We start from the raw sequence: 57671 nt of genomic DNA, 5'->3' as shown, positions 1-57671 counted from the left end.
CGCTCAGAAGACAGGTCTTCATAATATTGAGGAAACAAAAGGTTTGGTATATGAGCGCATTTTTGAGCAATTTCTTTACTCTGTTCAACTTCTAGAATGTAATTTGTTTCTTCAATTAATTTACCTTCAACTTCTTTGAAGTACTTATCAGAATCTTTTCCTTTAATGTTGAACATACTCATAGCTATGGGTTTAACCATTGCAAGATCTGAAGCGATACTTTCAGCAACTCCTGGATATTGGATTTTCACAGCAAGTTTTTTCCCATTTTTTTCTGCAATATGGACTTGTCCTATACTTGCAGCATTCACAGAAGTTGCGTTAAAGGTATCATATATGTCGTTTGGTAGTTTACCAAAGTATTTTTTAAATGTTTTTAATACTAATGGAGGTGATAATGGTGGTACTGAAAATTGAGCTAATGAAAATTTCTCAACATAAGCTTGAGGTAAAATACTTTTTTCCATACTTAGCATTTGCGCTACTTTAAGTGCACTTCCTTTGAGCTGTTTTAAGCCATCATAAATATCTTCTGCATTGTTTTGATTGAGTCGTTCTTTGGCTTCAGTTTCAGATTTTGTCAGTTTATCTCCATAGTATTTGAGATAATTAACACCAACTTTAGCACCTGTTGATACTAGTTTTGATGCTCGTTGTATTTTAGATGTAGGTATTTTGTCTATAGTTTTCATAAAGAACAGATTAGTTCATGTGAATTTTTTCTTTGAAAATAAATTTTCCAAAGTCTATCAAGCTTTTGAGTGGAGCAATGTCTAAGACATCAAAGCTCGTATTTACCGATTTTTCTATAAAAATATCTGTTTTTTCAAAACCAGCTGAAGTGTCATCAATCCAAAATTTCATAGTTAGCAGTAGCTGCAACCAAGCAGATTCTTTAAGTCCGCGACGTTGAATTCGATCAATTTGCTCTTGTTTAATTTCGATAAGTTCAATTCCAAGATGTTCAATATAATTTGTAAAAGCGCCCTTTAATTCAGAAAGTAAGCTCAAGCCTTTAAGGCTATTTTTGTGACGATCTAAGGCATATTTTACGTAGCTTCTATTAGCCGTAAGATTTTCAAAGAAGGTAAAATAAAAGCTTAATAGTTTATGTCGAGCATCGAAGGTTTGGTAGTCTTCACTTTTTTCTAAAACGTTAATCGTATTGTGAAAGAACGCATTAAATACATCTTTTTCCAATGCATCAAAAGATCCAAAGTGATCATAGAATTTTTGCTCTTCGAAGTTATTGGCCTTAGTAAAAGCGTATACTGTATTGGGTTGTTGATTATGTTCTAAAACATAGTCCATATACATCGAAATGATGTTGTTTTTTGTAATCGTTTTCTTTTTTGCCATGACTGTTAAATTGTACTGTAAAGATACAAAATGTTTAATCATTAAAATTAAAAGTTAAACATAATTTAACAAGACATTATCAGTATTTAGGCTAGCAACAATTATCCTCTTTTACAAGAGCGCAACTCACAACAGCCAGAAAAGCTCCAATAAAAGGAGCTGTAAGATATAACCACAGGTGCTGCAAGTTTCCAGATACTACAGCAGGTGCTAGTGAACGTATTGGGTTCATGGATGCTTTGGTCATAGGTCCTGCAAACATAGCTTCTAATAAAATCACGCTTCCTACTGCTATAGCTGCCATAGTACCAATCTCTTTACTTCCGGTTGATACATTTATGATGACAACCATCAAGAAGAATGTGAGTAATATTTCTAGTATGAATGCTTTGTATGCTTCGAAATTTTCGGCTGGTAATGTACTACCTAATGTTTCGCTTTCGGGAAATAAGAACCAAAGAATGAAACAAGCAAGAAAAGCGCCAATGGTTTGAGCTAGAATATATTTGGGGACTTCATTCCAAGGGAATTTTTTTGCATAAGCAAATCCGAAGGTAACAGCAGGATTAAAATGAGCTCCCGATATTTCTCCAAAGGCATAGATCATGCTCATGACTATTAATCCCCAAGTTATTGCAACTCCAGCATGTGAAATACTTCCATTAGTAATTTCGTTTACGGTCATAGCGCCACAACCACAAAAGACCATAGCAAAAGTTCCGATGATTTCTGCGTAATATTTTTTCATATCATTAAATACTCGAAGACCCCGTTTTAATTTAAGGTTTTCTTAACAAACAAAGGCTCAGCTTGTTTGTAAATTTACGTGAAATTTAAAACTAATCATTAAATACTAATACAAATGAAAAAATTATTTCTAGCATGTGCAGTGTTTGCTATGACTTTCACAACTTACGCACAAATTGAAACGCCTCAACCTAGTCCATTTTCAAAAGTGGAGCAGAAGGTAGGCCTTACTGATATTACTATCGAATATTCTCGTCCGAGTGTTAAAGGAAGAACAATATTTGGAGATTTAGAACCTTTTGGAGGTGTTTGGAGAACAGGAGCTAACAAGAATACGATTATTACGTTTAGTGATGATGTTACCATTGCTGGTCAAGATGTAAAAGCAGGTTCTTATGCTATGTTCACTAAATTGAATTCTGCTACGCAATGGGATGTTATGTTCTACAGCGACACTAATAACTGGGGAACACCAAGAAACTGGGACGACAGTAAAGTTGCTGCAACTGCAAAAGTAGATGTGCACGCTATTCCATTTAATGTAGAAACGATGACAATCGATATTAATAATATTTCTGCTACAGGAGGAACTATTGATATCATCTGGGAAAAGTCATATGTTGGTATTCCTTTTACAGTACCTACAGATAAAACAGTTTCTGCTGCAATTGATAAAGTAATGGCTGGACCAAGTGCTAATGATTATTACGCATCGGCTGTATACTATTTAAATGCAGGAAAAGATGTGAATAAGGCTAAAAAGTGGATTGATAAAGCGATGTCTATGATCGAGAAACCTGGATTCTGGCAAGTGAGACAACAGTCGTTGATCTATGCCGCTGCAGGAGATAAGAATGGTGCTATTAAATTAGCTAAAGAGTCTATGGCAGCAGCCAAAGAAGCTGGTAACGAAAACTATGTAAAGCAAAACATGGAGTCTCTTAAAGAATGGGGAGCTATGTAATCAAATAGTATTCATAACATAAAAAAAGCACAGCAATTAAGTTGTGCTTTTTTTATGTTATGACGTTTTGTTTGGCGAAGATAGTTGGGTAACAAATGCAATGAGCATTACTAATATACATCCAAATAGATTAAGCCATAAATAAGGCATCCAATCAAACCACCAACCAATAATAACTATGACTTGGGTAATTATGGCAGCAGTAAAAACGGCGTTGGCTTTTACAAATTTAAAAAAGAAAGCCAATAGGAAAATACCCAAAACATTACCATAGAAAATGGAGCCTATAATATTTACCAGTTGGATTAAATTTTCGGCAAGATTAGCAAAACAAGCAATTACAATGGCTACAAGTCCCCAAATTAATGTGAAGAATTTAGTTGCTTTTACCATATGGGCTTCGTCTTTCTCTTCTTTCAAATTTCTGCTATATAAATCTATCGATGTGATTGTAGCAAGAGCGTTAACCTCAGATGCCGTTGAAGACATTGCCGCAGATAAGATAACTGCAAGTAATAAACCAATAAGTCCTTTAGGTAGATACCTTAAAATAAAGGTAATAAACATGTAATCTCTATCATTCGTTTTTGTGTCTTTGGCCGAAGCTTTATAAAGCTCTGTCAGTTCTGCTTTTTTACCAGAATATAAATCGTTGTCCTTATTTAACTTGCTTAACTCTAGACTTAGTTGGTCATACTTGTTGGCATAAGCTGTATCAATCGCTCGCTTTATTAAGTATTTAGATTCTAGTCGATTATTTTTTTCTATACTATCTAGGTAGAATAGTTCTTTCTTGAGTTTCCCGTCATTTTCATTTTTTGATAAGGCTATACTCAATTCTTTTTTCTTCTCAAATACGTTATTTTGTTTTAGTTGGAGCTGTTTATAGTCTTCGGAATATTGAGAGGCTAAAACCGTTTCTGTAGAGGCATCAATAAAATTTAAAGGCGCCTGGTTAAACTGATAAAACACAAATACCATTACACCTACTAATAATATAAAAAACTGCATAGGTACTTTTAATAGACCATTAAAAATAAGCCCCATTTGCATTTCTTTCATAGATTTTCCAGAGAGATAACGTTGCACCTGACTTTGATCTGTACCAAAATAAGATAGCATTAAGAATGTACCACCAATTAAACCTGTCCAAACCGTATATCTATTCTCTAAATCAAAAGAAAAGTCTAAAACTTCCATACGACCACTAGCTCCAGCAATATCCAATGCACTAGTAAACGAAACATCTTTTGGAATTAAATTTAGAATAATAAAAAGAGCAGCTAACATTCCTGCAAAAATGACAAACATTTGTTGCTTTTGAGTTACTGTAACAGCTTTGGTACCACCAGATACTGTATAAATGATAACCAGAACACCAATAATGATGTTAAGGGTTATAATATTCCATCCTAAAACAACCGATAAAATTATAGCAGGAGCAAAAATCGTAATTCCTGCAGCTAAACCTCGTTGAACTAAAAAGAGAATCGCAGTAAGACTTCTAGTTTTTAAATCAAATCGATTTTCTAAAAACTCATATGCTGTATATACCTTTAAGCGATGGTATAGTGGAATAAAAACAAGGCAAATAATTACCATTGCTATCGGTAATCCAAAATAGAATTGTACAAATCCCATTCCATCAGAAAACGCTTGACCAGTTGTAGATAAAAATGTTATTGCGCTAGCTTGAGTAGCCATTACAGATAACCCTATCGTCCACCATTTTGAGGTGTTTCCACCACGTACATAATCTTGAACGTTTTTACTACCTCTGGTCTTCCAAGTACCATAGCCTACTATAGTTAATAAAGTAATGATCAATACTAACCAATCTATCCAATCTAATTTTTGCATAATTTAAAAGACTTTCATTAAGAGGTAGAACAAAACGATGTAAATAAAGTTTGCAACAAGGACAAGTGTATATGATTTAAGCCAAGGTTGCTTTTGTGGTGACTTGTGATCCATATTTAATCGTTAAATTTTTTATCAGTATTGATATTGTTTTTTCCTAAAGACAACATATTTGCGAATAAGCGATATGCACCCGAAACACCTGCAGGAAACTCCCTGAAGAAGCTAAGTCCTGTATAAACGTAATGACCTTTTCCATGAGCAGCAACAAGCAAACTTCCTGTTTTTTGAGTTTCACCATTATCGCTCATAGATAGAATAGGCGTAAACTCACTTGACCATTCATTTGGAAAATAGAGCCCGCGTTCTTGGGTCCAACCGTCAAAGTCTTTTGAGGTAATTTTATTTGGAAAATTTAATACTTCATGATCTGTTGCAAGTAGTTTAACATCTGCATTTTCATCAGTCACTCTATCTCGTGATAATTTAAGATCAAAAGGTGCAATTTGATCAACTTTAACACGATGTCGCGTATTGTATTGAACAACCATATTTCCGCCTTGAGCAACATAGTCAAAGAGGATTTGTTGTTTAAAATTTAAGGCTTCAATTGTGTTATAAGCTCTAATTCCAACAACTATAGCATCAAAACGCTTTAAATTGTCTTGAGTAATGTCCTCTGGTTTTAAAATGGCAACATTATAACCTATTTGTCTTAAACTTTCTGGAACAACATCACCAGCACCTTCAATATAACCAATATTTTCTCCTCGTTTTTGAATATCTAATCGTACAATTTTACTCTCACTTGGAAGTAAAACAGTTTGAAATGGGATATGGTCGTAATCAATTTCAATGAGTTCTTTAGTATAGGTCTTATCTCCAATATGTACCATAGGTGTTAGTAAGCCTTCACTTTGTTCTTTAGGAGGAATCACTGTAAATACTAGGCGCTGCTCTTGACCTTTGTTGGTAATATTTACTTTTTGTTTTTCTGGATAAACACTCCAATTATTTGGATGAGCTATTTGCACAAAACCTTCTAAATTATCTCGTCCAGCTTGTACAATAACTTCGATGTCTCGTTGCTTATCAGTATCTAGAATAATTACTTTCTCTGAAATTTTTGCTGAAGCTTCAGGAATGATTTCAAATGGTTTGTAAACTTCGCCTTTTACAGGATCATTGGTTTTGTAGACGATGGGTTTAGTAAATGGAATTGCTACATTTTCGATATTGAGATTAAAGGTTACATTTAATGCTCTTGGTGTTTCAGGTTTTCCAATGAGGTTTTTGTCTTCAACCATGTACATCCCTAAACTTCCTTTTTTAGTGAGCCAATATGGTGTAGACACAATTTGACTGTCACTGATCTCTAATGTTTCCTTGAAATCAAAACCAGTATTATTGTCTAATTTTAAATTCTTATCTATCATTAATCCGTTAGGATCTGTAATATTTAATAATGTGATATTGGCATTACTTCTGTTAATGACCTCAAGATTCAAATTCACTGTTGCTCCTGCTGTGGTGTGATTAGTGTTTGCAGTAACTTCAAGATATAATCCAGCACATGCAGCAATAATGTCTTTAATTTCTTTAGTTTTTAGCGTTTTCCAGTGTGTATCTTTTAAACCTTGTATTGCATTATAAGCTCTAGCTAATTGTGGTATTGACGCAGAAGGGTTCTTAAAATCAAAATTGTTTTGAACCTCATATAAAATCTCTCCAATTGCTTTACCACCTTCAATTCTATTCCATGACGTATCAATACCTTCAAATACATTACTTTTATCTGTAGGTAAATCACCTTTTATTAATTCTATGTATTCAATTTGTGAACCGCGACGTCCAGTACTTCCAAAGCCTTGAGATTTATGCTGACTTCTACTTAGCGCAGCAATTTCAGGATTACTTAATCCGTTACTAGGAAAGTAAACACCAGTATCAACTTGAATTAAATCACTTTTATCAGCTTTTTCAAAGTTCTCACGACTTCCGTAGAACCACCATCCTGTATTAAAAAACAAGCGCTTCGGCTGCCATGTGTCTACCGTTGATAATTGATTTGAATACGCATTTTTATCACCAACTAGATCAAAAGCCTCAATACTTAACATCGCCGAGCTCGTATGATGACCATGCGTAGTTCCTGGAGTTCTGTGATTGAAACGATTGATGATCACGTCAGGTTTAAATTTTCTAATAGCTAGCACAACATCATTCAGTACCTGCTCTTTATTCCATATAGCTAGCGTTTCATCTGGATGTTTTGAGTATCCAAAATCATTAGCTCTTGTAAATAATTGCTCACCACCATCTGTACGTCGAGCCGCTAGAAGTTCTTGTGTTCTAATAACTCCTAAAAGCTCTCTAATTTCTGGGCCAATAAGATTTTGACCTCCATCACCACGTGTTAATGATAAATAGGCTGTTCTGGCTTTAACTTCGTTAGACATGTAAGAAATTAAACGTGTGTTTTCATCATCTGGATGCGCAGCAACATATAATACTGATCCTAAAAAATTAAGTTTTTTTATAGATTCGTGAATGTCTGAAGCAGTAGGTTTTTTCGGTTGTTGCGCTATGATTAGCGATGAAGAAAAGAGTAATAATAAGAATAAATGTAATCTTGTTTTCATTATAAAATAGTTAGCTAAAACCAAATATAATGAAGTCTATCAGCGCAAGAGTTGTTTTTAGTTTTTCTTTAACGTAAGATTGGCAAAAGGCAGTCTATTTCCACTTGATATTACAGCCGATACTTGGTTTTTGTACTTCGGAAATGGGACGATTTTCAAGTAAGAGATCTAATGTGTTTCTCAAATCCTTTCCAGTTACTGGTTTTCCATTACCAGGTCTTGAATCATCAAGCTGACCTCTATAGACTAGTTTCAGATTATTGTTGAAAACATAAAAATCTGGAGTACAAGCCGCATCATAAGCTTTGGCAACTTGTTGAGTTTGATCGTATAGATATGGAAAGATGAAGTCATGTTCAATAGCATTCTGAGTCATCAAATGTGGTGCATCTTCTGGATAGTTATCAACGTCGTTGCTTGATATAGCTATGCAGTTTATGCCTTTTGAAATGTAATCTTTTGCCAGTTTTGATAATTCTTCATTAACGTGCTTTACAAATGGACAATGGTTACAAATAAACATGATAATTGTGCCATTAAGTCCTTTAGCTTTTTCTAAAGTGACTAATGTGTTATCAACTGTATTTACCAATTCAAAATTTGGCGCTATTGTACCTAAAGGCAACATGTTTGAAGGTGTTAATGCCATAATGCAAATGTTAAGATTAATTTGTATGTTTAAGGAATGGATAATATAATAACTTTCGAAGACTTTACAAAGGTAGATTTGCGCATTGGAACCATTGTCGAAGTGAATGATTTTCCTGAAGCTCGTCATCCAGCATATCAACTTAAGATCGATTTTGGAGATTTGGGAGTTAAGACGTCTTCGGCCCAAATAACTACACGTTATGAAAAGGAGGATCTATTACATAAACAAATTGTTGCTGTAGTGAATTTTCCGAAAAAGCAAATCGCAAAATTTATGAGCGAATGTCTGGTACTTGGTGCTGTAGATGGAAAGGATGTGATACTTTTAAATCCGCAAATTAAAGTAAAAAACGGATCAACAGTGTCATAATATATGGAGCAATTAGATAACGTAAAAATTAACTTTGATAGTAACGGACTTTGGGTATTGAACATTGCATTGGCGATTGTCATGTTTGGTGTGGCTTTAGGAATTTCAATACATGATTTTAAGTCTTTATTTAAACAACCTAAACTAGTATTGGTTGGTGTTTTAGCGCAATTTATACTACTGCCTTTACTTACTTTTTTAGTTATCATACTTATTAAACCGCAACCGAGTATAGCACTTGGAATGATTATGGTTGCGGCATGCCCTGGCGGAAATATTTCCAACTTCATGACCCATTTGGCCAATGGAAATACGGCTTTATCTGTTAGTTTGACAGCTTTTGGAACCTTATTGGCAATGATAATTACGCCTATAAACTTTCAGTTATATGGAAACTTATATGAACCTACAGCACAGCTACTCAAAAGTGTAGAATTACAACCTTTTGAACTTGTGAAACTAGTCCTGTTGATTTTAGGTATTCCATTGTTAATAGGGATGTTTGTAAGACATAAGAACAAAACCATAGCTGATAAACTTTCTAAACTTTTGAAGCCAATTTCTATTGTTGTATTTGTAAGTATAGTTGTCATTGCCTTTTCGAAAAATATGGATGTGTTCAATACTTATATTCATCATGTGTTATTTATTGGAATTGCTCATAATTTTCTAGCTATATTACTTGGGTTCTTTACAGCTAGAGTGTTTAAGTTGTCTTTTCAGGATCAAAAAACATTAGCCATTGAAACTGGTATTCAAAATTCTGGTTTAGGATTGTTACTCATTTTTACATTCTTTGATGGATTGGGAGGAATGGCTATAATGGCTGCTTTTTGGGGTATTTGGCATATCATCTCAGGATTGGCAATTTCATTTTTTTGGAGTTATAAACCTTCTAAAGTTGTTAAAGCATGAAGCAATTATGGTTATATAGTATGAGAGCATATTTGCGTCTAGGCCTCTTTTTTTATTTTAAGAAAATAGAAGTGAAGTATGCTGATCGTATCCCAAAAAATGAGGCTATTTTGTTTTTAGGAAATCATCAAAATGCGTTGTTAGATGCTTTACTTATTGCCACCAAGAATGGTCGATTCTCATATTTTTTAACACGAGCAAGTGTGTTTAGTAAACCAATTGTGAGTGTGATACTAAAAAGCTTATTGATGCTTCCTGTGTATCGTATTAGAGACGGTTGGTCTAATTTGACGAAGAACAACTCAGTGTTTTCCAAGAGCTCTAAATTGCTAAGTAATAAGCATGCTATTGTTATTTTTCCAGAGGGTAGTCATAATCTAAAACGAACTGTTCGACCTTTAAGTAAAGGGTTTACACGTATTATTTTTGAAACACTAGAGCAGTATCCTAATACCAAAATTCATTTAGTTCCTGTTGGATTAAATTTTCAGAATGCCACTCAATTTGCAGATTCTACCTTGATTAACTTCGGAAATATCACAGTAATCGATTCTGATATTATTACAGAAAAAAACAAAAATGTTTTAGAACTCAAGTCCACTGTTTTTGAACAATTAAGCCAGCTTACTACGCATATTCCTAGTGAAAATTACGCGACAACACTAAAAACGCTTGAAGATTTAAATGTAGACTTTACTAAGCCAGAGGATGTCAATAGATGTATTGAAAGTGATTTTAAAACTTGTATAAAGGTTGAAACTGTAAAACCAAATCTAATACAACTTTTATCTAAGATATTATTGATTATTAGTCTCTTTATACCATATATAATCTGGAAAAAGGTAGCTCAGCCAAAAATTACTGAAATAGAGTTCACTTCTACGTTCCGGTTTGCTATCGCCATATCCTTAGTACCAATTTTTGTTCTTGTCGTTATGTTGATACTATCTTTAGTATTTCAGTTTCAAATAGCGCTATTATATGTAATCATTGTAATTGTTCTGGCCTTGCTTTCAGTTAAGTTATAATTCTTCTCTAAAGAATATAGCATTCATCATAAGTTTATTTGTGCCATACCAAAATGCTCTAAAATTAGTATTGTCTGTAAACACAACAACATTACCACCACCTAATCGATTGACTTTAAACGGAACGGTCAATGACAAACTATCTAAGTTAGGTTTTGAGATATAACCACTTAATAAAGGTGTTTTAGTGTATCTTATCGGATTGTTATAACTCTGCTTATCAGCTTTCATGAACATAGTGTTATTTCTAAATAAGGCTATTCTATCATTTTTATAGCCAAAATTTATAGGATGAGAGCGATCTTGTTCAGCTTCAAAAATTGCACCTCCAACAACCTGAGCACCATTAAAATTACCGCGTTGTTCAAAAGAAATATCTGTAGCTTGGCGTTCCATCTTTTTAAAATCCAATTTGATAAATTCATTTCGCTTTAACCAGTTTAATGCACTTCGGTATCCAATGAGTGTGCCTCCGTTTTGAACCCATTCCTTTAATTGTTTAGTAGCACTCACCGAACCACTTGGTAAAATGATTGTATTATATCTACTAAGGTTCACACGACTTAATGATCTTGTATCGAGTTTGGTCAAGCGCATGTCGTAACGTTGATCAAATAAATGCCATATTTCACCAGCATCATAACTACGAATACCATCACCAACAATGATGGCTACTTTAGGTTGTGTTAATGCTCTAAATTGATTACTTCCCAAGTCAATACCTTCAGTTAATCCAGTATTTACAGCATCAATATTGATATGGCAATCTGTAGCAACTTTTTGAAGGAAACTGTAGAGTTGATCGGCAGATTTCTTTTGATTTTGAATAGGAATCAATATGGTTCCGTAGTCATAGGTTTTTCCATTCATTGAAAATTGCTTCATACCTACTTTAGCACGTAGCCCACTTTCTAAAATTTTGTTTAAAGCCTTTGGTGAATAATATTCATGCCATTCCATGAGATAAGCGTAATTGCTTTTTGCTGAAACAACTCCAGAACGCATGTTAAGTTCTTTTACTTGAGCTCCGGCGTTTGAAGTAGAAACCCCTTCAGCATAATCCAATCCAAATGCGAGTGGAAATGTCCAAGCAGAAACATCGTAAAACAAGCTATCTTGAAATTTGGTGCGTTTTTCAAACATTGCGTTGATCAAACGCGTATTTTTTTGATTCTTTGGAATGATATAGGCATAGCCTTTTTTAAAACGCTTACCATTGGTCGTGAAATCACTCTTTATCTCATGAAAACCAATACTGTGACGTTTTAATATTTCGGCGAGATGATAGGTTTTAGCTGCATCCTTTTCGTCTCCAAAAACAATTCCTTTTCCATTTTCTTTAGACGCTTCTTTTCTTGCATTCTTATAAAAATCGTGCTGGTATTGAAGGATTTCTTGTCTCATATTTTTTCCCGCTTCGAGTGTAGATAATGCAGCAGTTAATTGATTTCTGATTGTAAAAGGAAAGGTTAGTATACCGTTTGCGCTTTCTTGGATATGCCCACGAGAACTGGCTTGCTCAAATAAGATTCCAATACCTCCATTTATATCTGGGAAGGTAGATCCTTTTCCATAGTAAAAATCGTCAAAGCTTTCTTCGGTGTAATACAGTGATCCTATTTTATCAAACGCTTTGGCGTGATAATTACCTATACTCTTTGTTAGCTCTTGGTTTAATTTAGGTGTCAAAGGGTGTGTACGCGATGGAATTCCGGGTTGGAAAAAGAAACTGGCATTGGTTCCCATTTCATGATGATCGGTCAGAATATTTGGTAACCATTTATGAAAGCTCGCTATTCGCGCACGAGATTCTGGCAACTGAACAGGTAGCCAGTCTCGATTCATATCAAACCAGTAGTGATTGGTTCGTCCACCAGGCCACACTTCGCGATATTCTCTATCGTTTGGATCTGGATTTAAGTTGTTACTTTTATTCGTATTTGCCCAATAAGCAAAACGTTGCAGTCCATCAGGATTCAACGAAGGATCAAATAAAATAACGGCATTATCCAATAGATCTTTAACATCATTACTTTGGGCAGCAGCTAAATGGTAAGCTGCCAGCATTGAGGCATTAGAACCACTGGCTTCATTACCATGAATTGAAAAGCCTTGATAAATAACAATTGGCATGTTATTGGTGTCTACGGTATTGTTTTCGGTAGATGCTATATGCGTTTGTCTAATCGTTTCAAGGTTGTTGTGATTTGTAGGTGATGTTATTGTTAGTAGAAGTAGTGGTCGACCTTCAAATGTTGTTCCTCTGTCTTCAATACTAATTCTATCAGACGCTGCTGCTAGTGCGCGCATATACTGTACCAACTTATCATGTGTAATATGCCATTCTCCAACTTGGTGACCTATAACAGATTCTGGTGTTGGAATACTTTGGTTGTATGATGTGTTTTGCGGAAGGTAATATGATAGATCAGGTTTAGATTGTGCATTAAGCTGAAAGCAGCTTAATACGAGTAGGAGGATAGTTAGTCTCATATTATGGTTTAGATTAGATTATAAAAATAAAAAAACCGCTAGTCTTAGAATAGCGGTTTAGTATAATTTAACAAAAATGGGATTTAGATGTCTTCAAAATTGATGTCTGTAAACTTTTCAGCAGATTCTGAATCTGAAGTAGATTCTTCATCTTTAGCTATGTCATCATTAGTATTTGATGAATAGTCTTCTTTCTTAAAATCTTTTTGATGACGTTCACTAATCACTTCATCTCCCTTTTCCGCGATTATGTAATCGGTCATTTCTCTTAAAATCTCATTGAATTCAGAAAAATCTTCTTTATACAAATAGATTTTGTGTTTTTTGTAGTGAAACGATCCGTCGTCGTTAGTAAATTTTTTACTTTCTGTGATGGTAAGGTAATAATCTCCAGCTTTAGTTGCTCGAACATCAAAAAAGTAGGTTCTTCTTCCTGCTCGCAATACTTTTGAAAATATTTCCTCTTTTTCCATCATTCCGTGATCACTCATAGCTATTTTTTTTATTTTTTTGTTTGATTGTGCATCAAAAATCTAAAAAAAAAGGTTAGTAAACAACAAAAATTATAATTCTTTTGTACTGAGTTGTTTTAAGTAAAGCTCTTTGTAGTAACCATCTGTGTTTACTAATGATTCGTGAGTTCCATCTTGAATGATTTTACCATCTTCTAATACAATAATCTTATCTGCATCCTTAGCAGATGACACACGATGACTTACGATTATAGTTGTTTTTCCTTGGGAAATTTCACGAAGACTGGTTAGTATTTTTTCTTCAGTTTCAGTATCGACAGCCGATAGACAATCATCAAATAACATGATCTCTGGGGTTTTGATAATAGCTCTCGCAATAGAGATACGTTGCTTTTGTCCACCAGATAAGGTAATACCCCGTTCACCTAATTTTGTTTGATAACCGTCGTTAAAGTTTAATATATTTTTGTGCACATCGGCATATTTAGCAGCAGTGACTATTTCTTGTTCAGTGGCATCTTCATTCCCAAATTTAATATTGTTTTCAATGGTATCAGAAAATAAAAAGGCATCCTGTGGAACATATCCAATATGATCGCGCAAACTTTTTAAATGAATTTGATCTATTGGTGTGCCATCTATAGAAATTTGACCTTCTTGAGTGTCATAAAGCCTTCCAATTAAATCTAGAATTGTTGATTTTCCAGAGCCTGTTTTGCCAAGTATAGCTAAAGTTTCTCCTTTTTTGAGAGAGAAACTCACTTCATCAAGTGCTTTAATGTTAGTATCTGGGTAGATGTAGGTTACCTTATCGAAATCGATAACTCCATTAATTTCAGATGGCGTGTCATTATTGTTTTTGATTTCGGGTTCTTGCTTTAAAAACTCATTGATACGCTTTTGAGAGGCTTCTGCTTGCTGCACTAAGTTAGTTACCCAACCTACAGTAGCAACAGGCCATGTTAACATATTTACATAGATCAAAAACTCTGCAATAGTTCCAATTTCTTCAATTTCTCCATTAATGTATTGCATACCACCAATATAGGCGACTAGAATATTACTCACACCAATGAGTAATATCATAGAAGGAAAAAATAAGGCTTGTACTTTGGTAAGATCAATTTGCTTCTGTTTACTCTCTTCTGAGAGTTTATTGAACTCATCAAAATTATCTTTTTCTATACCATAGGATTTGATTACCGAAATTCCGCTAAATGATTCTTGCGTATACGTAGATAAATGTGATAAATATTCTTGAACAATACGACTACGTTTATTAATAACTCTGCTCAACTTGTAAATAATAAACGACAAAATTGGAAGAGGCAATACCGTATAAAGCGTCAATTTAGGAGCAACACTTAGCATATAGATTAATGCAACAATGAACAGCGTAATAGTATTGATAGTATACATGATAGCCGGTCCGCAATACATACGAACTTTTCCAACATCTTCACTAATTCGATTCATCAAATCACCAGTTCTATTAGCCTTATAAAAATTTAATGATAGATTTTGGTATTGTTTATAGATCTCATTCTTTAAATCATATTCAATATATCGTGACACATTAATGATGGTTTGACGCATTAAAAATGTAAATATTCCAGTGATAATAGCAGCACCAATGATATATAGAATATTTAAAGCCAGTTGTTCTCTAAAAACAACTTCTGAAATCTCTTCTTTATTTGCTTTAGAAATAACGGTAATCGCCTTACCTATAAATCTAGGCATAAACAATGCAAATATTTTTGCGCCAATTGTTATTAGAATACCTAATAGGAGTCGGCTTCTATACTTGTAGAAATACTTATTAATATGTTTTAGTTCTTTCATTTACTATTTTGAGGCTTGATTTTTAGCAATTTGACATTTTAACGTATTAATTTTTGCTAATACTCCAATATTGAGTTATTTTTGCACGCTATTTTATGTATAATGTAAAATAGACTTAATCTAAATTCAAATGACATCAGACCTTATCAGTTCTAAGGAACTTTCAAAAATAGATCCAGTTTTTGGGCAATTATCTTTTGATAATCATGAACAAATCGTGTTTTGCAACGACAAAGATACTGGATTAAAAGCAATAATTGGTATACACAATACAGTTTTGGGACCTGCATTAGGAGGAACAAGAATGTGGACTTATAATAATGAATGGGAAGCTCTTAATGATGTACTAAGATTGTCTCGAGGTATGACGTTTAAATCGGCAATAACTGGACTTAATCTAGGAGGAGGTAAGGCAGTCATTATTGGAGATGCAAAAACACAAAAGACACCAGAATTAATGCGGAAATTTGGTGAATTTGTACATTCTTTGAGTGGACGATATATTACTGCTGAAGATGTTGGAATGACTACAGCTGATATGGATACAGTTAGAGAAGTGACGCCTTATGTTACAGGTATTTCTGAAAGTAAAGGAGGTGCTGGAAACCCTTCACCTATCACAGCTTATGGTGTCTTTATGGGAATGAAAGCTGCTGCTAAATTTAAATATGGAAGTGATATACTTGAAGATAAGTCTGTATTTGTTCAAGGGATTGGTCATGTTGGAGAATCATTGGTTGAACATTTAACAAACGAAGGTGCTAATGTTACAATTGCTGATATTAATCAAGAGCGTTTAGAAGAGGTTAGTTCAAAATATAATGTTGCCATTTATAAGGGAAATGATATTTATAGTGAATCTATGGATATTTATGCACCTTGTGCTCTTGGAGCAACAATTAATGATGATACGATTAATAAACTACGTGCTGATATTATTGCAGGAGCAGCAAATAATCAATTAGCAGACGAGTCAAAACATGGAAGAATGCTTCAAGACAGAGGTATTCTATATGCGCCAGATTTCTTAATTAATGCTGGTGGTATTATTAATGTTTATGCAGAATTAGAAAATTACGGAAAACAGGAAATTATTCGTAAAACAGAAAATATCTATAATACGACTTTAGAAATTTTTGAAGGAGCGAAACAAAATAACGTGACTACAAATGTTTCTGCATTAAAGATTGCAAAAGAACGTATAGAAACAAGAAAAAAAGAACAGGGAAAATAACCTAAATCCCCATTTAAATATTTTTATACCTTTAAAATAATAGTATTTTTGCAAAGCGAAAGACAGTAATCTTTCGCTTTGTTAATTATTAGCTCTTTGGAAACATGTTAAATAGACGTCACATTCGTATCAAGGTTATGCAAACGCTTTACGCTTCAAAAGGAAGTGAGAGTGATAATATCAAAACCTATGAAAATTTTCTGCTTAAAAGTCTAGATAGTATGTATGACCTGTTTTTGGCCCAATTAGCATTATTGGCTGAAGTGCATAAAAAGTCTAAGGACAGATTAGAGAAATCACAAAAAAAGTTTTTAGCTACACAAGAAGAGAAGAATCCTAATGCTAAGTTTGTCAATAATGAAGTGTTAGAGTTGCTCAATTCTAATGAAGCGTTACAAGCGCATTTAGAAGATCAAAAAGAAAATCCTTGGTATTTAGATTTTGAATATATCGATGTCATTTTTAAAGCCATTTTAGAAAGCGATATTTATAAAGATTATATGTCTACAAAGACGTCTACTTTTAAAGAGGATAAAAATTTTGTTATTGATATATTTACCGAAATCATTGCACCTAACGATAAATTGTATGATTACTTTGAAGATAAACGAATTACATGGCTAGATGATTTGCCAGTTGTAAATACCTCCATTCTAAAATTGTTTAAGAAAGTTAAAGTGTCTTCCGAAGGGAAATTCTTTACACCTAAATTATTCAAGGATTTGGAAGACAGAGATTTTGGTGTTGATTTACTTAAGAAAACAATATTGAATCAAGGAACTTTTAGTGATGAAATAGCATTAAAAACAAAAAATTGGGATGCAGAGCGTATCACTCAAATAGACACTCTTTTAATGCAAATGGCTATTTGTGAGTTTCAAAAATTTCCATCAATACCAATAAAAGTAACTATTAATGAGTATTTGGAAATTGCTAAAGAATATTCAACACCAAAGAGTAGTAACTTTATTAATGGTATTTTAGATAAAATCATAAAAGAATACACAGCTGAAGGAAAATTAAATAAAATAGGAAGAGGTTTACTCTAAGTTTCTAGGTTTTATAGGCTATAGACTGTTAATGTTTTCTTTGAAAATGCACTAAAAATTTTAATTAGATGAAATAATTAGTACATTTGGCTTCTCGAATCAACAATAATTTAAAAATCATAGCAATGAAAAAAGCAATTTTAGCGTTAAGCGCATTATGTTTAGTGGCTTTCACATCTTGTAAAGAAGATGCAACAGCAAAGATTAATTCTGACAATGTAGCATCGGCTGCAGAGAGAGATGCAAAATCTCAAGATTATCCAGTAATATCTTTTGACGAAACTGAACATGACTTTGGTACAATCGTAAATGGTACTGCAGTTGAAACAAAATTTAAATACACTAACACAGGAAAAACACCTTTAGTTGTTAGTAATATTAAGAGTACTTGTGGATGTACTGTACCTTCAGATTGGAACAGAGATCCTTTAGCTCCAGGAGAGTCTGCTGAGTTTACTGTAAAATTCAACGGAAAAGGAACTAACCAAGTACAAAAATCTATTACGTTAACTACAAATACTGAAAAAGGTTCTGAAGTAGTTAAAATTAAAGCTTTTGTACAACCAGATCCAAATGCTGCAAACAAAAAAGCTGGTTCAGCTGCAATTAAACCTGTAGGAAAATAATTTATGGGATCAATTGGAGATTTTCTACCTTTTATTTTAATGTTTGCTGTGGTGTATTTCTTTATGATCGCACCGCAAATGAAAAGAGCAAAACAAGAAAAAGCGTTTGCCGCAGCATTAAAAAGAGGTGATAAAGTTGTAACTAAGAGTGGAATGCACGGTAAAATAGTTGATATCAATGATAAAGACAATAGCTGTGTAATTGAAACACTAGCTGGAAAAATAAAATTTGAACGTTCTGCAATTTCTATGGAAATAAGTAGAAAGTTAAATGCTCCAGCGACAACAAAATAGAATATAATAATATTCATAAAAAACTCCGAAAGTTACTTTCGGAGTTTTTTTTGCACTGTATTTAGCAGTTTTTATACTTGTCATGAAGTCCAACACCCTGAATGATCATTGGCATTATTTTTTCTAGCCGAGATTGTTTAGTGGCTTCTCTTTTGGCTTCAACTATATACTCACAATATTCACGTTGCTTTCCAGGAGTTAATGCTTTAAAGCTAGTATCGAATTCAGAATTTCCTTTTAGAGCCTCTTGTAATTCTGGAGGAATAATGACTTCCTTCGCTTTACGAACAGGTTTTATTTCTCTACCTAAGCGTTGATTTTCAATGGCTTCTTTGACGTAGGTCAATACTGCATCTTTATTAATGTCTGACTTAGAATCAAAACGCATTTGCCGTAAAGCTTTGGTTTTATTCTCCTGAGCATTGATGAGTAAGTCATGCTCGTCTTTTAAAAATACACCTTGATGAAACCACAAACAGAAGTGGTTTTTAAAGGCGCCAATGCCTAAAACATTCTTTCCGTTTAGACAATAGGTAGGCATGCTCCATTTTACTGTTTCTTCAAGTTCTGTGGAATTGATAATGCGTCGCAATATAGAAAGTTCTTCTGCGTAATGGGGATTTTCCTCTATGTACTCTTCTACAGAATATATTTTTTTCATAATATTTAATTTTTATAAGATCTTTCCTCTCGAATATCTCCAATATGGTAATACGCAAATACTTTATCTATAAGGTTGTTTTTAAAATAATACCATTCACTTACGTCTAAAGAAAAGTCATTTCCTTGTTTAGCCGTATAGCGCACGCAAGCACTATCTACCATATAAATAACATCATGTATGTCGAACACATAGCCTAAAAATTTATCCTTGTTCTCGTGCACCAAATTAATGTATACTTGTTTCCCTTTTACAATCCCAAAAGGACTAGTGTGCTCAAAGCTATCCGTAATTGGCAAGTTTTGAAAATCACCAGTATTCCATTTCTCAAACCAGATATTTACTAATTGTGCTGTGTTCATATCAAATCAAGATACAATAATTTGATCAATTGATTAATTCAAGCCAACCTGTCCTTTGACAGATTCAAAAAGTTTTTTAGAATCGAAACCAACACCATTTTTGAATACAGTTTCCATGTTTCTAATGTTTTTGATGTTGTCATTTAAATTACCATTTATTAAAATGAAATCTGCAGTTTTTCCTTTTTCTATGGTTCCTGTATTTTTATTAATGTTTAAAAAGACAGCGCCATTCAGCGTACATATTTTTATGGCTTCTTCAACTGTGAAACCAGCTTCTACCAATATCTCCACAGTACGTTGATTGGCATAACCAGCAACAGTTCGTCCAGCTCCAGTTGGATCTGTTCCAGCAACTAAAAAACCACCTTTGTCATAAAAGCGTTTGACCCAAGTTAGATTCTTATTAAAAAGTGCAATGCTATTTGCATCTCGCCCTTGACTACGTTCATAATTGGCTTTTAAACGCTCTTGTATTTGAGGAATTAAAGCATCTAAACCTCCGCCAGGAACAATTTCTCTATCTGTATAAGGCTCAAATACATTGGGAGTAGTGGTAATTACTGTCTTGTTTTTAATTAGTAAATCGATGAGCTCATTAATTGCTTTTCCGTTTACATCTTGACTTGCCAGACCCTGTCTCGCGCTATATGGATCACATAAATCTTCGACTTTATCTGTTGAAAAATCACTAGATGCCATAAAACCATGTTCAAGGTTATCTATGCCAATTTCTGAGGCTTCGGCATAAGTAAGGGAACATAAATGCCCAGTGACTTTAAGTCCGCGTTTATGAGCTTCCGTAACGCAAATTTCTAAATCCTCTTTAGTAATATTATTATAAACTTTAAATGAGGTCACTCCTTTATCTGCCCAGTAATTGACCAAAAAGGCGACTTCTTCAGCGTTATTAATAAAACCTAACTCTGGAACTTTAGGGCCTTCGCGTTCAATGAAAGGTCCAGTAACAAACATATTTGGACCTGTCATTTTTCCTTCATTAATCCATTTCATAACGTTTAAATCGGTTTGTGGTTGAATACTTCCACCAGTTCTCATAGTTGTAACACCACCAGCCAAATAGAGGCGAGGGAAGGTAAAGGTCATTTGTCCCACACTAAACCAATTTTCAAATGGCTTCGTATAAAACATATGTTCGTGTAGCATTATTAAGCCTGGAATAATAGTTTTATTGCTCCCATCTATTGTTTTAATTCCTCCAAATAACTCTATATTATTTGAATTACCAATAGCTTCTATTTTATTGTTGTTGATAATTATAGTTTGATTGGTTTTGGTTGCATTTCCAGTACCATCAATAATAGTAACATTGGTGATTGCATAGCTTGAATCATCAACAGTAATAAATCGTTGTACTTGAGATGAAAATTCCTGTGAATTTAGTTTGTTAACTATTAGTAATAAGGCTATAGCTAAAATGGACTTGATATGTATCATACTACTGATTTTTTAATGCTGTTAGCTCTACAATCTTACAAATTACTTCGGTAGCCTTTATCATACTTTCTACAGGAACGTATTCATAACGACCATGGAAATTATGACCACCAGCAAAGATATTAGGGCAAGGCAATCCCATATAGCTCAATTGTGAACCATCAGTACCACCTCTAATGGGCTTGATCAATGGTTCAATACCAAGCTGTTTCATCGCTTCTTCGGCAATATCTACAATATGCATTACAGGGACAACCTTTTCTTTCATATTAAAATATTGATCTTTAATATCTATGGTTATGACTTCTCGTCCATATTGTGAGTTGATATCATTGGTAAGTTTTACCATAACTTCTTTACGAGCTTCAAAATGGTCTTTATCGTGATCACGTATGATGTATTGCAATGTGGTTTCCTCAACTTTACCTTCGATATGATGCAAATGAAAAAAGCCTTGATAGCCTTCAGTATGTTCTGGTGTTTCCATTCGAGGTAAAGAGTTGATAAACTCAGTTGCGATGTACATCGAGTTTATCATTTTTCCTTTAGCATAACCAGGATGAACAATTTTACCTTTAATGGTCACTTCTGCTCCAGCAGCATTAAAGTTCTCATACTCTAATTCACCAATCTGACTACCATCCATGGTATAGGCCCAATCGGCTCCAAATTTCTCAACATCAAATTTATGTGCGCCACGACCAATTTCTTCATCTGGTGTAAACCCAACTTTAATATCTCCATGCTTAATTTCCGGGTGGTTGATAAGGTATTCCATAGCCGAAACTATTTCGGTAATTCCAGCTTTATCATCGGCACCTAAAAGTGTCGTTCCGTCTGTAACAATCAATGTTTGACCTTTGTACAATAATAAATCTTCAAAATAATCTGGAGATAGAATAATATTCTGATCGTCATTAAGCGTAATAGCTTTACCGTCATAATTTTCTATAACACGAGGTTTTACATTTGCGCCTGTAAAATCTGGAGATGTGTCAAAATGAGAGATAAATCCAATAGTTGGAACGTCATGATCAACATTACTAGGTAAAGTTGCCATGATGTAGGCGTTAGTATCAATGCTAACATCTTTCATTCCAATAGCTTTTAGCTCTTCAACTAATGCATTTGCCAAGTCCCACTGTTTTTCTGTACTTGGAGTTGTATCACTTTTTGGGTCAGATTCGGTATCTACAGTAACATAACTAATAAAACGTTTTGTAATGTCTTCTTTGGTAATCATAACGCTTAATTTCTTTTCTTTTACAAGTTTACATTGTGATTAAATATCGTTGAATAATTAATCAAGCGAAAGTTAGCGATTATATTCAAAATCTGTAGTATTTTTGCACTAGAAAAGATTTCCTATGTATAAGCTTCTGCTAAGACCACTATTATTTTCTTTTGACCCAGAAAAAGTTCACTATTTTACATTTTCATTAATTCGGAATTTTTCAAAAATCCCAGGTATGAGTGCTTTATTTAGAAGCCTATATGTGGTTAATGATTCTACTTTAGAGCGTGAATTATTTGGACTAACATTTAAAAACCCTGTTGGTTTAGCTGCTGGTTTTGATAAGAATGCTGTATTGTATAATGAGCTGGCTAACTTTGGCTTTGGTTTTATTGAAATAGGAACAGTTACACCAAGAGGGCAAGTGGGTAACCCTAAAAAACGACTTTTTCGATTAAAAGACGACAAGGGAATTATCAATAGAATGGGCTTCAATAATGAAGGATTGGAAGCTGCTATTACACAATTAAAGAAGAATAAAGGTAGGCTTATTATTGGCGGGAACATTGGTAAGAATACAGATACCAAACCTGAAGATTATACCAAGGATTACCTCGAATGTTTTAATGGATTGCATCCTTATGTTGATTACTTCGTTCTTAATGTGAGTTGTCCAAATGTAGGAAGCCATGCCAAGCTAAATGATAAAGATTACCTTTTAGAGCTCATTTCCGAAGTACAAAAAGCGAATGCCAACTTTGAAAAACAAAAACCAATTTTATTAAAGATTGCTCCAGATTTAAATAATAATCAACTCGATGAAATTGTAGAATTGGTAAATGAAACCAATTTGGATGGCGTAATCTCAAGTAATACATCAACAGATAGAACAGATTTAAAGGCTACTAAAGAGCAACTTGCAGAAATTGGAAATGGCGGATTGAGCGGTCAACCTATAAAATCAAAATCAACCAGAGTTATAAAATATTTGGCAGATAAAAGCAATAAATCGTTTCCAATAATTGGAGTGGGAGGTATTCATTCTGCTGAAGATGCGCTAGAAAAGATAGCCGCTGGAGCAGATCTAGTGCAAGTTTATACTGGCTTTATTTACGAAGGCCCTAAGCTGATAAAAAAGATCAATAAAGCACTTATAAAAAAAGCGAATTGAAACCAATCAATTCGCTTTTTTTAAAGTGAGACCATCCGTTAATTCTTAATAAACGGAATTGTATTTGAATTTGTTCCTTTAGATACTTTTAAATAATATACACCTTCACTAAAGCTTTCAGTAGGAATACTTAAATCAGCAACTTGAGAAATAGTTTTAGTTGTGATTGTTTGACCTAATACATTATAAATCGTATAAGCATCAGGTAAATCATTAGTATTTGCCAATTTAATATTTAAAATAGCCTTAGTCGGATTAGGATATACCGACATGGTATTATTATTAAAATAGTCGTCAACACTTAAAGCGTTGTTTGACATATAAGTGATCTCTCCAAAACCGTAAGCACCACCAGTTACAATTGTACTACCTTCGAGTGTAGTTAAGGTATATGATCCAGCACCAGAGGCGCAACAAATACCATCGCCATAACCATCAATCATTTCAAATGTATAGCATTCATTTGCTGTTACAACAAAGTTTTCGGTAAACGTTTGAAAGTCATCAACGCCTTCAGTATAGGTCGGACTCGAATATAATATAGTTCCACTGCTATCTTTTAAATTCCATGACGTTTCAGCAGGCCAATCATCGGTCACTAATGTTAACACGATTTCTGTTGTTGCAATGTCTTCACCACCAACCTCTATATATTCTTGATACACTTTAGTTAATGAGCTCGATCCGTTAGATATGGTAAGTCTAACATCATAAGCACCAGAACTCGTATAGGTATGAGAAGGATTTTGTGTTGTATAATCGATGATGTCATCACCATCTACATCCCATTCCCAAGAGGTAGCACCAACACTATTATCTGTAAAATCAACATCTAATGAGTTACTACAATCTCTAGTAAAATTAGAAGTTATGTCCACATTAAAACTCGGACACGCCATTGCTGAACGTGATGCTTGATAAATTCCATAAATTCTCGCGTACTGTTGTGGTGAAAATTCATCACGACACTCTTTACGAGAGTAAGACATAATATTTCTTGGTGCTGGAGCAAACGTATCACCATTCGCATCTGTATCATTTCCAGTATAATCGCAAAACGCAGATACATTGCTGTAACCTAATTGTGGATCGGCTGGTGTATCACAAATGAAGTCACCATCTGTATCACAGTTAGACCCATCTACTAATTCTGTAGTTTGAGTACTGTTACTTGGTCCGTGAGTATGTGATAGTGCAAAGAAATGTCCCATTTCATGTGGAAGTGTACTACCATTCATAGCACAATTATTATTCATGAGAATAACTTCTGGTCCGCCAGGGAAATAAGCATAACCACAAAGACCGCTACCAGATGAGCTATTAACCACTGTATTGGCAAAATAGATATTGATCACATTATTGACATTATTGGCAGCTGTTAATGCAGCTTCCTCATTTGTTTCGTAATCAAAATAGGTTGAATCATCTATATAGTTGATACCATCACATAAGAAGAATTCTAATAATGCATTAGCATAAAAAGCATTCATGTTTGCAATAGCATCATTTAGCTGTGAAGCTGTAAGTCCGCCTGTTCCATCAGTATTTCTAATAATATGTGCTTTGATAGGAACAGAGCTAATTGCAGTTGAAGATCGTCTTAATGCAAGGTTTTGAAAATATGCTTCCTCATACTGTTTCACCTGAGGTAATATCTTTTTAAAATAAGACTCAGATTCTGGTGTAAACACAGTACCGCATTCTTCAACATGTTGAGCAACGGCATTGGTAATTGAACAAAAAATCGTTAAAAGTAAAAGTAACTTTTTAATTGGGACTCCTTTTTTCATAACAAAATAGTAGGTTAAATATTGGCGTAAACATATCGAAAAATCGATTAAATACCAAATTTATAGACGAAATGCTCAATATTTGTTAATTGATTACTACCTTTTTTGTGGATTCAGAACCATCTTTAAGAACTAATCTAACCAAATATATACCATTGTTTAATTCATTTAGATCCATACGTACTTGGTTATCGGCGTTTTTGTTTTCTATTTTTGACACTTGCTTTCCTAATACATCGTAAACCCAAGCTTCTTTTAACGGATTTGCATTTGTTGTGTTAATATTAAATATACCGTCATTAGATGGGTTAGGATAGATAACAGCTTTATCGATATCGGCCTCATCTACACTTAATACCTGATTTAAGCTAATGGTCATCGTACCAATAGGTTTATCATTAAAAGGTCCTTGATTTATTAATACTGAAACAGGCTGAAAACTTGGTACTGTTGGTTGATCAGCAGCCGTATATGTTGCACCACTATCTGTACCAGCATCATAGGGGAATAACTCTATGATAATTTCATTTCGCCAAGTATTTCCATCTCTTAGGTTAACGCCATTAATAGCGATCATCCAATCTGGACTAGGCGCAATCATAGACACTAAGCTTAATAACGGATAATCAGAACTCACAACAACATTACTGAGTGTCGCAGAACTAATGGCTGCAAACGGAGAAAAGCTTTGCTGCAACCATTGATTGGCATCTCCAGTACTATTAACCTCAGACATTAAAGCTCCATTGGAACCAAATTCGGCAACATTTTTAACACCAACAGATGCTAATGTACCCATTTCAACCAGTGTATAGTTACTATTGTGGGTTGCACCTACAAGATCAGACCAATGTGCATTTCCTGGGATAGTCATCGTACTATTTCCTTTAACAGGATCTACGGTTTCGGTTTCCCAATTACTACTAAACGTAATGTTATAGCTCGCTGTAGATTGTGCAAAAGCTGCTGTAGTAAAGAGTAGTAAAGTAATTGAGCATAAAGATTTTAAAGTAAAAGTAATTTTTTTCATAGTGGAATAGTTTTTTAAGGTATTTAAGTCGTAAACCTATAGGCCTTACTTACATCAATTTTTAATTATTTTTATAAAAAATTTAACAGACTGAATTACGACCTGCTCATATCATTTGCCTTAGCCACTTCTGCCTTAGCCATATCGCCTGGACCAGATAACATTTATGTCTTGATGCAAAGTATTGTAAACGGTAAAAAATTTGGGTTGGCCACCGTTGCAGGATTAATCTCAGGATGCTTAGTCCACACCACGTTAGTTGCTTTTGGTGTATCGGCACTCATCAAAGAAAATGACACCTTGTTCTTCATTATAAAATTATTAGGCGCTATGTACTTACTATATCTAGCGTTTAAGGTTTATAAGTCTAGTGACAAATTGAGTTTAGGTTCAGAACATATTCCGAAGAAAAACTTAGGACAATTATTTAAACAAGGCTTCATTATGAATGTACTCAATCCAAAAGTGTCTATTTTCTTTTTAGCGTTTTTTCCTGGATTTCTGTTTAGTGATACGATGAGTACTGTGACTCAATTTTATGTATTGGGATTACTTTTTATGTTCGTATCAACGATTATATTTTCAGGAATTGCAGTTTTGGCAGGTATCATTTCAAAATATATCAAACAACATGAACGTGTTGGAGTTTATCTTAAATGGTTACAAATCATTGTCTTTGTTGGTATTGCAGTTATCATTTTTACTTCGGAAAAATAACGACTTCAAAATCATCATAATTACTATCTTTGAACTAGATGAGCAAAGCCGTTAAAATAATTGAGTGTCCTCGTGATGCCATGCAAGGTATTAAGGACTTTATTCCTACTGAAAAGAAAGTACAATATATCCAATCGCTATTACGCGTCGGTTTTGATACGATAGATTTTGGAAGTTTTGTGTCTCCAAAAGCGATTCCGCAAATGGTGGATACCGCTGAGGTTTTAGCTCAATTAGATTTAAGTGAAACCCTAAGTAAACTTCTTGCGATTATTGCAAATACAAGAGGAGCTACAGATGCTTGTAAGCATCCAGAAATTGATTATTTGGGCTATCCGTTTTCTATATCCGAAAACTTTCAGATGCGTAATACGCATAAAACAATAGCACAATCTGTAGTGACGCTTTCCGAAATTTTAGAAATGGCTAATAAGCACAACAAAGAAGTGGTTGTTTATATTTCTATGGGATTTGGAAACCCATATGGTGATCCATGGGATGTGGATATCGTAGGAGAGTGGACAGAACGGTTGAGTAAAATGGGAGTGAAGATACTATCATTGAGTGATACAATTGGAAGTTCTAATCCTGAAAGTATTGATTATTTGTTCTCTAATTTAATTCCGAAATATCCAGATATTGAATTTGGCGCACATTTACATACCACACCTACAACATGGTTTGAAAAAATAGATGCAGCCTATAAAGCAGGATGTAGGCGCTTTGATGGTGCCATCCAAGGTTTTGGAGGTTGCCCAATGGCTAAAGATGAGCTTACAGGTAATATGCCAACAGAGAAGGTGTTGTCTTACTTCACATCTAAAAAGAATAACAATCTCAATGCGATGAGTTTTGAGAGTGCATATAATGAAGCGACAAAAATCTTTACGACTTATCACTGATTTGTCACCTAATATCATTTTTATTCTATTCTAATTATCACGTTTTCAATGCGTTGTTTTTTTAACTTTATTTTTATTTAAAATTAATCTAAATAAACTTTGCGTAAGTAATTTTCTATTCTATTTTTGCACTCAGAAATCAATAACTATTTATATTAAGTCTAAATAAAAACAAATGAATAAGCTTCTTACTTTTCTTATAATTTTAATCAGTGCAACAGCCATAGCTCAAGTAACCCCAACCTCACAAGACAGCATCACTTTTAACCCACAACAACAGTTAAATGCAGCGCAACGTATTTTATCTGGTAATTATGGAAAAGCCGTTACGGTTGGTGCTTATGGTGAAATTACTTATAACCAACCAGAAGGTAATAATGGAGAATTAGATGTACAACGCCTAGTGTTATTATTTGGTTATAGATTTAATGATAAAACACAATTTGTTACTGAAGTTGAAATGGAGCATGTGGAAGAGATTTTTGTTGAACAGGCCTTTGTAAATTATGCTGTAGGTGATAATATTAGTTTACGTGGAGGACTTATGTTGGTACCAATGGGAATTGTAAACGAATATCACGAACCTACAACTTTTAATGGTGTTGAACGTCCAGCGGTAGATAATGCCATTGTCCCAACAACTTGGAGAGAAATTGGAGTAGGTGTAACAGGCCGTTTACCTGAACAGTCATTGACTTACCAAGCTTATATTTTTAACGGATTTAAATCTACCGTAAATGATGATGGCGAAGTAACCGGATTTTTAAAAGGAAGTAACGGTTTACGTGGCGGTCGTCAAAAGGCAATTAAATCAACTGTCGATAGTCCTACGCTATCTACTAAAATTGAATATTACGGCTTGCCTGGTTTACGTTTAGGATTGTCAGGATATTTTGGAAAAACGCAAGCTGCTGATGATGTAGAAGATATTGATGGTGCTAATATTGGTGTTTCAATGGTAGGTTTTGATGCACGTTATGCCTTTAGAAGATTTGCTGCTCGTGGTCAATTTATTTATGCATCTTTAAGTGATACTGAAGCTTATAACAATTTAACTGATAGAGATTTAGGTAGTGCTTTAATGGGGTATTATGCAGAGGTATCTTATAACTTACTTCCTTTAACAAAGGCTCAGCGTTTATTTGCATTTGCGCGATTTGAAAATTATGACACACATGCTGATACCGATGGAGACCTAGTAAGAAACGATGCGTTTAATAGAACAGATATTACAACAGGTTTAAGTTACCATATAGCACCTGGAGTTGTATTAAAAGGTGATTATCAATTTAGAAGCAATGCACTAGAGAACAGTGATGTCGATAATAGATTAAATTTTGGTATCGGTGTTTGGTTCTAATAAAAAATAAAATTTGAGTGTCTAATAGCTAATGTTGAAAGTATAATATCACATTGGCTATTTGGCATTTTAATTGTTTTAACGATTATATAATTAATACTTTTGTAACATGAATTTTAGATATATCTTCATCTTAGTTTTATCCATGTTTTTTTTGTCTTTCGGATTACCTGAAAAGATTAAAAAAAAGGTGTTCAAAGAGATCAAATCAACATACGATGTTGAAAAATTTGAATTTTCAGCATTCAAAATTTCTGACACTGTTGCAAAAGAATTGCCATCCAAGTTTGAAACTGACAACTTTTTTGAAATCAGATCTGAAAATAATAGAATTGGTTTTGCTTATGTAGCAAAAGCGCCAAGTAAAACAGCTCAGTTTGATTATCTTATTTTATTAGACAGCGATCTCATAGTAAAGAAGGCTAAAGTACTTATTTATAGAGAAGAATATGGAGGAGAAATTGGTAGCAAACGATGGTTGAGACAATTTATAGGTAAAACACCCGAAGATGAACTCAAGTATGAACAAGATATTGTTGCTATATCTGGTGCTACAATTTCTGTTCGTTCAATGACATCTGCAGTAAATGATGTATTGAGGTCATTAAAAATGCTTCAATCTAAAAATATTCTGTAATGAAGTTCAACGGGATGCTTTACACTTTTCCTAAGGAAATAAAATTGCTAATTGCATCATTTATTATTGTTTTAAGTGTAGGGTTTTACACAGGTCTATTATTTGTAGGAGAGACATCTTCGGCCAATCCAAATGGTATAGAAGAACAATATTTAGGTAACGAGGATGATGAAGATGCAACTGTGATGAAGTTCAAAAAAAATGAGCAACAAATGCTCACATTAGTGCATGGGCATATATTATCAATGTCTATTATTTTCTTTTTGGTAGGCCTTATTTTGAGTACTACAAAGCTTTCAAAAAAATTAAAAGCAATTTTAATTGTAGAGCCATTTATTTCAGTTTTGCTAACCTTTGGCGGTATTTATTTTCTATGGAAAGGTGTCTTCTGGATGAAATATATTGTAATGATTTCAGGAACTTTAATGACCTTAACTTATACCACTTCTGTACTTATAATTCTCTATCAATTAATTAAGCCGAAGAAAGTGCTTAAAACATAAATACCTATCTTCGTAAAAAATAGCTTTCAGAATGAATACAACGATAGAAAACTTATTAAATAGCCAAATCAAATATGAGGCACAAGCTTCGATGCAATATTTGGCTATGGCCTCTTGGGCAGATGCCGAAGGTTATAATGGTGTAGCAGATTTCTTTTACAGTCAATCTGAAGAAGAACGTCTGCACATGACCAAACTTATAAAGTTTGTCAATGAAAGAGGAGGTAATGTCATTATTCCTGAACTCGATAAACCTAAACCTGTATTTAGCGGGCTTAACGAACTTTTTGAAAAGTTTTTGGAAAGTGAAATGTTTGTAACAGAACAAATCAATCATGTGATTTATGAGTGTTTACAACATAAAGATTATAACGTGCATAATTTCATGCAATGGTATGTTACCGAGCAATTGGAAGAAGAAGCTATGGCTAGAACTTTATTAGATAAACTTAATATAATTGGAACTGATAAATCTGGTCATTATTTATTTGATCGTGATATCAATGCTATAGCAGCAGCTCATGAAAATGAATAGTGCTATCTGTTAATAACTTAATGAATTAAGATGCCTTTTTTGGCATCTTTTTTTTATAAATTTGCATTTATTTAGAATAAATTAAAATAATGCAAGACGAATTAACCTTAGAGAGTTCTCCAATTATTATCACTTCATGTATCATGTACTGCGAGGTCAATAAGAAGTCTAAATGCTGTAAAAAGTATAAGAAAAAGGGCAAAACCAACTGCAAACGTTGTCCTAGAATTTAATAAAACTCTTTTCCCTTAAGATTTAATAAAGTCTTAATACTATTCTCTATTTAAGTTGTATATTTGCATGCAATTATAACCGTAATTGCATCATGACAGCACACGAAAACAAAATTGTTGGAGAAGGTCTTACTTATGACGACGTACTCTTAGTTCCAGCATTTTCCGAAGTTTTACCAAGAGAAGTTAATATTCAAACCAAATTCACGCGTAATATTACTATAAATATTCCTGTGGTTTCTGCAGCTATGGATACTGTTACCGAAAGTAAAATGGCCATTGCCATGGCACAAGAAGGTGGTATTGGTGTACTTCATAAAAATATGACTATTGATCAACAAGCTCAAAAAGTACGAAAGGTTAAGCGAGCAGAAAGTGGTATGATCATAGATCCAGTAACGCTACCATTAACTGCTAAGGTTATAGATGCTAAACAAAGTATGGCCGAGCATAAGATTGGTGGTATTCCAATTGTAGACGATAATGGTAAATTAAAAGGTATTGTTACCAATCGTGATTTACGTTTTGAACATGCTAATGAAAGACCAATTGTTGAGGTTATGACAAGTGAGAACTTAGTAACATCTGCAGTGGGAACGTCTTTAAAAGATGCCGAAGAGATTCTTCAGAAAAATAAAATTGAGAAATTATTAATCGTAGATGATAATTACAAGTTAGTTGGTCTTATCACATTTAGAGACATTACTAAAGTTACTCAAAAACCAAATGCTAATAAGGATTCTTACGGAAGATTACGTGTCGCAGCAGCTATTGGAGTTACACCTGATGCTGTAGATAGAGCTTCGGCTTTAGTTAAAGCTGGTGTTGATGCTGTGATTATTGATACAGCTCACGGACATACAAAAGGCGTGGTTGCGGTACTTAAAGACATCAAATCAAAATTTCCAAATCTTGAAGTTATCGTTGGTAACATAGCTACAGGAGAAGCAGCAAAATATTTAGTTGAAGCAGGAGCTGACGCCGTTAAAGTTGGTATTGGACCGGGTTCCATTTGTACGACTAGAGTTGTTGCTGGTGTTGGGTTTCCTCAGTTTTCTGCAGTATTAGAAGTTGCTGCAGCCATTAAGGGTTCTGGTGTGCCAGTGATTGCCGATGGTGGTATACGTTACACTGGTGATATTCCTAAAGCAATTGCTGCTGGTGCAGATAGTGTGATGCTAGGCTCATTACTGGCAGGAACAAAAGAGAGTCCGGGAGAAACCATTATTTACGAAGGACGTAAGTTTAAATCGTATCGTGGTATGGGTTCAGTAGAAGCCATGAAACAAGGTAGTAAGGATCGTTATTTCCAAGATGTTGAAGATGATATCAAAAAATTAGTTCCTGAAGGTATTGTTGGTCGTGTGCCTTACAAAGGTGAGTTGTATGAAAGTATACATCAATTTGTAGGCGGATTAAGAGCTGGAATGGGCTATTGTGGTGCTAAAGACATTGCTACTTTAAAAGATACTGGACGCTTTGTGAAAATAACCGCTTCTGGTATTAATGAGAGTCATCCACATGATGTTGCGATTACTAAAGAAGCACCTAACTATTCGAGATAATATTATTTGAATATATAGTGTCCTTCTTCTGAAACTTCTATAGTGGGAACCGTTCTGTTGGTTTCAAAATAAGCATAACCTTCTTTTAAATTGGTCCAAAATTTTGAATGGTTACCAGAAATTGATGTGTCTTTAATATGTTTTTCGTAATTGTCTTCGTTTAAATAGAATGGAAATATATGAACAGGAATGCTGGTTTGTCCTGCATTTTTTGCTTCTACAGATAGAATATAGAGTTCTTCGATCCAGTCATCTGTAATTGGTATGCAGCCAACAGAAAAACAGGAACCATGTATAAAAATATCACCACCTAATCGATGATGATTAGACTTGATTTTATCTGAAGCATTTGGGTAATTTATACCTAACGATAAATGAAAGTTACTTTCAGGATTAAATCTGTCAATAACATAAAAACCTTCAGGAATTTGATAATCGCCTTGTTGTCGTTTTGGTCCTAAACCGCCAGAACTAAAGCAAAACGGATAAGAGGTAATTAATTTATAAGTAACATCTGTTTTTTCTTTAGCCCAAACTTCAATTTTTTCTTCAAGCTTGAACGCTCTAATATAGATTTCAGCATTAGAAATATTATGGGATTTGAGTAGTTTACTAATACATTTAGATTTGTCTTTGTATGCTTGTTTAACTCTAGGGTATTTTAATTGAGCGTCCTTAAAACTGAGTTGAGTTGAAAATGATGATATAATAAAGCAAGTGATAAGAACGGTAATAGTTTTTTTCATTATGATAAGTTAGTTTCTAATCATAACGTGAGTGCATCATCCTATATTATGTATGTTAACTTAAGACAATGCTCTAATAATCATATCATTTATTGGAGTGTCGATCTGATATGCTTTACCTAATTGTGAGATGATACCATTTTTGGCGCCTAGTTCTATAGGTTTACCATTGCGCATATCGGTAAGCATAGAACTCCCTTTTGCGTCGGGATAGTTCATTAATTTGCTTAGCATTTGATCTGTGAAGTCTTTTTCTATAATTGCACCATCAGCTTTGGCAACTTGAATGCTTTCGTTCATTAGCTCTCTATAGTCATGCTGTAGCTTTTCAGATTTAAATATATGGCAGGTATCATTATGTAAACATAATAAAGCGCCAAGTGTGGCACTTTCACAAAGCTTTTTCCAGCTTTCGGTTTTGAAATCTTCAACTTGGTTTATATTGATTTTAGAATGCTTAAAACGTAATTCAAACGCATTAGATAAATCATTTTGAGGAACAGTTAGAATAGGTGCGTTTAAATTTTGATAGAACCCTTCATTTCTAAGTTGTGTTGGCGCATCAATCATACATTCTAAAATATGGTCATCATCTGTAAAAGCTAATAGAGGATGCTTGAGTTGAAGTCCGTTTCTAATCACAGCAATTCTCGTATGAGGATGTATGAGTTTTGGAAACCAATCTTGAGCATCTTGATATTGATGTTCTTTTAGGCAGATGATTAGCCAATCTAATGGTATTGGTTTTGAGATTGTAGTTTTGATATCTACAGGTAGTTCAAATCGAAGACCGTCAGAAATTAGTTTTAAATGTGTGTGTTTTGTTCTGCTGAAATAGAACAGTTCATTTAAATTGTTTTGTTGTAGTTGATAGGAAATAACCGTTCCAATGGCTCCAATTCCTAATATACCTACCTGTTGTTTTGAATCCATTACTCAGCTTCAGGTTCACTCCAAATGGCGAGTTCATTTCCCGAAGGATCTAAGAAATGAAACCGTCTGCCTCCAGGGAAAGAGAAGATATCTACCGAAATTTTCCCACCACAGGCTATGACTTTGTCTTTAATTACTTCTAGGTCTTTATGATACAAAACAACTAAAACACCATTGACGATGTCTTCATCTGTTAGCTGAAAACCACCTTCAAGTCCGCTATCAGCAAATGCCGTATAGCCAGATCCATAATCGGTAAACGTCCAACCAAAAGCTTTGGTATAGAATGTTTTGATATGCTCAAGATTGTTAGCTTTTAGCTCTATATAGTTTATGTGGTTGTTTTTTGCACTCATAGTTTTGATGAATTAAATATAATCACTTCCATCGTCCTCTAAACTCTCAAAAGCATCTTTTTCAATTAAAGTAATCGCTTTTTGCAAGAGTAGATTATTTGGGTAAGTGACCAAATTGCCATTGTCTTTTCTCAAATGAATTTGAAACGAACGAATATCTTCAATGATAGCTTCAATTTCGTAGTCTTTATCATGTATTTTTATTTTATCTCCAATTTTATATGGAAATGAAAAGAACATTATTATTCCAGAAGTGACATTACTTAATATAGACCAAATGGCAAATAATCCAATCCCGATAACGGCAAAAACCGATGAAAATACTAAAGCCAGATCACTGGTACTTACGCCTAAAATAAAAGCTTCGATTAAGATCGCTATAAATAAAAATGAAATCGTTATATAACGTCCAACAAGTTTTGCACGTCCAACATGAATTTTTTTAGAATTTCCAATAACCCTAACAACTAATCGAGCTATTAATTGAATAATAAAGAAAATACCAAATACAATACATGAATTTATAATTTGTGTATGGTAGGTAGTAAAAAACTCTGACATAATTTTTGATTTACCAGTACAAAGATATAATAGTTCAACCTTGTATGTGCTATTCTAAACTAAGATCTTTTCTTAAATCACTATCAGTATTTGAGTTCTTGCTCCAATAAGGTGATTTGATCGTTTTTAATTTTGTAGCAACGGTAGTTAACGTTTTCGCGTTAATGCCATAACCATCTTTGTATGTCTCTTCCCATCCTAATACATCATATGGAAATTGTGCGTTAAAGTTAATTGCTAATGTACGGTTGAGTTCTGGATAAGAGATGCTATAAACACCATTTTTAAGTTCGGCAGTAGCATTATAAGCTTTGAGTTCTATATGTTTTAACCTTACATATTCTAGAGACGGAATGACTTTTAAATTTCCTACTGGCAAACTTTCAGGATCCAGTCTAAGTTGTGTCCATAATTCATTTTCTAGTATGGCTTTATCTAGTTTTATATCTTGATCGGCCTCACTCTCAAAATAACTATGCGACTTGATTTCAAACAAATCTCTATTATTTAATTGAGAGTACACATGACCACACCACTCTTGAACAGAGCAGCTTAATTTAATGGCATGTTTCGTATTGCTCACAGGATAAAATGTGGATTGCATAATGGAATACGGATATATTCCTGTATTGAATTTCTTAGTCGCATTGAGTTTTAATATAGATGTATTGCTTTTACTATATCTATCTGCCTTAACCTGTTTTTCAGGAAGGAAATCTTCAGTAACGTAGACTAAAACTGCTGTACCATCTCTAAGTTCTCCATATCGTGCTTGCTCTAACTTATAAGATGATATTTCAGCTTCACCAGCATACCAGTAGTTTTTAAAATCTTCAGATTGTTCGAAAGGTGATGTTGTAGGTAATTTTTCTGAAGACACTGGAGTTTCAGTTCGTAAAGCTTGGTCTGTATGTGTTTGTTTTTCACCGCAAGACACCAATGTTCCGAAGAAAAGAACAGTAATACATACGGGAATTTCTAATTTGAATATCTTGATCATGACTATAATTTTACTTTAGTATAAAATTACAACTGAAATCTTACAAAACCATGCTGTTTAACGTTTTATAAACGAGGTGTGTAGGCAAACCAACGACATTAGTATATGAACCTTCTATGTTGGTAATGCCTATTTGACCAATCCATTCTTGAATACCATAAGCGCCAGCTTTATCAAATGGTTTGTATGTATCTATGTAATAATTGATCTCACTTTTAGTAAGCGCTTTAAATGTGACTTTGGTAATGGCATTCACAGTTTTTTGAGAATGCAACATGGTAAAACATACCGATGTGATAACCTCATGAGACGTATCGCTCATAGAGGATAACATGTTAAACGCATCGTCGTGATTTTTCGGTTTACCAAGAGCTGTATCGTTATGCCAAACAATAGTATCACTAGTTATAAGGATATCATTATCATTTAACTCATCTTTAAATGGTAATGATTTAAGTTGTGCGAGATAATCACTAATTTCAAAGTGACGTAGTCGGTTTGGATATTCCTCTTTTACAGGCTTTAACCGAATTTCAAAAGTAAGTCCTAAATCTTTAAAAAATTGCTGACGTCTGGGAGAACCTGATGCCAGAATAATATTAAAGTTATTTAGTTTTGTGTCAAGCATTGCCGTTTAAATTAATAATAAAAGGATAGAGAAGCAAAGATAAGATGCCAAAGAGCATTATTAATTTATAAATAGTACTAATATGTTTGTAATGCTGTTGATGTTCTGCTCCAAAAATCTTAATCGTTGCATAAATAAGAGGCGCAATGATACATAGTAAAAAATAGCCAATAGCAACCTGATATTGATACAAATACGTAATCACAAAATAGATAACTGCACCAATAGGAATCATACTTACAGCAAATGCAATTTTTGTCGCTCGATCTCGACCTAAAACAATAGGTAAGGTATTCATGCTGGCTTTATAATCACCATCTACATCCTGAATATCTTTAATGATTTCCCGAATCAAATTAATTAGAAATGCAAATATGGCATAGTCGATTAACTTATCTAAAAATGGAGATAAGAGGGGTTTGTTCTCTGGAACCATAACTGGTAATATATCAAATATACCAACGACAAGTAAACTCATAGCGACCAAAAATGAAATGAGAATATTTCCAAAAAGCACTGTGCCTTTTAAATAAGAGGCATACATATAAAGCGCGATTGAAATCATGACAAATATTGAAAAGAATGAACTTTTTCCAACACTATGCGATAAATAAAGGCTTAATAGTATACCAATAATGTTTAATGCGAAAAACAGATTATAAGCGAGCTTTTCTGATACGTGCTTTCCAATAAGAACTTTATCAGGTTTGTTAATTGTATCGGTTTCGACATCGTAAATGTCATTAATTATATTTCCGGCTGCTGCAATACAAATAGTGGCAACAACTAGAATTATAAAATGTAATGTATCAAGAGCTGTAAGGGCATTAAAATGTTCAAAAAAAGCATATTTAATAAGCATTTGCGCAATGATAATCATGACCAAGTTTTGCCAGCGAATAAGATTTAAAATGCTTTGCATCGAAGAGTAGAGGTATGGTTAGTTATGTTGTTTAATTAATCGTATTTCGCATCAAAGTTTCCGTCCCATTTGCCTTGAACTTTCATGACTTGCTCGATGATATCTCTAACAGCACCTTTTCCACCATTTTTATGAGAAATGTATTGACTAATACCTTTGACTTCAATGGCAGCGTCTTGTGGGCAACACGCCAAGCCAACTAATTTCATTACAGGAATATCAGGAATATCATCACCCATATACAACACATTTTTTGTATCAATATTGTTTTGCGATAGATAGTCGTTAAATTGATTGACCTTTTGGTGTGCGCCTAAATAAATATCTGTAATACCTAAACCTTCCAAACGTTTTTGAACACCTAGATTACTACCACCAGAAATAATACAAATCTTAAACCCAGCATCTTTAGCAGTTTTTAGGGCATAACCGTCTTTAATATTCATGCGTCTTAGCATGTCTCCATTAGTCATAACGGTTACAGTACCATCGGTAAGAACACCATCAACATCAAAAATGAAAGTGCTTATATTTTCTAAGTATTCTTTATAACTTTTATCGTCCATGTGTGTTTTTTATTGAAGCGGTTAATAGCTTGTATAGATCTTTATGGTGTTCGTTATCAAGTAACTTTAAATGTCGCTTGATTGTTTTTTTATCGTTGCGTTTTGCTGGGCCAGTTTGTGCCTTATAAGGTGAATGGTCTTGTACTTTGTTTGCTGTTTCTAGTATAAGTGGTTTTAGTAAATCAAACTCTGCTCCTTGTGATTCTGTGATTTCATGGGCGACGCGATACAATTGATTCGTAAAATTATTGACAAATACTGCTGCGAGATGCAAGGCTGCGCGTTGATCACTATTAACACGTTTTGTAATAGAACTTATGGCTGTTGCCAGATTTTTAAGTGCCATATAATCTTTCTTCATCAAGGTTTCCAAACAAATTGGGACTTGAGAGAAATCAATATTAGCCGATTTAGAAAAGGTTTGTAATGGATAAAACACACCACGTCTGTTCTTTTTATCCAGATCGTAAGCACTTACACTTCCAGAAGTGTGAACGACAAAACGATTTTCAAATGGCAATTGTTCAGAAAGCTCGGCTATGGCATCATCATTAACTGCAATAATGTAGATATCTGCTTCAACAAGCTGACTTAAGTCATCTGTAATAGCAACGTCTGCTTTATAGGCTTCTAAAGACTTGATATGTCGATTATAACGTTGCTTAACGCTAACGGTTTCCGAAGAAACAAATGCTTTATATAAATGATGAGCAACATTACCTGCTCCTAAAATCACTACTGAAATCATGCTGCTAAAATAAGGATAATTTAGAGATATACTTTTCGGTCTCGTATACTTAATTTATTGTTTTTTTCTAGTTTCTTTATGGATCTAATAACCGTTTCAACTCGTAAACCTGTAAGATTTGAAATGTCTTGTCTGGTTAACTCAACTTCATAGTCTTGCATCTCATTTCCGAAGTTATTTTTTAAGTGCTCAAGTAAAGTCATGATGCGATGTTCTGGAGGATGAATAGACACTTCTTTCATGATTTTGGCTTTGTATATCATACGTTTACAAAGCAATTTTGTAAAGCTTAAGTGGATATCTGGATGTGCTTTAAGCAAATCAAAGAATGTGTCTTTTGGTAATATGTAAATGGAAGACTCTTGTACACACAATGCTGTGGCTGGATACTTAAAATCACCAAACAAAGGCGGCTCACCAAAAGCATTACCATCATAAAAAATGCCTTGAGCAAACTCTTTACCGTCTTCAGATAGATTGATCATTTTTACGCTTCCCGAATTAATTTGATAGTAAAATCTCGGCGTATCTAATTCTTCAAAAACAGTAGTGTCTTTAGTGTACGTTTTGAGCTTAGCGTTATAAGTTTCTAATAATTCTACAGGGATCATAGGCTTATGATTTCAATCATAAAAGAACAAAGATAATTGTAACAATTTTGCGTTAACAATTTAAACAAAAAAAGATGACACTTTACAATAAATGGTTAACAGATTTTAAAGAGCATTTAATCCTGTATGTTCCTCTCAGTATCATTTTACAGAGTTGTTTAGGCTCTATCTCTATTTTCTATTTAACACAAATGCCTTACAGTACAAGTTCATTAATTAGAGTTACTCTATGCACTATTGTTTGTATGTGTTATAATGCCTCCATTATGGCACAATTAAAGACGACATGGATCTTTAATTTGCTCATCATTAGTTTGGTAACTAACATTGTATTACTACTTACATATCCTGTATTATAAATACTATCTTTGATTATGGCACAGAAAGACATTCAAACAAGAGACGATATATTTTTATTGGTAACTAGGTTTTACGAAAAAGTAAGGGCAAATGATGTGTTAGGACCTTTTTTTAATGATACGATAAAGGATTGGGATGCACATTTACAGCGATTAACAACCTTTTGGGAAACGAGTTTGTTTATGACTCGGAAGCTCAAAGAGAAATACTATGGCAATCCATTAGAAGCACACATAAAGGTAGATCAACAATTTGATAATAGTATTACAGAACTTCATTTTGGAATCTGGCTTAACCTTTGGTATGAGACTTTAGATGAGTTGTTTACTGGTGAAGTTACCGAGAATGCCAAACGCAGATCTAGAAAAATGGGAACCTTTATTTATCTCAAAATTTTTGAAGCTAGACAGGCTAATTAATGCTTGTTTTTATTTAACACATTTTTGGTGTCAATTGTCCAAGTCTAAACGAACTAAATTGGTTATCTTTGCACAACAAAAAAATAAGCCTTCTTGCTATGCAAAAGAAACTTGCTAACATTCTCTTTTCTACACGTCTTACTGGTATTTTATTTATTGTTTATGCTGTTGCTATGATAACAGGTACGTTTTTAGACGCTGGTCAAGAAACATCGCCAACACCATTTACAAGACATTACATATATAATGCCTGGTGGTTTGAAGCCATTATGGTACTTTTTATGATTAATTTCATCGGAAATATCTTTAGATACAGATTACTCAGAAAAGAAAAGTGGGCAACACTTATCTTGCATTTGGCCTTTATTTTTATTCTGATTGGTGCCGGAATTACAAGATATGTAGGTTTTGAAGGTTGGATGCCAATTAGAGAAGGGGAAACTCAAAATACCTACCTCACGCGAGATATTTATATCACAGCATTTATTGATGGCGATCTAGTTGTTGACGGACAACAGCAGCGTCGTGTGGTACAAGAGCGTGTCGATTTTTCTGAACGTTTAGCTAATGATTTTGAAGTCAATACCGAATACAACGGCACACCAGTGTCTATTGAAGTGAAGAAGTTTGTTAAAGATGCCGAATTAGATATTATTCCGGGAGATGAAGGTGATCGATACCTAAAATTAGTAGAAGCAGGCAATGAAGCATCTCATAGTCATTTTATAAAAGATGGAGATGAAGCACTTATTCATAATGTTGTCTTTACGTTGAATAGCCCTAAGAATGGCGCCATCAATATAACGACAGAAGGCAACCAAATTTTTATTGAGTCTCCTTTTGAGGGCGACTATAGGACCATGGCGACTCAAGCGACAGGGAAACTCATTAAAGATTCGATACAACCATTAGCCTTGAGATCAACTTATCAAATTGGTAATATGACTATGGTATTTCCAAATCCAGTGCTGCAAGGGAAATTTGGTGTGGTGAAAAAATCTCAACTATTAAGAAGTAGAGAAGATGGTATCGTCGTCGATGTTACGGCCAATGGCGAAACAAAAACCTTAAATCTTTTAGGCGGACAATACGTTAACGGCCGATTTGAACAAGTAAATCTTGGTGGTTTAGATGTTGCCGTAAAGTATGGGTCTATTGTTAAAGAACTACCATTTAGTATAAAACTCAACGACTTTATTGCCGAACGTTATCCTGGCACAGAAGATAATTTTTCAGCTTTTGCTAGCGAAGTTACTGTTGTGAAACCTAATGAAGAGGCTTATGATTACCGCATCTTTATGAATAATATCTTAGATGAAGGTGGCTATCGTTTCTTTCAGGCGAGTTTCTACCCAGATGAAAAAGGAACCAAGCTTTCAGTAAACCATGATCAATGGGGAACTTGGGTAACTTATTTTGGATATATGCTTTTATACTTTGGCTTAATGGCGATTTTATTTGATCGTAATACGCGCTTCGCAGATTTAAAGAAAATGCTGAGAAAAGTAAAAGAGAAAAGATCTGAGATGCTTACAATAGTCTTACTCTGTTTTGGATTATTTGGTTTTGCACAAGAGGAACATTCGGAAAACGATGGTCATAATCATGGACCAAGTACAACAACTACACAAACAAAAATACAACGTCCGACAAAAGCAACTATTGATTCTGTGATTAGAGCCAATATTGCACCTAAAGCGCATTCGGATCAATTTGGAGAATTGGTAATACAGGACTATAGCGGACGAATGATGCCAATGAATACCTTTGCGTCCGAAGTATTACGTAAGCTAAGTAAACGTGATCACTACGAAGAATTTGATGCGAATCAGGTGTTACTATCCATGCAGGAAAGTCCGTTATTTTGGTATAACGTTCCTATTATCTATTTACCAAAACGAAAAGGGGATTCAATTAGAAATATCATCGGTGTTTCAAAAGATAAAAAGTATGTGTCGATTACCGATTTTCTAACGGATGATGGTCGTAATAAACTTGGACCTTACCTCGAAGAGGCTTACGCAGCTGAGGTGCCTAACGGTTTTCAGAAGGAATTTAAAGAAGCGTATGATCGTATGAGTTTACTCTTTAATACACTCGATGGTCGCTCACTTAAAATATTTCCTATTCCTGGTGATGAGAAGAATACATGGATTTCACCAGTAGAATATAATGAGCAGTACAAACCTCAAATAAAGGATTCTATCTACGGAAAATATATCCAAAACAGTTTTGGGTTCTACTTGGGAGAATTATACAAAGCAAAACAAAGTGGAGATTTTGAATTGGCTAATAAATTATTGAGCGGATTTAAAAGTAGTCAGTCCAAATTAGGTACTGAAGTTATGCTAACTGACGACAAGATTAAAACAGAGATTCTCTACAATAAGTATGATATCTTTAAGAAGCTATTTAGCTGGTATATGTATGCAGGAACCTTATTGTTTGTTTTACTAATTATTCAAATATTTAGTAGTAAGAGTAAATTTGTTGATGTTAGTGTTAAAGTATTAGGTTATACTATTTTAGGCTTGTTCTTGTTACATACTGCAGGTTTAATTGTACGCTGGTATATTTCTGGTCATGCACCTTGGAGTGATGCCTACGAATCGATGATCTATGTGGCTTGGGCAACCATGTTATTTGGATTGTTACTATCTAATTCGGTAAGTTCTAATTTTATTTCCATTCTTAAGGGGCTTTTTAGTGGAAAGAATACGTCGTATTTAACGACAGCAGCTGGAGCATTCGTGACGTCTATGATTTTAATGGTAGCACATTGGAACTGGATGGACCCAGCCATTGCGAATCTGCAACCTGTTTTAGATAGTTACTGGTTGATGATTCACGTTGCTGTAATCGTAGCGAGTTATGGACCATTTGCTTTAGGAATGATTTTAGGAATAACAGTCTTACTACTTATGGCCTTTACCACAAGTTCTAATAAAGACAAAATGCTAATCAATATTAAAGAGCTCACCATCATAAATGAAATGGCCTTAACGGTTGGTTTGGTGATGTTAACCATTGGAAATTTCCTAGGAGGTATGTGGGCCAATGAAAGTTGGGGACGTTATTGGGGCTGGGATCCAAAAGAAACTTGGGCACTGATTAGTATTATGGCTTATGCGTTTGTGATTCATATGCGATTAATCCCTGGACTTCGAGGTCGTTACGGATTTAACCTCGCATCAATCATTTCATTTTCATTTATATTGTTTACCTATTTTGGTGTGAATTTCTACCTCTCTGGATTACATTCGTATCAAAGCGGGCAACAAATCTTAAGTTATCAATATATTGCCATAGCCTTAGGAGCGGTTACTATTCTTGGATTCTTGGCGTATCGTAAATACACGAAATATTACAGAAAGTAAATAGGGTTTTACTAATCGATTACTTTTTTAAACTCCTTGGCAATAACATTAAGCGCTGGTTTTCCTTGAACCACAAAGGCATTATTATTACCATCGCTATCATTGCTGGACGATTGCCATTCCCATAAATGCACACCTTCTAACCATGGTTTTTGCCATATGGTATTAAAAAAAGCTTGGTAGCACAAGGCTTGTGTGCGCTTAGAGATTTTTTTATGAAATGAATTGCTCAGGTTATTCCATTCCCAGGGTTTAATACCAGCATCTGCTGTGGATTTATAACCTAATTCGGTAAAGAGAATTGGCTTTTTATATTTTTTATGCAGAACTTCTAAATCGGATGTGTGTTGTTCCCAACCATTTTCAAGTTCTGACAATTCAGGATTTTCGTTTTTTGCAATCGGATAATAAGCTTGAACACCAATAAAGTCTAGAGCAGCCCAAAACGGAATATCATCAACCTCCTGATTCCAGTTAGCACCATAAGTTAGTTTTCCAGAATAGATGGTTCTAATTTTAGAAATAAGCGTGTGCCATCGCTCAGGTTGCTCTAAAACGGTTTTATGTAATTCGGTACCAATGCAAAACAATTCGATATTTAACGTTTCCGCTAGAGTCGCATAGTCCAACATATATTGGCTATACTCTTCAAACCACTGATCCCATTCTTTTTCGGTAGACATATTAATATCTGATCGCCAGGCGCCATTCTCTCGGTTTTGAAGCCAGATATGTGGTTTTAGCATGATTTTAAATCCGTAAGCCTCAGCACGCTGTTTTATACTTTTCCAATATTGAAGTCTTCCATTTGCATCGTCAAGAACAGATCGTTTTCTTAAGGAAGGTTTATCATAATACTCCTGAGAAATAAAAGGCACATAGGTCAACCATTCGACATTATTGGTTTTTAAAATTTCAAATGAAAGCGAATCATTTGCACGTCCAAAAACGTGAAAGCCGCGTTGCTTTTTGTCTTTCGCATATAGGTTTCTAATACTAGACCCTTTGTTTTCAATACTATAATCCCAAACGTAGTCGAAGTTTTCGGTTAATCGGTATTGGCTGATACTTTCCTTAGCAACCCAAATAACAAGCGCAGGCAACAGTATTTTTAAACCGATGCCTTTTAGCAGACCTGAGGTTTTTCGTTTTTTATAATCTCTTACAATTGAGCGAATAAGTAAGAACAAAAAGTAGGGCAGGAGCAATACAAAATACGTTGGTATAAATTTGAAGAAGCGTCCAAGTACTTGAAAAAAAATGGAGGTCCGATTGCTATTCTCTAAATCACTAATAAGTACAATAACCAAAACGAACACAATTAAGGCAAGAATACCTATGACATACCATAGCAGGAATTGTTTTATAAGTTTTAAAAAGCCTCGTCGTGTCTTCATCAATTACAGTTTCTGAAAAGTAAATTAAAAATACAATTATCTGCTTAAATCTGGCGCATATCCTAATGGATTAACAGTAACAGCCTACAAAACCAATATAACTATTGTATCTCATAGCAGATTGAAATACCTTTGACATCGTGTAATTAAAATACGATGCAATGAAGTTTTTAAAGGAATTCAAAGAGTTTGCAGTTAAAGGAAATATGATGGATATGGCTATTGGTATCATTATAGGAGCCGCATTCAATAAAGTGATAGATGTGCTGGTAAAAAAGATATTTATGCCACCATTAACCTTAATGACCGACGGACTCAACTTTCAAGATCAGAAATATGTGATGAGAGATGCGGTTACTAATGCAGAAGGTCAGATTACAGTGGAGGAGGTCGCTATTGAATATGGAGTGCTCTTTGAAACCTTTCTGGACTTTGTTATTGTTGGACTTACAGTCTTTTTAGTAGTTAAAGCGATGAATCGATTGAGAAGTAAAGCCCAAGACCCAAAAAATGAGGTCGTCGCGACACCTAAAGATATTGAGTTGCTTTCAAAACTCACCGATTTAATGGAAGAGCAAAATGCGTTGTTGAAAGGGAAATAAACTTTTCTTTTGTTCATTTTTTTCTTGATAAAAAAACGAACCAAAAAAATCAAAATCGTTTGTTAGGAATTACTCATTGAATTAATTTGTTTTTCATAAGTATTCGTGAATGCTTCGCATTTACTGCGTAACGCTCGCTTTTTTTTTAGATGGCATATGCTTATTCATTATAGTATCTGATTGTTTCCAAGTGTCGTCTTTTAAATTTAAAATAGTTGCTCACTATTTCTTAAAACGATTATTAAAGTCTAGATTGATAATAACTGCCCTAAGTTTAAAGCTTGGGACCCAATCGAAGTAGAAAGCGTTAAAAACAAAAATCTGTTTGAGATTTTGCGAGTAGCAAAATGGAGTTATTTTTGTTTAGCTTTCAATTCGGAATTGGGTAAGATTTAAAATTAAGGCTAGATTTTTTTGTTTCTTTTTTCATCAATGGAAAAAAGAAAATAGAATTAGTTATCAACTTTTTTCCAAATCAGTTCACTATTTAAAAGAAAGCTCCCCATAAAATCAAAATTACAATCACTAGGTGCAATAATCGATAAGAAGGGTTTCTCCTGTGTATCGCGATAGAGATGATAGGTCTCGCCAACGATTGGCTCAAAATTGTAGCGTGCATTATAGACAAGATTATTGTATTCTAGCTCTTGCATCATTTTATCATACTCGGCTTTAAGTTCTAGGTACTTGGCCTGAATCTGCTTATTGGCCTTATTGATGTTGCGATTTTTCCACGTAGAATTGCCAGTGACTTGAATCGCAGGTGCACCAACATTGGTGGCATAGGGTTTTATAGACGCATCGTAGCGTTGCGTGTCTTCATTAAATACGATCTGGTCTGGTTTTTTGTCTGTAGCCATAGAAGCAAAATTATTTTGCAAAGATAAAGTTCATAAACGTTAACAAGACGTTAAAATTTTCACTAACTTAGAGCAATCAACCAATCAATTGATAATGAATTTAATAAAAAAGTTAGGACCTGCTAATATCTTTATGCTGGTGCTTTGTGCACTTATTATTATTGTAGCCGAGTACTTATTTTTAAAAGGCGATCAATTACACGCCATATTTATAGGACTTTGGGCACCAACACTTTTAGGAATAGTCATCTTTATAAAACAAATAAAAAATGGACGCTAACGATATCGTATTATACTTTTCAGGGTTTGTGTCTGTTTGCGTTGTCATTTGGGCCATCTGGTTGATTCGCGCTTATGATAAGGTGGATCGGGATAATAGGTGAACTTCTCTAAACAGCGGCCAACACAATCAAATACACCTTTTCGCATTATAAAGCCAATACACATGATACTAGACAGCTTACGTTTTATCAATACCATTTTAAATAGGGTACTCCAAAATGAACTGGGTGTGCCACCTCCAATTATGAGTTTGGGAGGTGTAAACACATCATCGGTGCAAACGCCATTGCGGTTAACCTTGGTTAATATTGACCCTGAGCATGCACATCATGTAGCTATTGGTAGAACGCGTTCGGCAACTAGTGCGCCTACACAAAAACAACTATATATCTTGATTTCTACCAATCCTGAGGTATCCTATGAGGAAGCGCTTAAATTATTGGAAGCCACTACCAATTGGTTAGATCAAAATCAACTCTTAAACCGACAAGTCCATTCAGACTTACCAGAGCCTATAGAACGTATAACTATTGAAAGTTATACACAAACTTTAGATGGACAAGCATTACTTTGGCAAGGATTAGGCGCAGGGTACCAGCCTTCAGCAGTGTATAAATTACGTGTCATGGTAAGCTCTGATGACGGTAGTACTAAAGATCTACCTTCTGTTAAAGGTTAGGGGTTTGTATTGGTATGCGTCATACTTTGTTGCATGTGGTTAATTCGGACTTATGATATGGTGGATTGGGATTATAGATGAATTATTTCGGTAGACTTTCATATTGCTAATCCCCATAACTAACCCGATCCCGAATCCCACCACTTTCACGATGAATAATCACATCAGCTTTATAACGTTTCGCTAAAGTTTTGGCTTTACGTATCGCAGTACTTTGCTTGCGGTGTTTGGAGGTGATACGTTGATTACCTTCACGTCGTACAGCCCAGCCATCTTCATAAGGCACAACATGTTGGTGCCAGGTACGTTTGCGTTTGGTATCATAACCAAGGGCTTTGAGAATAGCCTGAATGAGTTTTTGGATATCGTCTGCAATGGTATTTCGTTTGGCCATGATTATAGTTTAGTCTTACGCTGTTAAAATAATAAAAGCACTCCAGTAAACAAGGACCAAATAATTAATATTTAATTTTCCTGTATTAAATAAAAGTTAGGTAAGTATTTTATTCTTTTTTTTGACATTTTATAATCTTTATCAAAATTATTAAATGAAAAAGAGAGCTCGACCTTATCTTTTTTGACAAACAACTTTAAGGTATCAACAACTTTTGGATTGACGCTTTCCATGTTATTCGACCCATGATAGTAGGATATACTATAATCTCTCTTGTGGTATGAAAACTGCTGCTTGAATACTTTGTCTAATGATATGGGTTTGAAAATCGTATAATTATTTTCTGCTGTAGCTACATTGGCCTTAGTAAATAATAGTTCTTTGCTAAATACTTGAGGGTCATAATGCAGAATAATATCTTCGGAATCATTATGACTAGGAAAGTGAATCACATTTTCAATGTCATCTATTTTACCAATATAGGCGAATTCTATTTGATCTAGAACAATATTGTTTTCATAGAATTTTGGATCATTAAGAAAACCACTATGTTGACTTATGTATTTATGAGAAAAGGTCGTTAGATAAATAATAAGATCTGTTTTCTTATGTTTTAGAAGATAGAGCTCTTCAACCTTTTTCATGTTTGAAGATAATTCACTATTGTAAAAGTCAGATGGGCATTCACAAAATCGATCCTTAGGATCATCTACTTGAAGCTTTTCGCAAATATTAAAAACGTAGATATCAAAACCATTAAGAGCAAACGATTTTAAAGGTATTTTTGTTTTGACTTTCGTTTTTCTATCCTCTTGTAAATAATAACTATCGCTAACCAGTTTTAACCCAGTTCGGCAAGATAAAAAAGCCAATATCAGTATCATGTATGCTATTTTTTTCATCGTTATAGTTTTGAGTTATTATATTCATGTCTGATTCCAAACATCCAACGTGATTTTGTAAAATAATCAGGATGATAGGGCACATTAGTAGTAAAATGCAGAAAATCTTGAAGATCGATCCGGTTTTTATTATACCAGGAAATGCTTCCGCCAAAACCATTATCTAAATTTGAAAAGTTTAAACGCCAGCGCTGTTGATTATATGTAAATTGAGTTGTATCGTAGTAATTGATAAAATCTATTTGTAAATGTTCACCAACATCAAAAGCATATTCTTGATATCCTGTATACTTATGATAGCTTAATTCGATAAGATTTAAAACGTCATTTATATAACCATGATAGCTTAACACTAATCCTCCAGTATAATATCGATCTCTGTTGTCACCTGCCCAACCCAAAACAGGACCACCATCATTATAATAACTAATTTGAAATCTGCCTGCGATGTTTAAATTAAAAAAACCTGTTCGCTGAAGGATATTGTCTTGCACTAAAATTAGATTCATACCATAGCTGATAGATGATTTAAATGGATTTTGTAACGGGTTAGCGGTAAATTCGGCAAAATGATAAAGTGGTACTGGTCTCACTAGTGGGTTGAAATCTAACTTATCTAATTGAAAGGTCGCTGTGGTATTAAGGAAGGTGTGTGCTTGAATTTTGTACCATTTTTTACTTTGATTAGCACCAACCATACCTTTATTAAAAAGTAATATACCTCCGTGAATTGACGGCGTAATACCATAATCATCATTAATTGAAGCATTATAACCTACGCCACCCGTAATACTTAATTTAAAATCTGGTCTGTTTTTGTGCAATAACTCTATAGTTAACTTGGTTCCAATACCATAAGAAAAATCTGAGCTGGAAAAAGAAAAGTCGTTTTGAGCAACCAATAGAACAGGCATTAACAGTATCGAAAGTATAAATTTAGTTTTCATCAAGCTGGTTTAGTTAGTATATTAACAGTATAAAGATAATAGCAAAACACATTAGAAAACATACCCAATGTTGGGTAAAATATGAGATGCTAATTATAGATAGCTATTAGTCTTTCAGTAATGTCTATAGTCTAGTTAATACAAACTACAAAGCTAGTACCTGCTTGTAGGGAAGTTATATAAAGATATAAAAATTTTCGTACTTAGGCCGTTGCAAGTTTTGCTTTTAAACGATCAAAACTAATATCAGCAAAATCTGAAACCACCAAATCGGCTTTGGAGTAATCCTGATCTTCACTATGCAAGCTATCGTAGCCAATGCAATAGATATTAGCGGCTTTCGCAGCAGCAATTCCATTGGTAGAATCTTCTATCACAAAACAGTCTTTTGGATCGTGACCAGACAATTCAGCAGCTTTTTCAAAAATTTCAGGATGTGGTTTAGATTGTTTAAGATCAGCACCAGAAATCTTCGCCACAAAATATTGGTCCAAGTCAAAACGCTCAAAAACACGATTGATATTGACCATCGACGCCGAAGAGGCCAGAACTAAAGCCATACCATGACTATAATAATCTTTGATGAGGTCTAATACACCATCTAATAAATGTAAAGAGGTATCAGTGTCAAAAAGGTGTTTAAAATGATGACGTTTGATATCGACTAAGGTTTGCGGACCTAAAGGTAAATCGAAATGCGATATGAGTTGTTTACAAATCTCTAAAGTAGACTGACCCGTAAATGAGGCATAGAGTTCGTCTGAGACTTGGATGTTGACATCGTCAAACATTTGATAGTAGGCTTTATTGTGCAATGGCTCGGAGTCTACAACTACACCGTCCATATCAAATAAGGCAGCTTTGAACATATTGGTTGAATTAATTAGCACAACGAATATATGTAAATACATATTGATAATCAATACATTCTGTAGACAAATGTATAGACAAGGCGTTGAGGTGCGTTTAAGTTCGACGAAGTGTCACAAGCTTTAAATTTCGGATAATAATTGTCTTGTTTGCCCAATATAGCCGTTTTAAGAAATAGTGAGCAACTATTTTAAATTTAAAAGATGACATTAGGACACAGTCAGATATTATAATCAATAAGCATATTTCATTTATATAAAGAGCGAGCGATACGCAGTAATTTCCTAACAAACGGTTTTGATTTTTTGGTTCGTTTTGTATCAAGACAAAATGAATGAAAGAATTAATTAATCAATTTTTCATTGCTAAAAAAAGTATCAGAAAACTTTAAAACCTGGGTTTTCGGCATTCAAGTTTCTACACGCTGGTTAAATAAAATGAACTCGCTGCACTCAAACAGCATTTCATTTTTTAACGGCATCTACTTTGTGTTGCCGCTCGTCTGCTAAATCTTAGGGTCGATTTTAGAGTATAAGAAAAAAGAATAAAATTCAATTTTTTGATATTTAAAAAGAAAATTGCATCTTTGACTCATGATTGTTTAAGCTCACACTTCGCCATACATCACTTACTACAGTGATTTTATAGTAGCCATTAGCATTTTTGCTTTTGGTAGTTTTCATATTTCAACTAACAATCATGTCAAAATCAAACATATCAATCCCACAATTTTTTAAATACCTTAAACAAGCAGTTTCTGGTAAAGAGCAAGAATTTACATCAGGTAGTATTCGAAAAGCAGTCTTTATGCTATCCATTCCTATGATTCTGGAAATGCTCATGGAATCCATTTTCGCTGTTGTCGATATCTTCTACGTATCAAAGGTGAGTGTAAACGCTGTCGCAACCATCGGTTTAACCGAATCTGTTGTGACACTCGTTTATGCCGTTGCTATTGGTCTTAGTATGGCAGCAACGGCTATTGTTGCACGTCGTATTGGTGAAAAAGATGAGGAAGGTGCTTCACGAGCCGCTGTTCAAGTGATTATTTTGGGTATAGCTGTCGCTGCTGTTATTAGTGTGATCGGCATCCTATTTCCGAAGGAAATTTTAGGACTTATGGGAGGTGAACCCGATCTTATTGCTGAAGGTTACGGTTATACACAAGTGCTTTTGGGTGGAAATGTGACCATAATGTTACTGTTTTTGATCAATGCGATATTTAGAGGTGCTGGCGATGCATCGATTGCGATGTGGACGTTGATTTTATCTAACGGGCTCAACATTATCCTTGATCCAATGTTTATTTTTGGATTCGGTCCCATACCAGCTTTTGGTGTTGAAGGTGCCGCCATTGCAACGACAATTGGTCGTGGATCTGCAGTCATATTCCAACTGCTAGTACTGTTCTATGGCTGGAGTAAAATTAAAGTCAGATTTAAAGATGTCGTCCTTAGAGTGGGTGTGATGCTCAACTTGATCAAAGTCTCTTTAGGAGGTATCGGACAGTTCCTTATCGGAACATCATCTTGGGTCTTCTTAATGCGTATTATGAGTGAATTCGGAAGTGAGGTTCTCGCAGGTTATACCATAGCTATTCGTGTGATGATGTTTACCTTTATGCCTGCTTGGGGAATGAGTAATGCTGCAGCAACCTTAGTAGGACAAAACTTAGGAGCAAAACAGCCAGATCGTGCCGAACAATCGGTTTGGAAAACAGGGAAATACTGCGCCTATTTTATGGGAATTGTCTCAGTCGCTTATCTCGTTTTTGCACCTCAAATTATTTCGTGGTTTACTCAAGAGCCTAATGTGGTCGAAAATGGAAGTCTCTGTTTACGAGTGATTGCTGCTGGCTATATTTTCTATGCCTACGGAATGGTAGTCATTAATTCATTCAATGGTGCCGGAGATACAATAACGCCAACTATTATCAATTTTATATGTTTCTGGTTGTTCCAGTTACCTTTCGCTTATCTCATGGCCATCACCTTTGATTTTGGTCCAATGGGTGTGTTTTTAGCTATCGTTTTGGCAGAAGTTTTAATCTCTATTATTGCTATTGTCTGGTTTAAAAAAGGACGTTGGAAATTGAAACAAGTTTAGTTGGTATTTTAACGGTTATTTTGTAAATTATATACCTGAAAATCAACGTTAAAAGTGAATTTTGGTAGTTTGGCGAATAATTTGCTAGATACTGTTGTTTCGTCTTACTTTTAATAATCCCTACATTGATTAATAGCCCAAATTTAGTGAACAAATTTACAGTCTTAGTGATTCTTTCCGCTCAAGGTTAGTCATTTATGCCTGTAATTTAATCTACTTATTAAAGTTATTAATGATGAAAGGAGTACGTTTAATTGTATACGCTTTTGCGTTTTTTATCTTCGGAAATATAGCCTCAAATGCCCAATCTGGAATTTATGAGAGTTATGCTATTTTAGATACAGGATCTGGAAATACCTATTACGATCTACAAGCCACAACCGCAAATATCGATTTTGATGGAGCAAACCTAGGAACGTTCACACCTACTAGTACATTCATATTAAATGGCGCTCAGAATAAGGTATACAAATGTGGTGTGCATAATATATTTAATGGTTGGTTTAACTATAGAGTTTATTTGGCTTCGGCTACTCCTCCAGTTTTTACATCATCTGCAATTCTATTTGGGGCAAATGACCCTACATCTAATTTTTGTGGAGGCACTAGTACTGATCAAACTTGGGAGTCTTCAGGAGCTGGTATAAATATTATTAACGGATTACCTTCTGGAGATTATATTATTGAAATGTATACGCATGCAGATTATGATAGTGATATTACCGTAGGAACAAATTCTGATTTGGACGGAACACATTTTGCAAATAATGATCCGGATGGAGCTGGACCTATTGCACCAAATAACTATAAGGCACTATTCAGAATGGATAATCCGCCTACAGCTGTATGTTCTAATTTTACAGCGCAATTGGATGCTACTGGTAATGTAACTATAACAGCTGCCAATGTAGATGGAGGTAGTACTGATGATTTTGGAATTGCCAGTTTAAGTGTGTCTCCTAATACTTTTAATTGTACTAATCTTGGAAATAATACAGTCACATTAACGGTTACTGATACTAGCGGACAAACAGATACCTGTACGGCAACTGTTTTAGTTGAAGATAGTTTGGCTCCAATACCAGACGTTGCTAATTTATCAGATGTCACAGCCGAATGTGAAGTTACTAGTTTAACAGCTCCAACTGCTACTGATAATTGTGGAGGGACTGTAACAGTGACCAATGATGCTACCTTACCAATTTCAACTCAAGGAACGACTGTGGTAACATGGACTTATGACGACGGAAATGGTAATACTAGCACGCAAACACAAAATGTGGTTATTGATGATATTTCAGATCCAACCATACCAACACTGGCTGATGTGACAGGTGAATGTTCAGCCACAGCAACCGCTCCAACAACAAGTGATAACTGTTCAGGAACACTAACAGGCACAACATCCGATGCACTGACTTATAACACCCAAGGAACCTTTGTGATCAACTGGACCTTTGATGATGGCAATGGTAATGTAATTGTCGTACCACAAAATGTGATTGTCGATGATGTCACAGATCCAACCATACCAACACTGGCTGATGTGACAGGTGAATGTTCAGCCACAGCAACCGCTCCAACAACAAGTGATAACTGTTCAGGAACGCTAACTGGAACCACCAGTGACGCACTGATTTATAACACCCAAGGAACCTTTGTGATTAACTGGACCTTTGATGATGGAAATGGTAATGTGATTGTTGTACCACAAAATGTGATTGTTGATGATGTTACAGATCCAACCATACCAACACTAGCTGATGTGACAGGCGAATGTTCAGCCACAGCAACCGCTCCAACAACAAGTGATAACTGTTCAGGAACGCTAACAGGAACAACCAGTGACGCACTGACTTATAACACCCAAGGAACCTTTGTGATTAACTGGACCTTTGATGATGGAAATGGTAATGTGATTGTCGTACCACAGAATGTGATTATCGATGATGTCACAGATCCAACCATACCAACACTAGCTGATGTGACAGGCGAATGTTCAGCCACAGCAACAGCACCAACAACAAGTGATAACTGTTCAGGAACGCTAACAGGAACCACCAGTGACGCACTGACTTATAACACCCAAGGAACCTTTGTAATCAACTGGACTTTTGATGATGGAAATGGTAATGTGATTGTCGTACCACAGAATGTGATTGTCGATGATGTCACAGATCCAACCATACCAACACTGGCTGATGTGACAGGTGAATGTTCAGCCACAGCAACAGCGCCAACAACAAGTGATAACTGTTCAGGAACGCTAACAGGCACAACATCCGATGCACTGACTTATAACACCCAAGGAACCTTTGTGATCAACTGGACCTTTGATGATGGAAATGGCAATGTGATTGTCGTACCACAGAATGTGATCGTTGATGATGTCACAGATCCAACCATACCAACACTGGCTGATGTGACAGGTGAATGTTCAGCCACAGCAACAGCACCAACAACCAGTGATAATTGTTCAGGAACGCTAACAGGAACCACTAGTGACGCACTGACTTATAACACCCAAGGAACCTTTGTGATCAACTGGACCTTTGATGATGGAAATGGTAATGTGATTGTCGTACCACAAAATGTGATTGTGGATGATGTCACAGATCCAACCATACCAACACTAGCTGATGTGACAGGTGAATGTTCAGCCACAGCAACAGCACCAACAACAAGTGATAATTGTTCAGGAACACTAACTGGAACCACTAGTGATGCACTGACTTATAACACCCAAGGAACCTTTGTGATCAACTGGACCTTTGATGATGGCAATGGTAATGTGATTGTCGTACCACAGAATGTGATTGTTGATGATGTCACAGATCCAACCATACCAACACTAGCTGATGTGACAGGTGAATGTTCAGCAACAGCAACAGCACCAACAACCAGTGATAACTGTTCAGGAACACTAACAGGAACCACTAGTGACGCACTGACTTATAACACCCAAGGGACATTTGTAATCAATTGGACCTTTGATGATAGTAATGGCAATGTGATTGTCGTACCACAGAATGTGATTGTTGATGATGTCACAGATCCAACCATACCAACACTAGCTGATGTGACAGGTGAATGCTCAGCCACAGCAACCGCACCAACAACAAGTGATAACTGTTCAGGAACGCTAACAGGCACAACATCTGATGCACTAACATATAACACCCAAGGAACCTTTGTGATCAATTGGACCTTTGATGATGGAAATGGTAATGTGATTGTCGTACCACAGAATGTGATTGTCGATGATGTCACAGATCCAACCATACCAACACTAGCTGATGTGACAGGTGAATGTTCAGCCACAGCAACAGCACCAACAACCAGTGATAATTGTTCAGGAACGCTAACAGGAACCACTAGTGACGCACTGACTTATAACACCCAAGGAACCTTTGTGATCAACTGGACCTTTGATGATGGAAATGGTAATGTGATTGTCGTACCACAAAATGTGATTGTGGATGATGTCACAGATCCAACCATACCAACACTAGCTGATGTGACAGGTGAATGTTCAGCCACAGCAACAGCACCAACAACAAGTGATAATTGTTCAGGAACACTAACTGGAACCACTAGTGATGCACTGACTTATAACACCCAAGGAACCTTTGTGATCAACTGGACCTTTGATGATGGAAATGGTAATGTGATTGTTGTACCACAAAATGTGATTGTCGATGATGTCACAGATCCAACCATACCAACACTAGCTGATGTGACAGGTGAATGTTCAGCAACAGCAACCGCTCCAACAACCAGTGATAATTGTTCAGGAACACTAACAGGAACCACTAGTGACGCACTGACTTATAACACCCAAGGGACATTTGTAATCAATTGGACCTTTGATGATAGTAATGGTAATGTGATTGTCGTACCACAGAATGTGATTGTTGATGATGTCACAGATCCAACCATACCAACACTGGCTGATGTGACAGGTGAATGTTCAGCCACAGCAACCGCTCCAACAACAAGTGATAACTGTTCAGGAACACTAACAGGCACAACATCCGATGCACTGACTTATAACACCCAAGGAACCTTTGTGATCAACTGGACCTTTGATGATGGAAATGGTAATGTGATTGTCGTACCACAAAATGTGATTGTGGATGATGTCACAGATCCAACCATACCAACACTAGCTGATGTGACAGGTGAATGTTCAGCCACAGCAACAGCACCAACAACAAGTGATAATTGTTCAGGAACGCTAACTGGAACCACCAGTGATGCACTGACTTATAACACCCAAGGAACCTTTGTGATCAACTGGACCTTTGATGATGGAAATGGTAATGTGATTGTCGTACCACAGAATGTGATTATCGATGATGTCACAGATCCAACCATACCAACACTGGCTGATGTGACAGGTGAATGTTCAGCCACAGCAACCGCTCCAACAACTAGTGATAACTGTTCAGGAACACTAACAGGAACAACCAGTGACGCACTGACTTATAACACCCAAGGAACCTTTGTAATCAATTGGACCTTTGATGATGGCAATGGTAATGTGATTGTCGTACCACAGAATGTGATTGTCGATGATGTCACAGATCCAACCATACCAACACTAGCTGATGTGACAGGTGAATGCTCAGCCACAGCAACAGCGCCAACAACAAGTGATAACTGTTCAGGAACGCTAACAGGAACCACTAGTGATG

Annotated in this window: 55 protein-coding genes (1 of these 55 cut by a window edge); 24 read left to right on the top strand and 31 right to left on the bottom strand. The window is 34.9% G+C overall.

From position 1 onward, the window contains the following. The 3 genes from KWG70_RS10825 to KWG70_RS10815 form a co-directional block, all read right to left on the bottom strand. On the bottom strand, window positions 1-692 hold the 5' portion of the coding sequence (locus KWG70_RS10825) for an ABC1 kinase family protein (RefSeq protein WP_230936040.1). Its footprint begins 619 nt before the window's first position; 692 of the gene's 1311 nt are visible here — the first part of the coding sequence; its start codon is at window positions 690-692; its stop codon lies off the left edge, out of view. 10 nt (window positions 693-702) lie between these two features. Then, window positions 703-1359 carry a TetR family transcriptional regulator C-terminal domain-containing protein gene (locus tag KWG70_RS10820; RefSeq protein WP_230936039.1) on the bottom strand — a complete coding sequence of 219 codons (657 nt, stop codon included), beginning with the start codon at window positions 1357-1359 and terminating at the stop codon, window positions 703-705. A 91-nt stretch (window positions 1360-1450) separates the two neighbouring features. Then, on the bottom strand, window positions 1451-2107 hold the full coding sequence (locus KWG70_RS10815) for an MIP/aquaporin family protein (RefSeq protein ID WP_230936038.1): 657 nt from the start codon (window positions 2105-2107) through the stop codon (window positions 1451-1453). A 114-nt stretch (window positions 2108-2221) separates the two neighbouring features. Here KWG70_RS10815 and KWG70_RS10810 point away from each other — a divergent pair, with 114 nt between their 5' ends. Further along, window positions 2222-3070, top strand: coding sequence for a DUF2911 domain-containing protein (locus tag KWG70_RS10810; protein ID WP_230936037.1), 849 nt, complete (start codon window positions 2222-2224; stop codon window positions 3068-3070). A 57-nt stretch (window positions 3071-3127) separates the two neighbouring features. Here KWG70_RS10810 and KWG70_RS10805 read toward each other — a convergent pair whose 3' ends face one another. The 3 genes from KWG70_RS10805 to KWG70_RS10795 form a co-directional block, all read right to left on the bottom strand. After that, a complete protein-coding gene (locus KWG70_RS10805; protein ID WP_230936036.1) occupies window positions 3128-4930 on the bottom strand; it encodes a sodium:solute symporter in 1803 nt (600 codons plus the stop codon). Window positions 4931-5046: 116 nt separating this feature from the next. Beyond that, window positions 5047-7572, bottom strand: coding sequence for a PIG-L family deacetylase (locus KWG70_RS10800; RefSeq protein WP_230936035.1), 2526 nt, complete (start codon window positions 7570-7572; stop codon window positions 5047-5049). A gap of 94 nt (window positions 7573-7666) precedes the next feature. After that, a complete protein-coding gene (locus KWG70_RS10795) occupies window positions 7667-8221 on the bottom strand; it encodes a thioredoxin family protein (RefSeq protein ID WP_230936034.1) in 555 nt (184 codons plus the stop codon). 36 nt (window positions 8222-8257) lie between these two features. Here KWG70_RS10795 and KWG70_RS10790 point away from each other — a divergent pair, with 36 nt between their 5' ends. Genes KWG70_RS10790 through KWG70_RS10780 form a run of 3 tightly spaced genes read left to right on the top strand, consistent with a single transcriptional unit; the run spans window position 8258 to window position 10536 of the window. Then, window positions 8258-8593 (top strand): tRNA-binding protein, encoded by a 336-nt coding sequence (locus tag KWG70_RS10790; protein ID WP_230936033.1) that lies wholly within the window; start codon window positions 8258-8260, stop codon window positions 8591-8593. Window positions 8594-8596: 3 nt separating this feature from the next. After that, a complete protein-coding gene (locus KWG70_RS10785) occupies window positions 8597-9508 on the top strand; it encodes a bile acid:sodium symporter family protein (RefSeq protein WP_230936032.1) in 912 nt (303 codons plus the stop codon). Next, on the top strand, window positions 9505-10536 hold the full coding sequence (locus KWG70_RS10780) for a 1-acyl-sn-glycerol-3-phosphate acyltransferase (RefSeq protein WP_230936031.1): 1032 nt from the start codon (window positions 9505-9507) through the stop codon (window positions 10534-10536). The genes KWG70_RS10785 and KWG70_RS10780 overlap by 4 nt, the downstream gene beginning before the upstream one ends. Here KWG70_RS10780 and KWG70_RS10775 read toward each other — a convergent pair. The 3 genes from KWG70_RS10775 to KWG70_RS10765 all read right to left on the bottom strand — a co-directional run bounded on the left by KWG70_RS10775 (window position 10531) and on the right by KWG70_RS10765 (window position 15347). Beyond that, complete coding sequence (locus KWG70_RS10775; RefSeq protein ID WP_230936030.1) at window positions 10531-13029, bottom strand: M14 family metallopeptidase; 2499 nt, start codon at window positions 13027-13029, stop codon at window positions 10531-10533. The genes KWG70_RS10780 and KWG70_RS10775 overlap by 6 nt on opposite strands. 83 nt (window positions 13030-13112) lie before the next feature. Then, window positions 13113-13520, bottom strand: coding sequence for a PUR family DNA/RNA-binding protein (locus KWG70_RS10770; protein ID WP_230936029.1), 408 nt, complete (start codon window positions 13518-13520; stop codon window positions 13113-13115). A 72-nt stretch (window positions 13521-13592) separates the two neighbouring features. After that, a complete protein-coding gene (locus KWG70_RS10765; RefSeq protein WP_230936028.1) occupies window positions 13593-15347 on the bottom strand; it encodes an ABC transporter ATP-binding protein in 1755 nt (584 codons plus the stop codon). 130 nt (window positions 15348-15477) lie between these two features. Here KWG70_RS10765 and KWG70_RS10760 point away from each other — a divergent pair, with 130 nt between their 5' ends. From KWG70_RS10760 to yajC, 4 genes are all read left to right on the top strand, one after another. After that, window positions 15478-16581, top strand: a complete 1104-nt coding sequence (locus KWG70_RS10760; RefSeq protein ID WP_230936027.1) for a Glu/Leu/Phe/Val family dehydrogenase — start codon at window positions 15478-15480, stop codon at window positions 16579-16581. A gap of 137 nt (window positions 16582-16718) precedes the next feature. Further along, on the top strand, window positions 16719-17630 hold the full coding sequence (nusB, locus tag KWG70_RS10755; protein ID WP_230936026.1) for a transcription antitermination factor NusB: 912 nt from the start codon (window positions 16719-16721) through the stop codon (window positions 17628-17630). A 125-nt stretch (window positions 17631-17755) separates the two neighbouring features. After that, complete coding sequence (locus tag KWG70_RS10750; RefSeq protein WP_230936025.1) at window positions 17756-18256, top strand: DUF1573 domain-containing protein; 501 nt, start codon at window positions 17756-17758, stop codon at window positions 18254-18256. Window positions 18257-18259: 3 nt separating this feature from the next. Then, the gene (gene yajC, locus KWG70_RS10745) at window positions 18260-18550 is read left to right on the top strand and encodes a preprotein translocase subunit YajC (protein ID WP_230936024.1); all 291 of its coding nucleotides are present in this window, start codon (window positions 18260-18262) and stop codon (window positions 18548-18550) included. Window positions 18551-18611: 61 nt separating this feature from the next. Here yajC and KWG70_RS10740 read toward each other — a convergent pair whose 3' ends face one another. The 4 genes from KWG70_RS10740 to pepT are packed head-to-tail and all read right to left on the bottom strand — an operon-like array spanning window position 18612 to window position 22274. Further along, window positions 18612-19211 (bottom strand): YdeI/OmpD-associated family protein, encoded by a 600-nt coding sequence (locus tag KWG70_RS10740; RefSeq protein WP_230936023.1) that lies wholly within the window; start codon window positions 19209-19211, stop codon window positions 18612-18614. A gap of 5 nt (window positions 19212-19216) precedes the next feature. Beyond that, entirely contained in the window at window positions 19217-19573 is a 357-nt protein-coding gene (locus KWG70_RS10735) for a nuclear transport factor 2 family protein (protein WP_230936022.1), read from the bottom strand. Between the two features lie 33 nt (window positions 19574-19606). Next, window positions 19607-21031 (bottom strand): amidohydrolase family protein, encoded by a 1425-nt coding sequence (locus tag KWG70_RS10730; RefSeq protein ID WP_230936021.1) that lies wholly within the window; start codon window positions 21029-21031, stop codon window positions 19607-19609. Window position 21032: 1 nt separating this feature from the next. Next, the gene (gene pepT / locus KWG70_RS10725) at window positions 21033-22274 is read right to left on the bottom strand and encodes a peptidase T (RefSeq protein ID WP_230936020.1); all 1242 of its coding nucleotides are present in this window, start codon (window positions 22272-22274) and stop codon (window positions 21033-21035) included. Window positions 22275-22398: 124 nt separating this feature from the next. Here pepT and KWG70_RS10720 point away from each other — a divergent pair, with 124 nt between their 5' ends. Continuing rightward, window positions 22399-23436, top strand: a complete 1038-nt coding sequence (locus KWG70_RS10720; RefSeq protein WP_230936019.1) for a quinone-dependent dihydroorotate dehydrogenase — start codon at window positions 22399-22401, stop codon at window positions 23434-23436. 38 nt (window positions 23437-23474) lie between these two features. On the opposite strand, the gene KWG70_RS10715 is transcribed toward KWG70_RS10720, so the two are convergent. Both KWG70_RS10715 and KWG70_RS10710 read right to left on the bottom strand, forming a co-directional pair. After that, complete coding sequence (locus KWG70_RS10715; protein WP_230936018.1) at window positions 23475-25226, bottom strand: T9SS type A sorting domain-containing protein; 1752 nt, start codon at window positions 25224-25226, stop codon at window positions 23475-23477. 85 nt (window positions 25227-25311) lie between these two features. Further along, window positions 25312-26256 (bottom strand): T9SS type A sorting domain-containing protein, encoded by a 945-nt coding sequence (locus tag KWG70_RS10710; protein WP_230936017.1) that lies wholly within the window; start codon window positions 26254-26256, stop codon window positions 25312-25314. A 90-nt stretch (window positions 26257-26346) separates the two neighbouring features. Here KWG70_RS10710 and KWG70_RS10705 point away from each other — a divergent pair, with 90 nt between their 5' ends. From KWG70_RS10705 to guaB, 7 genes are all read left to right on the top strand, one after another. Next, complete coding sequence (locus KWG70_RS10705; RefSeq protein WP_230936069.1) at window positions 26347-26973, top strand: LysE family translocator; 627 nt, start codon at window positions 26347-26349, stop codon at window positions 26971-26973. Window positions 26974-27011: 38 nt separating this feature from the next. Beyond that, window positions 27012-27875: a hydroxymethylglutaryl-CoA lyase gene (locus KWG70_RS10700; protein WP_230936016.1), complete on the top strand. Its 864-nt coding sequence runs from the start codon at window positions 27012-27014 to the stop codon at window positions 27873-27875. A 175-nt stretch (window positions 27876-28050) separates the two neighbouring features. Further along, window positions 28051-29235, top strand: coding sequence for a hypothetical protein (locus tag KWG70_RS10695; protein ID WP_230936015.1), 1185 nt, complete (start codon window positions 28051-28053; stop codon window positions 29233-29235). Window positions 29236-29344: 109 nt separating this feature from the next. After that, on the top strand, window positions 29345-29872 hold the full coding sequence (locus KWG70_RS10690) for an FMN-binding protein (RefSeq protein ID WP_230936014.1): 528 nt from the start codon (window positions 29345-29347) through the stop codon (window positions 29870-29872). Further along, window positions 29872-30375 carry a hypothetical protein gene (locus KWG70_RS10685; protein ID WP_230936013.1) on the top strand — a complete coding sequence of 168 codons (504 nt, stop codon included), beginning with the start codon at window positions 29872-29874 and terminating at the stop codon, window positions 30373-30375. The genes KWG70_RS10690 and KWG70_RS10685 overlap by 1 nt, the downstream gene beginning before the upstream one ends. Before the next feature lie 31 nt (window positions 30376-30406). Then, on the top strand, window positions 30407-30910 hold the full coding sequence (locus KWG70_RS10680; RefSeq protein WP_230936012.1) for a ferritin: 504 nt from the start codon (window positions 30407-30409) through the stop codon (window positions 30908-30910). A gap of 325 nt (window positions 30911-31235) precedes the next feature. Then, complete coding sequence (gene guaB / locus KWG70_RS10675) at window positions 31236-32708, top strand: IMP dehydrogenase (RefSeq protein ID WP_230936011.1); 1473 nt, start codon at window positions 31236-31238, stop codon at window positions 32706-32708. Window positions 32709-32710: 2 nt separating this feature from the next. On the opposite strand, the gene KWG70_RS10670 is transcribed toward guaB, so the two are convergent. Genes KWG70_RS10670 through KWG70_RS10625 form a run of 10 tightly spaced genes read right to left on the bottom strand, consistent with a single transcriptional unit; the run spans window position 32711 to window position 39779 of the window. Further along, entirely contained in the window at window positions 32711-33454 is a 744-nt protein-coding gene (locus KWG70_RS10670; RefSeq protein WP_230936010.1) for a L,D-transpeptidase family protein, read from the bottom strand. 60 nt (window positions 33455-33514) lie between these two features. Continuing rightward, a complete protein-coding gene (locus tag KWG70_RS10665; protein WP_230936009.1) occupies window positions 33515-34387 on the bottom strand; it encodes a ketopantoate reductase C-terminal domain-containing protein in 873 nt (290 codons plus the stop codon). After that, window positions 34387-34743: a VOC family protein gene (locus tag KWG70_RS10660; protein WP_230936008.1), complete on the bottom strand. Its 357-nt coding sequence runs from the start codon at window positions 34741-34743 to the stop codon at window positions 34387-34389. Before KWG70_RS10660 ends, KWG70_RS10665 begins: the two co-directional genes overlap by 1 nt. 12 nt (window positions 34744-34755) lie before the next feature. Further along, the gene (locus tag KWG70_RS10655) at window positions 34756-35304 is read right to left on the bottom strand and encodes a mechanosensitive ion channel domain-containing protein (RefSeq protein ID WP_230936007.1); all 549 of its coding nucleotides are present in this window, start codon (window positions 35302-35304) and stop codon (window positions 34756-34758) included. 49 nt (window positions 35305-35353) lie between these two features. Next, window positions 35354-36304 carry a septum formation inhibitor Maf gene (locus KWG70_RS10650; RefSeq protein WP_230936006.1) on the bottom strand — a complete coding sequence of 317 codons (951 nt, stop codon included), beginning with the start codon at window positions 36302-36304 and terminating at the stop codon, window positions 35354-35356. 40 nt (window positions 36305-36344) lie between these two features. Next, complete coding sequence (locus KWG70_RS10645) at window positions 36345-36932, bottom strand: Maf-like protein (protein ID WP_230936005.1); 588 nt, start codon at window positions 36930-36932, stop codon at window positions 36345-36347. Then, window positions 36925-37854, bottom strand: coding sequence for a geranylgeranylglycerol-phosphate geranylgeranyltransferase (locus KWG70_RS10640; protein ID WP_262910626.1), 930 nt, complete (start codon window positions 37852-37854; stop codon window positions 36925-36927). Before KWG70_RS10640 ends, KWG70_RS10645 begins: the two co-directional genes overlap by 8 nt. Window positions 37855-37889: 35 nt before the next feature. After that, a complete protein-coding gene (locus KWG70_RS10635; RefSeq protein ID WP_230936003.1) occupies window positions 37890-38420 on the bottom strand; it encodes a KdsC family phosphatase in 531 nt (176 codons plus the stop codon). Beyond that, the gene (locus tag KWG70_RS10630) at window positions 38410-39168 is read right to left on the bottom strand and encodes a Rossmann-like and DUF2520 domain-containing protein (protein ID WP_230936002.1); all 759 of its coding nucleotides are present in this window, start codon (window positions 39166-39168) and stop codon (window positions 38410-38412) included. The genes KWG70_RS10635 and KWG70_RS10630 overlap by 11 nt, the downstream gene beginning before the upstream one ends. A gap of 20 nt (window positions 39169-39188) precedes the next feature. Further along, window positions 39189-39779: a Crp/Fnr family transcriptional regulator gene (locus KWG70_RS10625; protein ID WP_230936001.1), complete on the bottom strand. Its 591-nt coding sequence runs from the start codon at window positions 39777-39779 to the stop codon at window positions 39189-39191. A 74-nt stretch (window positions 39780-39853) separates the two neighbouring features. Here KWG70_RS10625 and KWG70_RS10620 point away from each other — a divergent pair, with 74 nt between their 5' ends. The 3 genes from KWG70_RS10620 to ccsA all read left to right on the top strand — a co-directional run bounded on the left by KWG70_RS10620 (window position 39854) and on the right by ccsA (window position 43935). After that, window positions 39854-40138: a hypothetical protein gene (locus tag KWG70_RS10620; RefSeq protein WP_230936000.1), complete on the top strand. Its 285-nt coding sequence runs from the start codon at window positions 39854-39856 to the stop codon at window positions 40136-40138. A 15-nt stretch (window positions 40139-40153) separates the two neighbouring features. Further along, entirely contained in the window at window positions 40154-40558 is a 405-nt protein-coding gene (locus tag KWG70_RS10615) for a group III truncated hemoglobin (RefSeq protein WP_230935999.1), read from the top strand. Between the two features lie 98 nt (window positions 40559-40656). Beyond that, on the top strand, window positions 40657-43935 hold the full coding sequence (gene ccsA, locus KWG70_RS10610; RefSeq protein WP_230935998.1) for a cytochrome c biogenesis protein CcsA: 3279 nt from the start codon (window positions 40657-40659) through the stop codon (window positions 43933-43935). Window positions 43936-43946: 11 nt separating this feature from the next. Here ccsA and KWG70_RS10605 read toward each other — a convergent pair whose 3' ends face one another. Beyond that, a complete protein-coding gene (locus tag KWG70_RS10605) occupies window positions 43947-45332 on the bottom strand; it encodes a glycoside hydrolase family 113 (RefSeq protein WP_230935997.1) in 1386 nt (461 codons plus the stop codon). A gap of 161 nt (window positions 45333-45493) precedes the next feature. Here KWG70_RS10605 and mscL point away from each other — a divergent pair, with 161 nt between their 5' ends. Continuing rightward, complete coding sequence (gene mscL, locus KWG70_RS10600; RefSeq protein ID WP_230935996.1) at window positions 45494-45934, top strand: large conductance mechanosensitive channel protein MscL; 441 nt, start codon at window positions 45494-45496, stop codon at window positions 45932-45934. Between the two features lie 452 nt (window positions 45935-46386). On the opposite strand, the gene KWG70_RS10595 is transcribed toward mscL, so the two are convergent. Then, the gene (locus KWG70_RS10595; RefSeq protein WP_230935995.1) at window positions 46387-46794 is read right to left on the bottom strand and encodes a DUF2452 domain-containing protein; all 408 of its coding nucleotides are present in this window, start codon (window positions 46792-46794) and stop codon (window positions 46387-46389) included. Between the two features lie 94 nt (window positions 46795-46888). Between KWG70_RS10595 and KWG70_RS10590 the strand changes: the two genes are divergently transcribed. Both KWG70_RS10590 and KWG70_RS10585 read left to right on the top strand, forming a co-directional pair. Further along, window positions 46889-47074: a hypothetical protein gene (locus KWG70_RS10590; protein ID WP_230935994.1), complete on the top strand. Its 186-nt coding sequence runs from the start codon at window positions 46889-46891 to the stop codon at window positions 47072-47074. A 165-nt stretch (window positions 47075-47239) separates the two neighbouring features. Beyond that, a complete protein-coding gene (locus KWG70_RS10585) occupies window positions 47240-47755 on the top strand; it encodes a Pvc16 family protein (RefSeq protein WP_230935993.1) in 516 nt (171 codons plus the stop codon). A gap of 106 nt (window positions 47756-47861) precedes the next feature. On the opposite strand, the gene KWG70_RS10580 is transcribed toward KWG70_RS10585, so the two are convergent. The 4 genes from KWG70_RS10580 to KWG70_RS10565 all read right to left on the bottom strand — a co-directional run bounded on the left by KWG70_RS10580 (window position 47862) and on the right by KWG70_RS10565 (window position 50867). Further along, window positions 47862-48149, bottom strand: coding sequence for a DUF2188 domain-containing protein (locus tag KWG70_RS10580; RefSeq protein ID WP_230935992.1), 288 nt, complete (start codon window positions 48147-48149; stop codon window positions 47862-47864). A gap of 71 nt (window positions 48150-48220) precedes the next feature. Beyond that, window positions 48221-49051 (bottom strand): hypothetical protein, encoded by an 831-nt coding sequence (locus KWG70_RS10575; protein WP_230935991.1) that lies wholly within the window; start codon window positions 49049-49051, stop codon window positions 48221-48223. Window positions 49052-49053: 2 nt separating this feature from the next. Beyond that, window positions 49054-49998 (bottom strand): hypothetical protein, encoded by a 945-nt coding sequence (locus tag KWG70_RS10570; protein ID WP_230935990.1) that lies wholly within the window; start codon window positions 49996-49998, stop codon window positions 49054-49056. Between the two features lie 203 nt (window positions 49999-50201). Beyond that, the gene (locus KWG70_RS10565; RefSeq protein WP_230935989.1) at window positions 50202-50867 is read right to left on the bottom strand and encodes an HAD family hydrolase; all 666 of its coding nucleotides are present in this window, start codon (window positions 50865-50867) and stop codon (window positions 50202-50204) included. A 700-nt stretch (window positions 50868-51567) separates the two neighbouring features. Between KWG70_RS10565 and KWG70_RS10560 the strand changes: the two genes are divergently transcribed. Together KWG70_RS10560 and KWG70_RS10555 are read left to right on the top strand one after the other, a co-directional pair. Further along, window positions 51568-52974 carry an MATE family efflux transporter gene (locus KWG70_RS10560; protein WP_230935988.1) on the top strand — a complete coding sequence of 469 codons (1407 nt, stop codon included), beginning with the start codon at window positions 51568-51570 and terminating at the stop codon, window positions 52972-52974. 232 nt (window positions 52975-53206) lie between these two features. After that, on the top strand, window positions 53207-57671 hold a 4465-nt coding region (locus tag KWG70_RS10555; protein ID WP_230935987.1), incomplete at its 3' end, for a beta strand repeat-containing protein.

This window comes from Psychroserpens luteolus (assembly GCF_021032705.1).
In the GTDB taxonomy this organism is placed as follows: domain Bacteria; phylum Bacteroidota; class Bacteroidia; order Flavobacteriales; family Flavobacteriaceae; genus Psychroserpens; species Psychroserpens luteolus.
The sequence above is the reverse complement of the archived record's forward strand: the minus strand, read 5'-3'. Positions and strand labels throughout refer to the sequence as shown.

Excerpts from the sequence above, each read along its gene's own strand:
- KWG70_RS10820 (WP_230936039.1), bottom strand. The coding sequence starts at position 1,359 with ATGGCAAAAAAGAAAACGATTACAAAAAACAACATCATTTCGATGTAT.
- KWG70_RS10815 (WP_230936038.1), bottom strand. The coding sequence starts at position 2,107 with ATGAAAAAATATTACGCAGAAATCATCGGAACTTTTGCTATGGTCTTT.
- KWG70_RS10810 (WP_230936037.1), top strand. The coding sequence starts at position 2,222 with ATGAAAAAATTATTTCTAGCATGTGCAGTGTTTGCTATGACTTTCACA.
- KWG70_RS10805 (WP_230936036.1), bottom strand. The coding sequence starts at position 4,930 with ATGCAAAAATTAGATTGGATAGATTGGTTAGTATTGATCATTACTTTA.
- KWG70_RS10800 (WP_230936035.1), bottom strand. The coding sequence starts at position 7,572 with ATGAAAACAAGATTACATTTATTCTTATTATTACTCTTTTCTTCATCG.
- KWG70_RS10795 (WP_230936034.1), bottom strand. The coding sequence starts at position 8,221 with ATGGCATTAACACCTTCAAACATGTTGCCTTTAGGTACAATAGCGCCA.
- KWG70_RS10790 (WP_230936033.1), top strand. The coding sequence starts at position 8,258 with ATGGATAATATAATAACTTTCGAAGACTTTACAAAGGTAGATTTGCGC.
- KWG70_RS10785 (WP_230936032.1), top strand. The coding sequence starts at position 8,597 with ATGGAGCAATTAGATAACGTAAAAATTAACTTTGATAGTAACGGACTT.
- KWG70_RS10780 (WP_230936031.1), top strand. The coding sequence starts at position 9,505 with ATGAAGCAATTATGGTTATATAGTATGAGAGCATATTTGCGTCTAGGC.
- KWG70_RS10775 (WP_230936030.1), bottom strand. The coding sequence starts at position 13,029 with ATGAGACTAACTATCCTCCTACTCGTATTAAGCTGCTTTCAGCTTAAT.
- KWG70_RS10770 (WP_230936029.1), bottom strand. The coding sequence starts at position 13,520 with ATGAGTGATCACGGAATGATGGAAAAAGAGGAAATATTTTCAAAAGTA.
- KWG70_RS10765 (WP_230936028.1), bottom strand. The coding sequence starts at position 15,347 with ATGAAAGAACTAAAACATATTAATAAGTATTTCTACAAGTATAGAAGC.
- KWG70_RS10760 (WP_230936027.1), top strand. The coding sequence starts at position 15,478 with ATGACATCAGACCTTATCAGTTCTAAGGAACTTTCAAAAATAGATCCA.
- nusB (WP_230936026.1), top strand. The coding sequence starts at position 16,719 with ATGCAAACGCTTTACGCTTCAAAAGGAAGTGAGAGTGATAATATCAAA.
- KWG70_RS10750 (WP_230936025.1), top strand. The coding sequence starts at position 17,756 with ATGAAAAAAGCAATTTTAGCGTTAAGCGCATTATGTTTAGTGGCTTTC.
- yajC (WP_230936024.1), top strand. The coding sequence starts at position 18,260 with ATGGGATCAATTGGAGATTTTCTACCTTTTATTTTAATGTTTGCTGTG.
- KWG70_RS10740 (WP_230936023.1), bottom strand. The coding sequence starts at position 19,211 with ATGAAAAAAATATATTCTGTAGAAGAGTACATAGAGGAAAATCCCCAT.
- KWG70_RS10735 (WP_230936022.1), bottom strand. The coding sequence starts at position 19,573 with ATGAACACAGCACAATTAGTAAATATCTGGTTTGAGAAATGGAATACT.
- KWG70_RS10730 (WP_230936021.1), bottom strand. The coding sequence starts at position 21,031 with ATGATACATATCAAGTCCATTTTAGCTATAGCCTTATTACTAATAGTT.
- pepT (WP_230936020.1), bottom strand. The coding sequence starts at position 22,274 with ATGATTACCAAAGAAGACATTACAAAACGTTTTATTAGTTATGTTACT.
- KWG70_RS10720 (WP_230936019.1), top strand. The coding sequence starts at position 22,399 with ATGTATAAGCTTCTGCTAAGACCACTATTATTTTCTTTTGACCCAGAA.
- KWG70_RS10715 (WP_230936018.1), bottom strand. The coding sequence starts at position 25,226 with ATGAAAAAAGGAGTCCCAATTAAAAAGTTACTTTTACTTTTAACGATT.
- KWG70_RS10710 (WP_230936017.1), bottom strand. The coding sequence starts at position 26,256 with ATGAAAAAAATTACTTTTACTTTAAAATCTTTATGCTCAATTACTTTA.
- KWG70_RS10700 (WP_230936016.1), top strand. The coding sequence starts at position 27,012 with ATGAGCAAAGCCGTTAAAATAATTGAGTGTCCTCGTGATGCCATGCAA.
- KWG70_RS10695 (WP_230936015.1), top strand. The coding sequence starts at position 28,051 with ATGAATAAGCTTCTTACTTTTCTTATAATTTTAATCAGTGCAACAGCC.
- KWG70_RS10690 (WP_230936014.1), top strand. The coding sequence starts at position 29,345 with ATGAATTTTAGATATATCTTCATCTTAGTTTTATCCATGTTTTTTTTG.
- KWG70_RS10685 (WP_230936013.1), top strand. The coding sequence starts at position 29,872 with ATGAAGTTCAACGGGATGCTTTACACTTTTCCTAAGGAAATAAAATTG.
- KWG70_RS10680 (WP_230936012.1), top strand. The coding sequence starts at position 30,407 with ATGAATACAACGATAGAAAACTTATTAAATAGCCAAATCAAATATGAG.
- guaB (WP_230936011.1), top strand. The coding sequence starts at position 31,236 with ATGACAGCACACGAAAACAAAATTGTTGGAGAAGGTCTTACTTATGAC.
- KWG70_RS10670 (WP_230936010.1), bottom strand. The coding sequence starts at position 33,454 with ATGAAAAAAACTATTACCGTTCTTATCACTTGCTTTATTATATCATCA.
- KWG70_RS10665 (WP_230936009.1), bottom strand. The coding sequence starts at position 34,387 with ATGGATTCAAAACAACAGGTAGGTATATTAGGAATTGGAGCCATTGGA.
- KWG70_RS10660 (WP_230936008.1), bottom strand. The coding sequence starts at position 34,743 with ATGAGTGCAAAAAACAACCACATAAACTATATAGAGCTAAAAGCTAAC.
- KWG70_RS10655 (WP_230936007.1), bottom strand. The coding sequence starts at position 35,304 with ATGTCAGAGTTTTTTACTACCTACCATACACAAATTATAAATTCATGT.
- KWG70_RS10650 (WP_230936006.1), bottom strand. The coding sequence starts at position 36,304 with ATGATCAAGATATTCAAATTAGAAATTCCCGTATGTATTACTGTTCTT.
- KWG70_RS10645 (WP_230936005.1), bottom strand. The coding sequence starts at position 36,932 with ATGCTTGACACAAAACTAAATAACTTTAATATTATTCTGGCATCAGGT.
- KWG70_RS10640 (WP_262910626.1), bottom strand. The coding sequence starts at position 37,854 with ATGCAAAGCATTTTAAATCTTATTCGCTGGCAAAACTTGGTCATGATT.
- KWG70_RS10635 (WP_230936003.1), bottom strand. The coding sequence starts at position 38,420 with ATGGACGATAAAAGTTATAAAGAATACTTAGAAAATATAAGCACTTTC.
- KWG70_RS10630 (WP_230936002.1), bottom strand. The coding sequence starts at position 39,168 with ATGATTTCAGTAGTGATTTTAGGAGCAGGTAATGTTGCTCATCATTTA.
- KWG70_RS10625 (WP_230936001.1), bottom strand. The coding sequence starts at position 39,779 with ATGATCCCTGTAGAATTATTAGAAACTTATAACGCTAAGCTCAAAACG.
- KWG70_RS10620 (WP_230936000.1), top strand. The coding sequence starts at position 39,854 with ATGACACTTTACAATAAATGGTTAACAGATTTTAAAGAGCATTTAATC.
- KWG70_RS10615 (WP_230935999.1), top strand. The coding sequence starts at position 40,154 with ATGGCACAGAAAGACATTCAAACAAGAGACGATATATTTTTATTGGTA.
- ccsA (WP_230935998.1), top strand. The coding sequence starts at position 40,657 with ATGCAAAAGAAACTTGCTAACATTCTCTTTTCTACACGTCTTACTGGT.
- KWG70_RS10605 (WP_230935997.1), bottom strand. The coding sequence starts at position 45,332 with ATGAAGACACGACGAGGCTTTTTAAAACTTATAAAACAATTCCTGCTA.
- mscL (WP_230935996.1), top strand. The coding sequence starts at position 45,494 with ATGAAGTTTTTAAAGGAATTCAAAGAGTTTGCAGTTAAAGGAAATATG.
- KWG70_RS10595 (WP_230935995.1), bottom strand. The coding sequence starts at position 46,794 with ATGGCTACAGACAAAAAACCAGACCAGATCGTATTTAATGAAGACACG.
- KWG70_RS10590 (WP_230935994.1), top strand. The coding sequence starts at position 46,889 with ATGAATTTAATAAAAAAGTTAGGACCTGCTAATATCTTTATGCTGGTG.
- KWG70_RS10585 (WP_230935993.1), top strand. The coding sequence starts at position 47,240 with ATGATACTAGACAGCTTACGTTTTATCAATACCATTTTAAATAGGGTA.
- KWG70_RS10580 (WP_230935992.1), bottom strand. The coding sequence starts at position 48,149 with ATGGCCAAACGAAATACCATTGCAGACGATATCCAAAAACTCATTCAG.
- KWG70_RS10575 (WP_230935991.1), bottom strand. The coding sequence starts at position 49,051 with ATGAAAAAAATAGCATACATGATACTGATATTGGCTTTTTTATCTTGC.
- KWG70_RS10570 (WP_230935990.1), bottom strand. The coding sequence starts at position 49,998 with ATGAAAACTAAATTTATACTTTCGATACTGTTAATGCCTGTTCTATTG.
- KWG70_RS10565 (WP_230935989.1), bottom strand. The coding sequence starts at position 50,867 with ATGTTCAAAGCTGCCTTATTTGATATGGACGGTGTAGTTGTAGACTCC.
- KWG70_RS10560 (WP_230935988.1), top strand. The coding sequence starts at position 51,568 with ATGTCAAAATCAAACATATCAATCCCACAATTTTTTAAATACCTTAAA.